At 69.0% G+C, this 55,596-nt stretch carries 55 protein-coding genes and 1 pseudogene (2 of these 56 running past the window's edge); 31 read left to right on the plus strand and 25 right to left on the minus strand.

What is annotated here, in order from left to right; all coding sequences use genetic code 11:
• From J7656_RS03280 to J7656_RS03320, 9 genes are all read right to left on the minus strand, one after another.
• Positions 1-168: the 5' portion of an elongation factor 1-beta gene (locus J7656_RS03280; RefSeq protein ID WP_004597304.1), read on the minus strand. Its footprint begins 99 nt before the window's first position; the window shows 168 of its 267 coding nt (coding positions 1-168); it begins with the start codon at positions 166-168; its stop codon lies beyond the left edge, outside the window.
• A 1-nt stretch (position 169) separates the two neighbouring features.
• Complete coding sequence (locus J7656_RS03285; protein WP_017343870.1) at positions 170-349, minus strand: HVO_2753 family zinc finger protein; 180 nt, start codon at positions 347-349, stop codon at positions 170-172.
• 133 nt (positions 350-482) lie between these two features.
• The gene (locus J7656_RS03290; RefSeq protein ID WP_017343871.1) at positions 483-1,718 is read right to left on the minus strand and encodes a tripartite tricarboxylate transporter permease; all 1,236 of its coding nucleotides are present in this window, start codon (positions 1,716-1,718) and stop codon (positions 483-485) included.
• An 84-nt stretch (positions 1,719-1,802) separates the two neighbouring features.
• A complete protein-coding gene (locus tag J7656_RS03295) occupies positions 1,803-1,997 on the minus strand; it encodes a 30S ribosomal protein S17e (protein WP_007345406.1) in 195 nt (64 codons plus the stop codon).
• Between the two features lie 91 nt (positions 1,998-2,088).
• Entirely contained in the window at positions 2,089-2,736 is a 648-nt protein-coding gene (locus J7656_RS03300) for a DUF447 domain-containing protein (protein ID WP_017343872.1), read from the minus strand.
• Positions 2,733-3,740: a triphosphoribosyl-dephospho-CoA synthase gene (locus J7656_RS03305; RefSeq protein WP_017343873.1), complete on the minus strand. Its 1,008-nt coding sequence runs from the start codon at positions 3,738-3,740 to the stop codon at positions 2,733-2,735. Before J7656_RS03305 ends, J7656_RS03300 begins: the two co-directional genes overlap by 4 nt.
• Complete coding sequence (locus tag J7656_RS03310; protein WP_017343874.1) at positions 3,737-4,606, minus strand: tRNA-dihydrouridine synthase; 870 nt, start codon at positions 4,604-4,606, stop codon at positions 3,737-3,739. Before J7656_RS03310 ends, J7656_RS03305 begins: the two co-directional genes overlap by 4 nt.
• Entirely contained in the window at positions 4,603-5,640 is a 1,038-nt protein-coding gene (gene cofD, locus J7656_RS03315; protein ID WP_211554080.1) for a 2-phospho-L-lactate transferase, read from the minus strand. Before cofD ends, J7656_RS03310 begins: the two co-directional genes overlap by 4 nt.
• Positions 5,641-5,719: 79 nt before the next feature.
• A complete protein-coding gene (locus J7656_RS03320) occupies positions 5,720-6,646 on the minus strand; it encodes an isoaspartyl peptidase/L-asparaginase (protein WP_017343876.1) in 927 nt (308 codons plus the stop codon).
• Positions 6,647-6,795: 149 nt separating this feature from the next.
• On the opposite strand from J7656_RS03320, the gene J7656_RS03325 reads away from it, so the two are divergent.
• The 5 genes from J7656_RS03325 to J7656_RS03345 all read left to right on the plus strand — a co-directional run bounded on the left by J7656_RS03325 (position 6,796) and on the right by J7656_RS03345 (position 13,857).
• The gene (locus J7656_RS03325; protein WP_211554081.1) at positions 6,796-7,824 is read left to right on the plus strand and encodes a glycosyltransferase family 2 protein; all 1,029 of its coding nucleotides are present in this window, start codon (positions 6,796-6,798) and stop codon (positions 7,822-7,824) included.
• Positions 7,825-7,920: 96 nt separating this feature from the next.
• Positions 7,921-9,183 carry an isocitrate dehydrogenase (NADP(+)) gene (icd, locus tag J7656_RS03330; RefSeq protein WP_017343878.1) on the plus strand — a complete coding sequence of 421 codons (1,263 nt, stop codon included), beginning with the start codon at positions 7,921-7,923 and terminating at the stop codon, positions 9,181-9,183.
• 277 nt (positions 9,184-9,460) lie between these two features.
• Positions 9,461-10,483, plus strand: coding sequence for a TAXI family TRAP transporter solute-binding subunit (locus tag J7656_RS03335; protein WP_211554083.1), 1,023 nt, complete (start codon positions 9,461-9,463; stop codon positions 10,481-10,483).
• 168 nt (positions 10,484-10,651) lie between these two features.
• Positions 10,652-11,116, plus strand: coding sequence for a DUF1850 domain-containing protein (locus J7656_RS03340; protein WP_211554085.1), 465 nt, complete (start codon positions 10,652-10,654; stop codon positions 11,114-11,116).
• Positions 11,113-13,857 carry a TRAP transporter permease gene (locus tag J7656_RS03345; protein WP_017343881.1) on the plus strand — a complete coding sequence of 915 codons (2,745 nt, stop codon included), beginning with the start codon at positions 11,113-11,115 and terminating at the stop codon, positions 13,855-13,857. Before J7656_RS03340 ends, J7656_RS03345 begins: the two co-directional genes overlap by 4 nt.
• 111 nt (positions 13,858-13,968) lie before the next feature.
• Here the strand turns inward: J7656_RS03345 and J7656_RS03350 are convergent, their stop codons facing one another.
• Positions 13,969-14,382, minus strand: a complete 414-nt coding sequence (locus J7656_RS03350) for an Lrp/AsnC family transcriptional regulator (protein WP_211554087.1) — start codon at positions 14,380-14,382, stop codon at positions 13,969-13,971.
• Positions 14,383-14,479: 97 nt separating this feature from the next.
• Here J7656_RS03350 and carA point away from each other — a divergent pair, with 97 nt between their 5' ends.
• Entirely contained in the window at positions 14,480-15,547 is a 1,068-nt protein-coding gene (gene carA, locus J7656_RS03355) for a glutamine-hydrolyzing carbamoyl-phosphate synthase small subunit (protein WP_017343883.1), read from the plus strand.
• 180 nt (positions 15,548-15,727) lie between these two features.
• A complete protein-coding gene (surE, locus tag J7656_RS03360) occupies positions 15,728-16,624 on the plus strand; it encodes a 5'/3'-nucleotidase SurE (RefSeq protein WP_017343884.1) in 897 nt (298 codons plus the stop codon).
• A 2-nt stretch (positions 16,625-16,626) separates the two neighbouring features.
• On the opposite strand, the gene J7656_RS03365 is transcribed toward surE, so the two are convergent.
• On the minus strand, positions 16,627-16,866 hold the full coding sequence (locus tag J7656_RS03365) for a hypothetical protein (protein ID WP_017343885.1): 240 nt from the start codon (positions 16,864-16,866) through the stop codon (positions 16,627-16,629).
• Positions 16,867-17,367: 501 nt separating this feature from the next.
• Here J7656_RS03365 and J7656_RS03370 point away from each other — a divergent pair.
• Both J7656_RS03370 and J7656_RS03375 read left to right on the plus strand, forming a co-directional pair.
• Positions 17,368-19,140 (plus strand): glutamate--tRNA ligase, encoded by a 1,773-nt coding sequence (locus J7656_RS03370; RefSeq protein ID WP_211554088.1) that lies wholly within the window; start codon positions 17,368-17,370, stop codon positions 19,138-19,140.
• 96 nt (positions 19,141-19,236) lie between these two features.
• Positions 19,237-19,566, plus strand: coding sequence for a 4Fe-4S dicluster domain-containing protein (locus J7656_RS03375; RefSeq protein ID WP_017343887.1), 330 nt, complete (start codon positions 19,237-19,239; stop codon positions 19,564-19,566).
• Between the two features lie 526 nt (positions 19,567-20,092).
• Here the strand turns inward: J7656_RS03375 and tmcA are convergent.
• Positions 20,093-22,372: a tRNA(Met) cytidine acetyltransferase TmcA gene (gene tmcA, locus J7656_RS03380; protein ID WP_211554089.1), complete on the minus strand. Its 2,280-nt coding sequence runs from the start codon at positions 22,370-22,372 to the stop codon at positions 20,093-20,095.
• A 131-nt stretch (positions 22,373-22,503) separates the two neighbouring features.
• Here tmcA and J7656_RS03385 point away from each other — a divergent pair, with 131 nt between their 5' ends.
• Complete coding sequence (locus J7656_RS03385) at positions 22,504-22,950, plus strand: UPF0179 family protein (protein ID WP_017343889.1); 447 nt, start codon at positions 22,504-22,506, stop codon at positions 22,948-22,950.
• Between the two features lie 24 nt (positions 22,951-22,974).
• Here J7656_RS03385 and J7656_RS03390 read toward each other — a convergent pair whose 3' ends face one another.
• Positions 22,975-23,700, minus strand: a complete 726-nt coding sequence (locus J7656_RS03390) for a guanosine phosphorylase (RefSeq protein WP_017343890.1) — start codon at positions 23,698-23,700, stop codon at positions 22,975-22,977.
• Between the two features lie 180 nt (positions 23,701-23,880).
• Here J7656_RS03390 and J7656_RS03395 point away from each other — a divergent pair, with 180 nt between their 5' ends.
• The 5 genes from J7656_RS03395 (at position 23,881) to J7656_RS03415 (ending at position 28,557) form a co-directional block, all read left to right on the plus strand.
• Complete coding sequence (locus J7656_RS03395) at positions 23,881-24,075, plus strand: hypothetical protein (protein WP_017343891.1); 195 nt, start codon at positions 23,881-23,883, stop codon at positions 24,073-24,075.
• Positions 24,076-24,171: 96 nt separating this feature from the next.
• Positions 24,172-25,590 carry a hypothetical protein gene (locus J7656_RS03400; RefSeq protein WP_155118213.1) on the plus strand — a complete coding sequence of 473 codons (1,419 nt, stop codon included), beginning with the start codon at positions 24,172-24,174 and terminating at the stop codon, positions 25,588-25,590.
• Between the two features lie 184 nt (positions 25,591-25,774).
• Positions 25,775-27,118, plus strand: a complete 1,344-nt coding sequence (gene hmgB, locus J7656_RS03405; RefSeq protein ID WP_211554090.1) for a hydroxymethylglutaryl-CoA synthase — start codon at positions 25,775-25,777, stop codon at positions 27,116-27,118.
• A gap of 134 nt (positions 27,119-27,252) precedes the next feature.
• Positions 27,253-27,708 carry a 30S ribosomal protein S19e gene (locus tag J7656_RS03410; protein WP_017343893.1) on the plus strand — a complete coding sequence of 152 codons (456 nt, stop codon included), beginning with the start codon at positions 27,253-27,255 and terminating at the stop codon, positions 27,706-27,708.
• A 324-nt stretch (positions 27,709-28,032) separates the two neighbouring features.
• Complete coding sequence (locus J7656_RS03415; protein ID WP_211554091.1) at positions 28,033-28,557, plus strand: MOSC domain-containing protein; 525 nt, start codon at positions 28,033-28,035, stop codon at positions 28,555-28,557.
• 33 nt (positions 28,558-28,590) lie between these two features.
• Here J7656_RS03415 and ppc read toward each other — a convergent pair whose 3' ends face one another.
• Complete coding sequence (ppc, locus tag J7656_RS03420; protein WP_211554092.1) at positions 28,591-31,293, minus strand: phosphoenolpyruvate carboxylase; 2,703 nt, start codon at positions 31,291-31,293, stop codon at positions 28,591-28,593.
• A 224-nt stretch (positions 31,294-31,517) separates the two neighbouring features.
• Here ppc and J7656_RS03425 point away from each other — a divergent pair, with 224 nt between their 5' ends.
• Together J7656_RS03425 and J7656_RS03430 are read left to right on the plus strand one after the other, a co-directional pair.
• A complete protein-coding gene (locus tag J7656_RS03425; RefSeq protein ID WP_211554094.1) occupies positions 31,518-32,357 on the plus strand; it encodes a Rieske (2Fe-2S) protein in 840 nt (279 codons plus the stop codon).
• Positions 32,358-32,448: 91 nt separating this feature from the next.
• On the plus strand, positions 32,449-32,841 hold the full coding sequence (locus tag J7656_RS03430) for a DUF8113 family protein (RefSeq protein WP_017343897.1): 393 nt from the start codon (positions 32,449-32,451) through the stop codon (positions 32,839-32,841).
• 200 nt (positions 32,842-33,041) lie between these two features.
• On the opposite strand, the gene J7656_RS03435 is transcribed toward J7656_RS03430, so the two are convergent.
• From J7656_RS03435 to J7656_RS03450, 4 genes are all read right to left on the minus strand, one after another.
• Positions 33,042-33,554 carry a DUF8060 family membrane protein gene (locus J7656_RS03435; RefSeq protein ID WP_211554096.1) on the minus strand — a complete coding sequence of 171 codons (513 nt, stop codon included), beginning with the start codon at positions 33,552-33,554 and terminating at the stop codon, positions 33,042-33,044.
• Entirely contained in the window at positions 33,551-34,570 is a 1,020-nt protein-coding gene (locus J7656_RS03440) for a DUF7490 domain-containing protein (protein ID WP_211554098.1), read from the minus strand. The genes J7656_RS03435 and J7656_RS03440 overlap by 4 nt, the downstream gene beginning before the upstream one ends.
• Positions 34,571-34,639: 69 nt before the next feature.
• Positions 34,640-35,170, minus strand: coding sequence for a DUF5817 domain-containing protein (locus J7656_RS03445; RefSeq protein ID WP_211554099.1), 531 nt, complete (start codon positions 35,168-35,170; stop codon positions 34,640-34,642).
• 418 nt (positions 35,171-35,588) lie between these two features.
• Positions 35,589-36,440: an inositol monophosphatase family protein gene (locus tag J7656_RS03450; RefSeq protein ID WP_211554100.1), complete on the minus strand. Its 852-nt coding sequence runs from the start codon at positions 36,438-36,440 to the stop codon at positions 35,589-35,591.
• A 117-nt stretch (positions 36,441-36,557) separates the two neighbouring features.
• Here J7656_RS03450 and J7656_RS03455 point away from each other — a divergent pair, with 117 nt between their 5' ends.
• The 3 genes from J7656_RS03455 to J7656_RS03465 all read left to right on the plus strand — a co-directional run bounded on the left by J7656_RS03455 (position 36,558) and on the right by J7656_RS03465 (position 39,223).
• On the plus strand, positions 36,558-36,815 hold the full coding sequence (locus J7656_RS03455) for a hypothetical protein (protein ID WP_211554101.1): 258 nt from the start codon (positions 36,558-36,560) through the stop codon (positions 36,813-36,815).
• Positions 36,816-37,075: 260 nt separating this feature from the next.
• A complete protein-coding gene (locus J7656_RS03460; protein WP_211554102.1) occupies positions 37,076-38,083 on the plus strand; it encodes a hypothetical protein in 1,008 nt (335 codons plus the stop codon).
• A gap of 561 nt (positions 38,084-38,644) precedes the next feature.
• Entirely contained in the window at positions 38,645-39,223 is a 579-nt protein-coding gene (locus J7656_RS03465; protein WP_211554103.1) for a DUF7344 domain-containing protein, read from the plus strand.
• A gap of 151 nt (positions 39,224-39,374) precedes the next feature.
• Here the strand turns inward: J7656_RS03465 and J7656_RS03470 are convergent, their stop codons facing one another.
• Positions 39,375-39,929 carry a hypothetical protein gene (locus J7656_RS03470; protein WP_211554104.1) on the minus strand — a complete coding sequence of 185 codons (555 nt, stop codon included), beginning with the start codon at positions 39,927-39,929 and terminating at the stop codon, positions 39,375-39,377.
• Positions 39,930-40,421: 492 nt separating this feature from the next.
• Between J7656_RS03470 and J7656_RS03475 the strand changes: the two genes are divergently transcribed.
• The gene (locus J7656_RS03475; RefSeq protein ID WP_211554105.1) at positions 40,422-41,012 is read left to right on the plus strand and encodes a DUF7344 domain-containing protein; all 591 of its coding nucleotides are present in this window, start codon (positions 40,422-40,424) and stop codon (positions 41,010-41,012) included.
• Between the two features lie 31 nt (positions 41,013-41,043).
• Here J7656_RS03475 and J7656_RS03480 read toward each other — a convergent pair whose 3' ends face one another.
• From J7656_RS03480 to priS, 4 genes and pseudogenes are all read right to left on the minus strand, one after another.
• Positions 41,044-42,294, minus strand: a complete 1,251-nt coding sequence (locus J7656_RS03480) for an MBL fold metallo-hydrolase (RefSeq protein ID WP_211554107.1) — start codon at positions 42,292-42,294, stop codon at positions 41,044-41,046.
• A 25-nt stretch (positions 42,295-42,319) separates the two neighbouring features.
• Entirely contained in the window at positions 42,320-42,979 is a 660-nt protein-coding gene (locus J7656_RS03485; RefSeq protein WP_211554109.1) for a DUF998 domain-containing protein, read from the minus strand.
• 9 nt (positions 42,980-42,988) lie between these two features.
• Positions 42,989-44,104, minus strand: a complete 1,116-nt coding sequence (locus J7656_RS03490) for a DNA replication complex subunit Gins51 (protein WP_211554111.1) — start codon at positions 44,102-44,104, stop codon at positions 42,989-42,991.
• Between the two features lie 10 nt (positions 44,105-44,114).
• Positions 44,115-45,277: pseudogene (priS, locus tag J7656_RS03495) on the minus strand (DNA primase small subunit PriS).
• A 767-nt stretch (positions 45,278-46,044) separates the two neighbouring features.
• Between priS and J7656_RS03500 the strand changes: the two are divergent.
• The 7 genes from J7656_RS03500 (at position 46,045) to J7656_RS03530 (ending at position 51,252) form a co-directional block, all read left to right on the plus strand.
• Positions 46,045-46,269, plus strand: a complete 225-nt coding sequence (locus J7656_RS03500; RefSeq protein WP_017343907.1) for a hypothetical protein — start codon at positions 46,045-46,047, stop codon at positions 46,267-46,269.
• A 62-nt stretch (positions 46,270-46,331) separates the two neighbouring features.
• Positions 46,332-46,478 (plus strand): hypothetical protein, encoded by a 147-nt coding sequence (locus J7656_RS03505; protein ID WP_007345373.1) that lies wholly within the window; start codon positions 46,332-46,334, stop codon positions 46,476-46,478.
• A 426-nt stretch (positions 46,479-46,904) separates the two neighbouring features.
• Positions 46,905-47,180, plus strand: coding sequence for a PadR family transcriptional regulator (locus tag J7656_RS03510; RefSeq protein WP_004597247.1), 276 nt, complete (start codon positions 46,905-46,907; stop codon positions 47,178-47,180).
• Between the two features lie 140 nt (positions 47,181-47,320).
• The gene (gene gatD / locus J7656_RS03515) at positions 47,321-48,616 is read left to right on the plus strand and encodes a Glu-tRNA(Gln) amidotransferase subunit GatD (protein ID WP_211554112.1); all 1,296 of its coding nucleotides are present in this window, start codon (positions 47,321-47,323) and stop codon (positions 48,614-48,616) included.
• A complete protein-coding gene (locus J7656_RS03520; protein ID WP_211554113.1) occupies positions 48,613-49,668 on the plus strand; it encodes a GNAT family N-acetyltransferase in 1,056 nt (351 codons plus the stop codon). The genes gatD and J7656_RS03520 overlap by 4 nt, the downstream gene beginning before the upstream one ends.
• On the plus strand, positions 49,665-49,877 hold the full coding sequence (locus J7656_RS03525) for a hypothetical protein (protein ID WP_017343910.1): 213 nt from the start codon (positions 49,665-49,667) through the stop codon (positions 49,875-49,877). The genes J7656_RS03520 and J7656_RS03525 overlap by 4 nt, the downstream gene beginning before the upstream one ends.
• An 82-nt stretch (positions 49,878-49,959) precedes the next feature.
• On the plus strand, positions 49,960-51,252 hold the full coding sequence (locus tag J7656_RS03530; RefSeq protein WP_211554114.1) for a DUF6498-containing protein: 1,293 nt from the start codon (positions 49,960-49,962) through the stop codon (positions 51,250-51,252).
• A gap of 4 nt (positions 51,253-51,256) precedes the next feature.
• Here the strand turns inward: J7656_RS03530 and J7656_RS03535 are convergent, their stop codons facing one another.
• On the minus strand, positions 51,257-51,793 hold the full coding sequence (locus tag J7656_RS03535) for an HPP family protein (protein ID WP_211554115.1): 537 nt from the start codon (positions 51,791-51,793) through the stop codon (positions 51,257-51,259).
• A 151-nt stretch (positions 51,794-51,944) separates the two neighbouring features.
• Here J7656_RS03535 and J7656_RS03540 point away from each other — a divergent pair, with 151 nt between their 5' ends.
• Positions 51,945-52,964, plus strand: coding sequence for an A24 family peptidase (locus J7656_RS03540; RefSeq protein WP_211554116.1), 1,020 nt, complete (start codon positions 51,945-51,947; stop codon positions 52,962-52,964).
• A 408-nt stretch (positions 52,965-53,372) separates the two neighbouring features.
• Here the strand turns inward: J7656_RS03540 and dnaG are convergent, their stop codons facing one another.
• Complete coding sequence (gene dnaG / locus J7656_RS03545; RefSeq protein ID WP_211554118.1) at positions 53,373-54,971, minus strand: DNA primase DnaG; 1,599 nt, start codon at positions 54,969-54,971, stop codon at positions 53,373-53,375.
• Between the two features lie 177 nt (positions 54,972-55,148).
• On the opposite strand from dnaG, the gene J7656_RS03550 reads away from it, so the two are divergent.
• Both J7656_RS03550 and J7656_RS03555 read left to right on the plus strand, forming a co-directional pair.
• Positions 55,149-55,415 (plus strand): DUF3311 domain-containing protein, encoded by a 267-nt coding sequence (locus J7656_RS03550; protein WP_017343915.1) that lies wholly within the window; start codon positions 55,149-55,151, stop codon positions 55,413-55,415.
• Positions 55,412-55,596, plus strand: the start of a protein-coding gene (locus J7656_RS03555; protein WP_211554120.1) for a sodium:solute symporter family protein. Its footprint extends 1,300 nt past the window's final position; 185 of the gene's 1,485 nt are visible here — the first part of the coding sequence; it begins with the start codon at positions 55,412-55,414; its stop codon lies beyond the right edge, outside the window. Before J7656_RS03550 ends, J7656_RS03555 begins: the two co-directional genes overlap by 4 nt.

The following is a 55,596-nucleotide window of genomic DNA, read 5'->3' on the forward strand; positions in this document are numbered from 1 at the left end:
GATGACGGTCGGCAGGAGCGCGACGAGCCCGAACGCGACGTCGTCGCGCTCGAAGCCGCGGATCTTCGCGCCCTCGGGGAGGACCTCCTCAAGGCGGTCCTGGAGGTCGTCGAGGTCGACGTCGGGGCTGTTCGGCATGACCTTGATCTTGGCGGCGACGTCGCCCATCTTACGGCCCCCGGAAGCCGCAGTCGTGGCACTCGTAGAGGTTGCTCTGCTTCCGGCACTTCGCGCACCGGTAGATGGTGGCGCCGCAGTCCGGACAGGAGAACCGCGCGGCGTTCATGCCGGACACCTGAATCCCGCAGGAGACGCACTGCGGAGTGGCTTGGGAGTCGCTCTGGCTCATACACGTACCTACCGGCGGCGACTTTTAACCGTTGTTCTTTTCGCCGGAACGCGCCGTGCGCCCCGGTACCGTGCCACTCGATGGACGCGGTCCCGGCGGCCCGCTCTCACCGTTCCGCCGCCGCTGTCGCCCGTCATCCGACGATCAGCGGGCCGATGAGCACGCCCATCAGGTGGACGCGCCGTGCGTCGACCCGCGGCGGAACGAGCCCCAGCGCGCCCGCGACGAGGAGGACGCCGACGCCGAACCCCCCGGCGAACGCGTACGAGACGGCCACGAGCAGTCCCAACACGCCGACCGAGAGCCGGGTGTAGTCGGCGTTCCCGACGATCCGGAGGTACGGGTCGCCGACGAGCACGACGAGGGCGAACCCGAAGCACGCGGCGGTCGCGGCGGCGATGAGCAGTATCGGCAGCGCGAACGGCACGCCGGCCCGGTCGATCGCGACGGTCACGCCGGTCCGCGGCGTCCCGAGCGCCACCAGCGCGAACAGCGCGAAGATCGTGTTGGCCGTGCTGGCGCCGCTCGTCGCCACGACGAACCCGCGGTCGGCCGACGCGCGCGGCACCGCGGGCATCGCGGCGACGGCGGCGATGGCCGCCGACACGCCCGGAACGTACCCGACCACCGCGCCGGCGAGCGAGCCGGCCCCCGCGCTCGTTCCGAGGTCGCGCGCCCGCATCGCGATCCGGGCGTCCGCCTGCGGCGGGACCCCCTCGCCGCCGAGCGCGTCGACGAGGACCGGGACGCCGAACAGCCCGGCGAACAGCGGCGCGAGGACGCCCCCGGTCGACAGCGGCGCCGCGGGGTCGGCGTCGAGCGTCGCGAAGCCGAGCGTAGCGCTCGCGAGGAAGGCAAGCAGCCCGCCGACCGCGGCCCGGCGCGACGACTCGGTGAGGACGAGCAGCGCGACGACGCCCCCGAGCAGCAGCGGCAGGTGCGCGCGCAGCGTCGGGTACCACCGCGTCATCAGCCACGTGATCGGGACCGCGAGCGGTACGGCGAGCGCGACCGCCAGCCCGGAGCCGACCGCGGAGAGGCGGAGTGCCTCGCGACCCCGGCCCGCGATCACCAACCGGTGGCCGGGCAGCGCGGCGACCGCGGTCGCGGCGTCGGGCACGCCGAGCGCGAGCGCGGGGACGATATCGAGAAAGGAGTGGACGACGCCGGCGCCGAGCATCGCGACGCCGACGAACAGCGGGTCGGCCGGCACCGACGGGGCGAAGCCGGCTAAGAGCAGCGCGAAGTTGTTCGCGTGGAGCCCGGGGACCAGCCCGCTCGCGGTCCCGAGCGCGACCCCGCCGAGCAGGAACGCGAGGGCGCCCGCAGCGAACGTCGGATCGACCACCGGCCGCACGAGCGCGTCCATCGAGCCGGAATGGCCGCGGCTCCGGACTTAACGTGTCGGGCGGTCGCGACGGGCCGCAGAATCAGTGCGATTCGAACCGAACGGTTACGCGTGCTTTGCCGCCTGCGCCTTCTTCTGGGTGACGTAGCCGGCGATCCGGTTGCGGACGCCTTTCGACTCGACGGTCGTCAGCGCCGTGACACTCTCCTTGTTCGTCTCGAAGTCCGTGTTGAACGAGTCGGGATACCGCTCCAGCAGGACGTTCCCGAGCTGTTTGATGTACTTGGGTTTGATGGCCATACCGAGCGGTACCGGCGGCCCGAACTAAAAGGGTTCGTTCCGCCGCGAGCGGCCGCGAGCCGGAGGCGCGGCGGGGTTCGTTTCCTCTCCGTCACGCCTCGTCCGCGCGCTCCCGCCACCCGGTCGCCTCGTCGATGCGCGCGAACGCCTCGCGCTCGGCCGGGCCGCCGCAGCGCTCGACCACGTCGGCGAAGTACCGGAGCCGGTCGAGCAGCTCTCCGGTGTCGAACGCCGGCACGTCCAGCCGCGAGGCGGCCACCGTGGCGTCGACGACCGCGCCGAACCCCCGGTTCACCGTCGGCACGCGCTCGCTCACCACCGCCGAGTCGACCGGCGACAGCTCCCACGTCCGGACCGTCGTGTCGCCCTCCGTCTCGGCCGCGACCTCCTCGGCGTCGACCTCGACCCACGCGTCCGCGCTCGGAAGCACCGGGTCGTCGACCTCGGTGACCGTCAGCGCCGCGTCGACGAACGTCCGCGGGTCGGCGGTGAACTGGACCACGCCGCCCCCGCGCTCGGCGAAGTTCCGCCACGTGCGGGTGCGCCCGTAGGTGCGCGCGGTGACGGGACCCTCGGGGTCGCCGTCCGCGTCGGTCTCGGGCGCGTGGAGTCCGAGCGCCGCGACGTTCCACCGGTCGTTCGGCCCCAGCGTCGTCACGACCGACTCGGTGACGCCGCGGAGCGGGACCGGCCAGCCGTCGGGGACGACGCCGAGGTGTTCCTCCCGCTCGTCGCTCACGGCGCCACCTCCGCCCCGCCGCGGAGCGCGACGAACAGCGCCGCGCAGGTGAGGTCGGCCGTCGTGCCCGGGTTGATCCCCTCGGCGACGAACTCCTCCGCCAGCGACTCCGCGGCGTCGAGGTCGGCGCCGTGGACGGCGTCGGCGTCGACCGCAGAAACGTCGCCGACCGGAGCCTTCGGATCTCTCTCGTCCGGTTCCAGAATCTCCCTCGCCCACGCGCTCGCCTCACGCGCCGTTTCTGCCCCTTGCGTCGACGCGACGAGGGTGTCCGGCTCCGCGGCGAGCAGCCCGAGGAACGCCCGCGCGGCCCGGTCCGCGAGCGGCCCCTCGTCGGAGAGGATCCACTCGGCCGCGCGAAACGTTCGGGGGAATCCCTCGGTCCACTCGGCGGCGTTGCGGTCGGGGACGCGCTCCGGGTCCTCGGGGGTCTCCGGGTCGCCGGGGTCGGCCGACAGCGCCAGGACATCCAGCAAGGTCATCTCGCGTTCCCGGAGCGCGGGCTCGGCATCGCTCCCGCGGCGCACGTCGAGGTCGTCCGCGCCCGGCGGCGGATCGTCGACCGCGACGTCGACGCGCTCGAACGCGCGGTAGAAGGCGATCGCGTCCTCGACGGTCGTCGACCGGCAGACGGCGTCGAGGCCCTCGGGAGAGAGTTCGCGGTCGGGATCGGCGGCCGCACGCACTAGCGGGACCAAGAGCAGCAGACAGCCGAACTGCGTGTTGGTCCCGGCGCGGTCGGCCATTCCCGCCACGGCGCGATCGAACGCGTCGCCGACGACGGGAGGCTCGCCCGTGGTCGGCCCCGTCTCCGCCGCCAGTTCGAGCCCGGACCGCGCGCCGACGGCGCCGCCGAGGAACGCCTCGAACCGCAGGTCGTCGAGGTCGCGGCGCCGGTCGACGTTCCCGGGTTTCGGCGTCCCGGCGACCTCTACGAGGAGCGCGAGCGTCGCGTCGTCGACGGGGTCAGTCGCGTCCGTCTCGGCGGACACGTCCCGGGTCACGGCGACGCCTCCGGTTCGGGTTCCGGCTCCGGCTCGCGGGCCTCGCGCGGAAGCGACCCGCGACGCCACGCCTCCACCGCGTCCGCGACGCGCGCGAGGACGGGCGGGTCCTCCGTCGGGCGGCCGACGCTCACCGCGTCGGCGCCGTGCGCCGCGTACTCGGCGACCGTCTTGCGGCCCCGAACACCGTTGTTGGCGACGAGAATCAGATCCCCGAGTGCGGTCTCCTCCCCGCTCGCGGGCGCCGCGTCGATCGCGGACGCGACCTCGCCGACGACCGCCTCTGAGTCCATCGCGTCGACGTGGAGCCAGTCCGCGCCGGCCGCGGCGACGCGCTCCGCGACGGCGACGAGGTCGACGCCGGGCACCTCGGCGCGGACCTTCACGCTCGTTGTCGCGCCCGTCTCGGCCGCCGCGGCGACGTACCGGGCGAGCCGGTCCGGCTCGCGGAGCAGCGACTCGCCGCAGCCGACCGCGCGCAGCTCCGGCTGCCGGCAGTGGGCGTTCACCTCGCAGACCGCGCCGCGATCGGCGCAGATTTGCGCCGCCTCGCGAACGGGTTCCGGCGTCGCACTCCGGACGTTGACCCCGGGACGGACCGGCGCGTCCGCGAGCCCGTCGAGCTGGTCGGCGACGAAGGCGAGCGGGTCGGCCGGGAGGAACTCGGACCGCCCGCGCGCGACGAGGTCGCGGGCAGCCGCTCGGCTGGCCGAATCGAGCGCGACGCCGCCGAGGAGCGCGACGTCGACGTGCTCGGCCGCGGCGCGGGCCCATGCGGCGTCGGCGGCGCCGCTGAGGCTCGCGGCGACGAGGAACGGGTCGGTGCCGTCGGGCCCGCGGCTCCCGTCGGCGACGCGCCGGCTCACTCCGCGCCCCCCCCCGGCGGGCGCGCGCCCGCCGGCTCGTCGGTGACCGCCGCCAGCGCGCGCTCGCAGGCGCGGGCGACGCGCTCGGCGTCGTCCGCGTCGGCGATCCGCGTGTCGGTACGTTCGACGTGTCGGTCGAGCTCGGTCGGATCGTCGTCGTCGAGGACGAACGCGTCCGCGAAGGGGTAAGCGTCGGCCACGCCCGCCGTCGAGGGCTTACGGCCCACGCCGCGCATCAGGTCCGCCGCTGGACCCGAGAACACCTCGTCGCCGACGAACGGCGAGACGGCGACCACGGGCGTCTCCCGGAGCGCGCGCTCGAAGCCGGGGAGCGCGAGCATCGGCCCGAGGCTCGTCACGGGGTTCGAGGGGCCGATCACGACCGGCTCCGCGAGGGCGTCCAGCACCGCGTCGGTGGGTTCGGCGTCCGCCGCGCCCCGAAACTCCACGTCGGCGACCGCGGGCTCGGCCCGCCGAGCGACCCAGTACTCCTGGAAGTGGAGCGTCTCGCCGCCCTCGGTGTGGACCAGGGTTGCGACCGGGTCGTCGGACATCGGGAGGAGGTCGACGTCGAGGTCGAAGGCGTCCGCGAGGACCCCGACCGCTTCGGTGAGCGACTTCCCCTCGTCGAGCAGGCTCGTGCGCGTGAGGTGGACGGCGCGGTCGCGGTCGCCGATCTCCATGAACTCGCCGACCGCCGAGAACCGCCGCCACCGGGCGATCTCACGGCCCGCGGTCTGCGCAGCGTCGTCGAGGTAGCGCGGGGCCGTTCCGAGTCCGACCTCGTCGGCGAGCCGCCGCAGTTCCTCGTGGGTCGCGGTCGTGTCGCCGTCGATCCCCCACCACGTCTCGTGGTCGAGGACGCCGCCGCCCGCGAACAGCACCGTGTCGACGTCGGGGCAGACGAGGTGCCCGCCGAGCTCGACGTCGTCGCCGGTGTTGGCGACGACCGCGGTCTCGGCCGGCTCGAACACCCGGGCCGCGCCGTCGAGGAGCTTCGGCGTGCCCGTCCCCCCGGCGAGGAAGGTTACCATACCGGCGCAAGGCGACCCCCGGATTTGTATCCTCGCCTCCGCGGACGGCGACCGGCCGGGCCGCGCCCGACGGCCCGCCTCACTCGGCGAGCGCCACGCTCGTCTGCATCCCCTCGGTGTTGAACGCGCTCCCGGCGCCCTCGTCGCCGAGGACGATCACGCCGGCGCCGGACCCCGTGATCGCCTCGAACTCCTCGATCGCCCGGTCCGCCGCGCCCTGGGCGTCGAGCCCCTCGTCGAGGAAGTCGACGGCGCGCCGCGAGAGCGTGACGCGCGCGATGTCCTCGCCGGCGCCCGTCGCGCTCGCGCCGCCGGCCTCGGTACAGAAGAACCCCGACCCGACCTGCGGCACGTCGCCGACGCGCCCGGCAAGTGCGAACGACCGGCCGCCCGTCGAGGTGACCGCCGCGAACGACTCCCCGTCGGTCGCCACCGCGCCGACCGTGTCGTGGTCGGGGGCGCCGTTTTTCCCGCCGTCGCCCTCCTCGGCACCGTCGTCGGACGTCTCCCCCGCCTGGTCGTCGCCCGAGCCGAACCGCGATTCGAGCCAGTCGAGGTGTTCGCGGGGCGACCCCCGCGGCGGGTCCTCGGCCTCGTAGCGCTCGTGTTTCTCGTCGGTGAGCAGGTCGACGCCGGTCTCGACGCCGAAATCGGCGGCGAGATCGACCGCGTGTTCGCCGGAGACGAAGACGTGCGGCGTCTCGGAGTGAACCACGCGGGCGACGCGCGCCGCGTGCTCAACGCCCGGCATCGAGCAGGCCGCGCCGACCTCGCGGTCGGAGGTCATCACGCCGGCGTCGGTGCGGACGACGCCGTCCGACTGGACCGCGCCGCCGACGCCCGCGTTGAACCGGGGGTCCGACTCGAGGACGCCGACCGCGGACTCGACCGCGTCAAGCGGTGACGTGGCGTCGGCGCCGCGCGCTGCCGCGTCGTCGAGGACCGCCTGTCTGGGCTCCGGGTCGTCCGGCGCGCCGCCGGCGCCGCCGTGGACGATGACTCGCATACCGGAGGCTCCCGCGGCGGCCACATAAGCGCCCGGAAGGCGGCGGGAGAGTCGGGGGCATCGTGACGACCGACGACGCCGGGGAGGCGACGAACGGGCCCGCGGTTCGACCGCCCCCGTTTATCAATCGGCCGCCCGAACCGCACGGCGTGACCGATTCGGAACCGAGCTCGGCGTCGACGGGCCCGACGCCGGTGTCGGTCCTGCTCCCGACCGTCCGCTGGACCGACGCCTGCGACGAGGTGGCGGCGCAGCTCCGCGGTCCCGAGGCGTTCGGCGGCGACTGGGAGGGCGGTGAGGGCGACGGTGACCGCGACGCCGACGGCGCCGACCCCGCGGCCGACGAACTGCTCGTGATCTGCGACTCCGCGGACGACCCCGTCGCGGACCGACGCGGCGACCTCCCGGAGCGGGTCCGGATCGTGGTCGCGGGAGAGCCGGAGGGCTGCTCCGGGAAGGCGAACGCCATCGCGGCCGGGATGGAGGCGGCCGAAAACGACCGGATCGCGTGGACGGACGACGACTTTCATCACCCGTCCGACTGGCTGGCGACGCTCGACGCCGACTACGACCGCCGGGGACCGACCACGGAGGTCCCGGTGTTCGTCGGGCTCGACCCGCTCGCCCGGCTGTTCGAGCCGGCGTACGTGATCGGCGGGACGCTCGCGGTGTTCGCGGCCGGCGTCGCGTGGGGCGGCGCGGTGATCTTCGAGCGCGACGACCTCCGCGACGGGGAGGCGGCGTTCCGGCGGGACCTCCGGCGGACCGTCAGCGACGACGGGACGCTCACCGAACACCTCGACGTCTCGGCGGCGGACCGCACGCGGTACGTCGAGGCCGGCGGCTCGCTCCGGGGGTCGCTGGAGCGGTTCGTCCGATTCTTCACGATCACCCGGTACCACGCCCCGACCGCGACCGCGTTCAACGCCGTCTTCGGCGTCGTCATGGCCGCGCTCTGTCTGCTCGCGCCGGTCGCGGGCGTGGCACTCGTCACGGCGCTCGCGGGGGCCGCGTACGCCCGGTTCGGAATCGACCGCGCGACGTTCCTGCTCGCGGCGCCCGGGGTGCTGATCGCCCCGCCGCTGATGGCGTACGCGCTCGCGCGTCGGACGTTCGTCTGGGGCGGGCGGCGCTACCGCTGGCGGTCGATGTTCGACGTCGAGGTCGAACCGGTCTGACGCAGACCGGAGGTAGAACCGGCAAACGCTGCGAGCGCGACGCTCACGCCGAAAACGGCAGGCACTTTAGGGGCCCAACTGAATCCACGAACGTTCATGAGCTACGATAAGGTCGACGTCCCCGACGACGGCGAAGCTATCACGCTCGCCGACGAGGAGACCGGCGAGCTGAACGTTCCTTCGAATCCGATCATCCCGATCATCCACGGCGACGGGATCGGCACCGACGTCGGGCCGGCCGCGCAGCAGGTACTCGACGCCGCCGCCGAGGCGACGGGCCGATCCATCGCGTGGATGCGCGTCTACGCCGGCTCGTCCGCCCGCGAGAAGTACGACGAGAACCTCCCCGACGACACCGTCTCGGCCATCCGCGACCACCGCGTCGCGATCAAGGGCCCGCTGACGACGCCGGTCGGCGCCGGCTTCCGCTCGCTGAACGTCGCGCTCCGGAAGACGCTCGACCTCTACGCGAACGTCCGCCCGACCTACTACATCGAGGGCGTTCCGTCACCCGTGAAAAGTCCCGAGAAGATGGACATGATCACCTTCCGTGAGAACACGGAGGACGTCTACGCCGGCGTCGAGTGGGAGGCCGGCACCGAGGGCGCCGAGAAGGTACGCGACTTCCTCGAAGACGACATGGAGATCGCCGACGTCATCCACGACGGTCCGGTCGGGCTCGGCGTCAAGCCCATCTCTGAGTTCGGCTCGAAGCGGCTCGTCCGCGAGGCGATCGACTACGCGCTCGCCAACGACCGCGACTCGGTCACCCTCGTCCACAAGGGGAACATCATGAAGTTCACTGAGGGCGCGTTCCGTGACTGGGGCTACGAGGTCGCCGAGGAGGAGTACGGCGAGGACGTGATCACCGAAGACGAGCTGTGGGACGAACACGACGGCGAACAGCCCGAGGGCACCGTCGTCGTCAACGACCGCATCGCGGACAACATGCTCCAGCAGCTACTGACCCGCACCGACGAGTACTCCGTCATCGCGACGATGAACCTCAACGGCGACTACATGTCCGACGCCGCCGGCGCGCAGATCGGCGGCCTCGGCATCGCGCCCGGCATCAACCGCGGCCACGGCCGCTGTCTCGCCGAGCCGGTCCACGGCTCCGCGCCCAAGTACGCCGGCGAGGACAAGGTGAACCCCACCGCGATGATCCTCTCGGGCCGCGAGATGCTCGATTACCTCGGCTGGGACGACGCCGCGGACCTCGTGCGCGACGCCGTCGAGGAGACGATCGCCTCCGGGAAGGTCACCTACGACCTCCACCGGCAGATCGAGGGCGGCGAGAAGCTCGCGACCAGCGAGTTCGCGGACGCCGTCGTCGAGAAGATCGACGAGCTGGCGTAAGCGAGGGTTCGAACCGCGCGGAATTTTCGGTTTTATCGGCATCGAAACGCTCCCGTCGAGCGCCGCTCCAGTCTCGGGCGTTATCTAAGATAGCGAACGGGCCGCTTGGGCGGCCCGAGTTTCGATCGGCTGCGCTATCTTCGAAAATTCGCAGTCACAATAGCCACAAATTACAAACCGAACTGCGTAGAAGACACCGCTACAGATTCATGTATTCACAACCGTGTACCTATGACATCCTTAGTTATATATAGTCGGATCCAGAACCGGATGCTGTATGACTTCACACCGAACACGACGTAGATTCCTCGAAGCGACCGGTCTCGCTGGCGTGGTCGCACTGGCCGGCTGTAGCGGAAACGGCGGCGACGGAAGCGACGGTGGAGACGGCGGCGACGGAAGCGACGGTGGAGACGGCGGCGACGGAAGCGACGGTGGCGACACCGAGACGCGCCTGAGCTGGCACGCCGGCGGTACCGGTGGCACGTACTACCCGCTCTCGAACGAGATCAAGACTATCGTCGAGGCGAACACGGACTTCTCGCTGAACGTCCAGTCGACGGGCGCGAGTGTCGAGAACGTCGGGAGTCTCGCGGACGAGTCCGCGGACTTCGCGCTCATCCAGAACGACATCGCGTACTTCGCGAAGAACGGGACCGGCATCGATACGTTCCAAGACAACGCGATCGAGAACCTCCAGGGCGTCGCGACGCTGTACCCCGAAACGATCACGGTCGTCACCCTGGCAGACTCTGGAATCGAGACTCTGGGCGACCTCAGCGGCGCGACGATCAATACTGGGGACCTCGGCTCCGGGACACAGGTCAACGCGAATCAGATTCTCGAAGCCGTCGGGATCACCGACTACAACGAACAAAACGCCGGCTTCTCGCAGGCGTCCGAACAGCTCGCAAACGGCGACATCGACGCGGCATTCGTCGTTGGCGGCTGGCCGGTCGGCGCGATTGAAGACCTCGCGAACACGAACGACGTCAACATCGTTCCCATCACGGGCGAGAACCGTGCGGCCGTCAAGGACGCCGCCTCGTGGTTCGCCGACGACACGATCCCCGCCGGGACGTACACCGGCGTCGACGAGGCCGTTGAGACCGTCGCGGTGCAGGCGATGATCGCTACGAACTCGGGCGTGCCCGCCGACACCGTCGAATCGGTGACTGCGGCCATCTTCGACAACCTCGACGAACTGTCGATCAAGACGGAGTTCATCACCGTCGACAGCGCACAGGACGGGATGTCGATCGAACTCCACGAGGGTGCGGCGGCGTACTTCGACGCCTGATCGGCGCCGATCGACGCACACTGACACACCGTTCGCGCTCGCGTCTCGTGATCGAGACGCGGCGCACCCACACCCTGCTCGATACCACAACACTCACTCCACACTCAACAACCACACGTGGTAACACGTCACATACCCTCACGATTCCGGCTGGCTCCGGCGCTGGCGGTGGTAGCGCTCGCGCTGGTCGTGGCGCTCGCCGGCGTCGCCCTCGCTGCTCCGACTGGCCAGGTGCTCGTCGTCGAGGACATCGACACGGGAGAACACTACATCACACAGCCCGTCGACAACGGAAGTACGGTCGCGCTGGAGTACACCCACAGCGTCGAGAAGACCCCCGTGTACGACGAGTATCGTGTCGAGGGGGACACCCTCGTGAACACACGTATGGAGTTCCAATCGTACGGCTGGGGGCTCCCGTCGGGCGTAAACGTAACGAACGTTAACGGTACCTTCGTATACGATCCGCCGGGACCGATCATGACGCTCGAAACGCTTTCGGTCTCACCCGGCCGGATCGCGAACCACTCCCTGATCGTCGAGGATCAGCAGTATGACTTGGTTGCGGAGACGAACGCCACCGACGTTCGCATTCGCGTCGAGCACCGGACGCTAACGGACGTATTCCAATGAGCACGAATACCACACAACCCGGCGAAGGCGAGGAGATTTCCAGAGAGGAGGCCGACGAGATCATCGACGAGATCGAGCGCCGGCGGTCGTTACACGGGCTCGCCGCCCTTGCCGTCGCCGTGATCGGAATCTCTTTTTCCCTGTTCCAGCTGGTGCTCGCGGCGCGGAGCTTCACGTTCGTGGTTCCCCTCCCGTTCGTCGAGGACTTTCAGGTCTCGTTACAGCTGCTACAGGCTAACGCGATCCACGTCGCGTTCGCGCTCGTGCTCACGTTCCTGATGTTCCCCGCGAGCATGGGCGACGGGTTCGTCTCGCAGAATTTGGGACGCCTTGCCGACGGCGTCGAGGACGCGTTCGGTTCCGACGGCCCGCTCGCGACAGCGGTCAATCGGATTCGAGGAGCGTTCCGCTGGGCGTTTTTGGATCCCAATCGGAGCCGCGTCACCCCCTTCGACGTGCTCTGTATGATCGCGTCCGGGCTCTCCGCGTTCTACTTCCTGACGGAGTTCGCGGAGATTCAGGACATGCGCTTTTTCGGCCTCGAAGGCGGCCGACCGGTCACCGGTGTCTACCCGTTCCTCGAGCCGATTCTGGGCGGGATCCCGTTCATCAGCGAGTACTCGTACGCGATGATTCTGGGTGTTCTCGGCGTCCTTCTGGTGCTCGAAGCCACTCGACGGACGCTCGGGCTCCCGCTCATGCTCATCGTCGCCAGCTTCATCGTCTACGCCCGGTGGGGGTACCTGATAAGCAGTAGCACGCCGTTCCTCGGACTGCTCGCGATCCCGGAGCTCACCTGGCCGGACATCGTTCAGAACCTCTGGTACAACACCGAAAACGGGGTGTTCGGTATTCCGGTAACCGTCTCCGTTAGCTTCATCTACATCTTCATCCTGTTCGGGTCGTTCCTGGAGATGAGCGGTGCGGGCCAGTGGTTCATCGACCTCGCGTATGCCGTCACCGGTCACCGAAAGGGTGGCCCCGCGAAGGCGAGCATCCTCGCGAGCGGCTTCATGGGGACCATCTCGGGCTCGTCGATCGCGAACACGGTCACCACGGGCGCGTTCACGATACCGCTCATGAAGCGATCGGGATACTCGCCCGAGTTCTCCGGCGCGGTCGAGGCCTCGGCGTCCTCCGGCGGACAGATCCTCCCGCCGGTGATGGGGGCGGCGGCGTTCCTCATGGTCCAGTACACCGCCACGCCGTTCCGGGAGATCATCATCCTCGCGACCATCCCCGCTATCGTCTTCTTCTTCGGCGTCTGGGTGATGGTCCACCTCAAGGCGGTTCAGGAAGGTATCGGGGGGATCGAAGACGCGGAGTCCGAGTCACTCGGGACACACCTGGCGCGCGGGTGGTTCTACCTCGTGCCGATCGTGCTCCTCCTCTACTACCTCATCGGTGCGCGACTCTCGGTGTCTCGCTCCGCGTGGTTCACGCTCGTGGCGCTGGTGTCACTTATCACGTTTCTCGCGGCGTACAGCGAGGAGACCCGCGCGTTCCTCCTCAGTTCGATCGCGGTCCTCTTCGGCGTCGAGCTAGCGAGCTACGTCGTGGCGGGCGTTCCGGTGAGCGGTCTGGTGGGTGGTAACGCCGGCGCGGGGATCCCGATCGCGGAGGCGTTCTCGATAGTCGGCCCGCGGATCGGTTGGTACGCGATGCTCGCCGGCACGGTGACGATGCTCGTGTACTCGGACGTCCAGTCCAAGGTGCTCGACCTCAATCCCACCGTCCAGAACGCGGCCGAATCGGCCGGCGATCGAGCCGGCCGAGACCTCGGTGACAACCAGCTGTTCCGGGTCGGGACGTTCGTCGTCAAGTCGATGGAGGAGGGCGCTCGAACGGCCGTTCCGGTCGTCATCGCGGTCGCGGCCGCCGGGATCATCCCCGGCGTCATCAGCGTCTCCGGGCTCGGCCCGAACCTCACCTCCCTCCTCTTGGCGCTCTCCGGCGGGTCGATCGTCGTCATGCTGCTCGTGACGGCCGTCGCGAGCATCATCCTCGGAATGGGGATGCCGACGACGGTCACCTACATCATCCTCATCTCGATGCTGGCGACGCCGCTCGTCGAGTTCGGTATCCCGGAGCTGGCCGCACACCTGTTCATCCTCTACTTCGGCGTCATCGCCGACATCACGCCGCCGGTGGCCGTGGCGGCGTACGCCGCGAGCGGCGTCGCAAAGTCGGACCCGTTCGAGACCGGAGTGAAGGCGTTCTCGCTGTCGCTGAACAAGGCGATCGTTCCCTTCGCGTTCGTGCTCGCGCCGGGGATCGTCCTGCTACGTGAGAAGGCGAACGCCGCCGATCTACCGCTCCGCGACCGATACCGTGTGGTCAACTTCTCCGACCTCGCGGAGCTGTCGTACTCGGTGCCCGAGATCCTCGTCCCCGTCGTCGGCGTCTTCCTCGGCGTGGTCGCCCTCGGCGCCACCATCATCGGAACGCTGTACACTCGGGTCGACCGGTTCGGTCGAATCGCGTTCGCGCTCAGCTCCCTCCTGTTGATGGCGCCGGGGATGCTCTCTACGTCCGTCTTCGACATGCTCGCGCTCGTCGACGTGACCGTCTCCGTCAACGCGCTCCTGCTTGACGTGACGCTGCGCGGTGTCGGGCTCGTGTTGTTCGTGCTGTTCACGCTTCGGAACCGGCGAGCGTTCGACAGCGAGGGCGACGAACCGCCGGGAACCGACAGGACGACGAGATCGGCCGAAGCCGCCGCCGGGTCCGAGTCGACCTGAGCGGCGCTCTCGGTCTGCCCCGGACTTTCGGACGGCCGGTTCGGCCGCTTCGACGGCGAGCCAGCACCGTCAGCGTCTCCGTGCGAACGGAGCCGGGGACTTCCGCTGAACTCACCCCAGCCGCTCGTCGAGGATGAGCCGCGTCTTCGTCGACTTGACCTCGTCCATCTCGCGGGCCTGCGTGATCAGTTCGTTGACCGCGCGCGTGTCGACCGCGTCGACGACGAGGACGACGTCCTCTTCGCCCGACACCTGCCAGACGAAGTCCACCTCTTCCCACTCCACCATCCGCTGGCCGACTTCGTCCGTGTTGACGTTCATCTCCACCGAGATCTCGATCATCGCCTTCACGTTACCGGTGCGGGTCGTCACCGTGAACCGCTCGATCACGCCCTCGTCGGTCATCCGGTCGACGCGGTTGCGCACGGTCCCCTCGGAGGTCCCAACCCGGTCCGCGATCTCCGTGTACGGGGTCCGCGCGTCCCGTCGCAGGATCGAGAGGATCCGTCGGTCGAGGTCGTCCATACCGGTCCGTCTCTCGCCCGTCGCCTTACCCGTTACGAATATCGTAACGAACCTTCGAACGACGCATTTATTATCCTTTGCGCGTACGTTTCTCGTAATGTCGGACGCCTACATCGCGCTGGCCGACGGACGCGTGCTCGAAGCGCGCGCCCGTTCGCCGGGGCGGACCCGCGGCGAACTGGTGTTCACGACCGCGTACACCGGCTACGAGGAGTCGCTCACTGACCCCTCCTACGCCGAACAGATCCTCACCTTCTCGTACCCCCTGATCGGGAACTACGGCGTCCGAAGCGAGCGGTTCGAGTCCGAGTCGGTCCAGCCCCGCGCGGCGATCGCCCGCGAGCTGACCGACGACGTCGCCGACTGGCTCGCCGGCGAGGGCGTGCCGGCCGTCGACCACGTCGACACCCGCGAGATCGTCACCACCGTCCGCGAGGAGGGCGCGATGGCCTGCGGGATCGCCGCCGGCCCGGACGCGACCCCCGAGGATGCGGTCGAAGAGATGGAGGCGTGCAAGCCGATGAGCGACCACGTCGACATCGGCGCGCAGGTCTCGGTCGCCGAGCCGACCGTCCACGAGAGCGCCGACGGCGTCGGCGTCGACGTCGCGATGCTCGACTGCGGCGCGAAGGGCTCGATCGTCTCCTCGCTCACCGAGCGCGGCGCGGACGTCCACGTTCTCCCGTACGACGCGACCCCAGAGGACGTGGCGGCCATCGACCCCGACGTGCTGTTCGTCTCGAACGGCCCGGGCGACCCGGAGAACTTCGTCGCCGCCCAGGAAGTCGTCGACGAGTTCGCGGGCGAGCTCCCCCTCGCGGGGATCTGCCTCGGCCAACAGGTGATCACGAGCGCGCTCGGCGGCTCGACGGAGAAGATGGCGTTCGGCCACCGCGGCGTCAACCAGCCGGTCAAGGACCTCCGCACCGACAAGGTCGTGATGACCACCCAGAACCACGGCTACACGGTCGCCGACACCGGCCCGCTCGAAGTGACGCAGGTGAACGTCAACGACGACACCGTCGAGGGCCTCGACAGCGAGGAGCTGGACGTCATCACCCGCCAGTACCACCCCGAGGCGAACCCCGGCCCGCACGACTCGCTCGGCTTCTTCGACGAGGTGCTCGACCTGGCGACCTCGTCGCGTCGAGTCGCGGCTGACTGACCGCTCGGCGCACCGAGTTCCCGCTTTTCCGGTTCCGGCACCCTCCGCTGACCACACGGAGTACCACTCGGTCGACGCCCGCGACGTTCCTCCCGCTGCATTTCTCCTTCGCCCTTCGGGTCCGTTCCGCGTTCGCCGCGGACCGGCGACGTTTTCTCCCGTCCCCCCGCAGGGTGACACATGCCAACCGAGATCCTGCTCACCAACGACGACGGGATCGACGCCGTCGGGATCCGGGCGCTCGCGGACGCGCTCTCGCGCGACTACGACGTGACGGTCGTCGCGCCCGCGACGAACCAGTCCGGCGTCGGCGGCGCGCGCTCGTGGTGGGACACGACGGTCGACTACACCGAGACGGACCGCGGCTACGCGGTCGAGGGCACCCCCGCGGACTGCGTCGCGGTCGCGGACGTGGCGCTCGGGCTCGACCCCGACGTCGTCGTCTCCGGCTGCAACCACGGGCCGAACATCGGCGCGCACATCCTCGGGCAGTCCGGCACGGTCGGCGCCGCGATGGAGGCCTCCTTCCTCGGCACGCCCGCGATCGCGGTCTCGCTGTACGACCGCGGCAACCTCCCCGTGCCGCCGACGCTGGACAACGGCGACTTCGCGGTCGCCGGCGAAGTCGTCGCCGACCTGCTCGACCGCGCCGAGAGAGGGGAGCGGGACAGGAGCGACGGCCCGCTCGCACTTCCCTTCGGCGCCGACGTGCTGAACGTCAACGTCCCGGCCGCGGACGACGAGGCGGCGGCGGACCCCACCTACCGGCTGACCGAGCCCGCGCGCGGCTTCGACGTGATCGAGTTCCGTCCGGGCGAGGAGGGGCCCGAGGACGAGAACGTCCCCGAGGGCTGGGAGTTCGGCGAGCGGCGCGGCGAGATGGGGATGGAGCTGCGCGACCGCTTCTGGCGGGAATTCCTGCGCGGAAACGTCCAAGACGACCCCGGCTCCGACCGCCGCGCGGCCGTCGAGGGCGAGGTGAGCATCTCCCCGCTGTCGAGCTCTCGGTCCGTCGCGGGCGAGAAGGCGGGCGACCTCGTCGAGCCGGCCCGGGGCGCGGAGACTGGCGCCGACTGACCTCAGCGCCGTCGCCGACGCCGGGGGCCGCTGCCGGCGAACTCCGCCGCGAGCCGCCCGAGGTACCACACGACGACGAGGCCGAGGCCGAATCCGGCCCCGGTCGCGGCCAGGAGCTGTATCGGCGACGGGTCCAACTGGAGGGCGATAAGCGGCGGCGAGGCCGTGACGATCGCGAGCAGCACGAGCTTGATCTTCCGGTTCCCGGCGTCTCGCTCCGCCTCAGAGATGGGTCCTACCACCGCGCTCCCCCTCGCGTTCCGACGGGCACCGACGCGACGCTCATGCGCTCACCACGCGCCCGGCGACTATCAAGGCGACGAACCCGTTCGGGTCTCCGGCGCTCTTCGCCCCGACACGCGGTGACGGCTGGCGCGCGACGAGGCCGGCGCGCGACGAGGCCGGCGCGCGACGAGGCCGGCGCGAGAGGTCGGCGCGCGACGACCAATCGACCCACTGGGTTCCGCTCTTTGAAAAGCGTCTCGACAGTTCACGCCGGTAGCGGACCGTTACCGCCGTGAACGGTCTGGGTCGTTTAAGCCGATCCGAGCGCTCGTGTCGGATGCCCCTACCCGCCGTCCCGAACGTCGCCGCGGCGCGTCGCGGCGGCCGTGGTCGCGCGCCGCGGTTTCACCGGCTGCCGCTCGCGTCGCCCGCGGCGCCTCGCCGACGCGGCGAGGCCGGGACTCGCCCCTCCCCACCGTTTCGCGGCGTTTTTGACCCGACCCCGACAAGTCGGCGGTATGGACGACGAACTCCGCGAGCGCGTCGCGGCGGCCGGCGAGGCCGCGGCGCTTTACAACGCGCTCAAGCACGGCAGCGACCCGGACGTGGGCGCGATCATGGGCCCGATCATGGGCGAGAACCCCGAGTTCCGCCCGCACGGCGACGAGATTCCGGGCGTCCTCGCGCCGGTCGTTAACGAGGTCGGCGAGATGGACGAGGCCGAACGCCGGGAGCGGCTCGGCGAACTCGCGCCCGAGCGGCTCGCGGAGCTGGAGGCGGACGAGGAGGGGGACGACCGGGTCCTTCCCGACCTCCCGAACGCCGAGGACGGCGAGGTCGTGATGCGCGCCGCGCCGAACCCGAACGGCCCGTGGCACGTCGGCCACGCGCGGATGCCCGCCGTCATCGGGACGTACAAGGAGCGGTACGACGGCGAGTTCATCTGCCGGTTCGACGACACCGACCCGGAGACGAAGCGCCCCGACCTCGACGCGTACGACGCCATCCTCGAGGACATCGCGTACCTCGGCTTCGAGCCAGACCGCGTGCTCCGCGCGTCGGACCGCTTAGAGACGTACTACGACCACGCCCGCGAGCTGATCGACCTCGGGGGCGCGTACACCTGCTCCTGTTCCGGCGACGAGTTCTCCGAGCTGAAGAACGCGGGCGAGGCCTGCCCGCACCGCGAGAAGGACGTCGAGACGGTCCGCGAGGAGTTCGAGGCCATGGTCGACGGCGAGTACGGCTCCGGCGAGATGGTCTTGCGGGTGAAGACCGACATCGAACACAAGAACCCCGCCCTGCGCGACTGGGTCGCCTTCCGGATGATCGACACGCCGCACCCGCGCGAGGAGGCCGCAGAGTACCGCTGCTGGCCCATGCTCGACTTCCAGTCCGGCGTCGACGACCACCTCACGGGCGTCACGCACATCATCCGCGGCATCGACCTCCAGGACTCCGCGAAGCGCCAGCGGTTCGTCTACGACTACTTCGACTGGGAGTACCCCGAGGTGCTCCACTGGGGCCACGTTCAGGTCGACGAGTACGACGTGAAGCTGTCGACGTCGACGATCAAGGGCCTCATCGCGGACGGCGAGCTGACGGGCTGGGACGACCCGCGCGCGCCGACGATCCGGTCGATGCGCCGCCGCGGAATCCAGGGGCAGGCCCTCGTCGACTCGATGACCGAACTCGGGATGTCCACCTCCGACGTCGACCTCGCGATGTCGTCCGTCTACGCGAACAACCGCGACTTAGTCGACGACGACGCGAACCGCTACTTCTTCGTCCGCGACCGCGAGGACGACCCCGCCGTCGAGCTGCCGGTCGTCGACGGCGACGCGGCCGCGCCCGAGGCGGGCCACCCGCGATTTCACCCCGAACACCCGGACCGCGGCGAGCGCGAGGTGCCCGCCGGCCGCGTCGTCGTCGAGTCCGGCGACCTCCCGCCCGAGGGCGAGCGCGTCTGGCTGAAGGGGTACGGCCCCGTCCGCTACGAGGGCGACGAACTGGCCTTCCTCGACGCCGACATCGAGATCGTCCGCGAGGGCGACGTGGACGTGATCCACTGGGCGCCCGCCGACGAGGGGCTCGACACCCTCCTGCGGACGGTCGACGGCGACGTGCGCGGGATCGCCGAGCCGGCGCTCGCGGACGTCGACCCCGACACGGTCGTCCAGTTCGTGCGCGTCGGCTTCGCCCGGATCGACGCGCTCGACCCCGAGGCGACCGACGAGGAGGACGGCCCGGACGGCGCCGAGGACCTGTTGGCGTACTACGCGCACCCGTAGCTCTGCGTCTTCGGTCCGGCCGGGTCCGTTCCGGCCGACCGACCGAATCCGTTCGTCGGGGAGTTTAAACCCGCGACCGGCGAAGCGAGGGCAACGATGGCCATCGACTCGAACTTCGAAGTGAACCGCGAGCGGGTCGGCGAGGAGGACGGCGTCGCCGTCTGGGGCCCCGTCGAACCGCCGGAGAAACAGGGGATCCGCGGCACCCACGTCGCGGTCGACTTCGACATCTGTCTCGCGGACGGCGCGTGTTTAGAGGACTGCCCGGTCGACGTGTTCGAGTGGGTCGAGACGCCGGGGCACCCGGAGTCCGAGCGCAAGGCGAACCCGGCCGACGAGGACCAGTGTATCGACTGTATGCTCTGCGTCGACGTCTGCCCGGTCGATGCTATCGACGTCGACCCCGGGCGCGAAAATCGCTTATAAATAGTTGGTGTCGCTGTTGGTCGTGTGGTGACGGATTGCGTCGTCCGAGTTGTTCTTTTATAAATAGTTGACAGCGGATCGGCGGTGAACATCTTCAAAGCCCCAGTCGCTCGGTTATAAGCCGCTGACTGTGAATCGGCGGTGAACACCTCCAAAGCCCCAGCCGCTCGTTTATAAACAGCTGGCTGTGGATCGGCGGTGAACACCTCCAAAGCCCCAGCCGTGAGGCCGCCGTACGCTCGCTGCGCGCTTCACTCGGTCGCTCACTCCGTTCGCTCCCTCGCTCCAGTGCTTACGTCGCCTACGGCGGCCTCACGGCTGCCCCTTTGAGTCCCGTCCCGCCCACGGCTCCGCACGGCACCTCACGCCTCCCCAGCCTCGTCGGGCGCATCCTTCGGGCTCCCTTCGGTCGCCCTCGGAGCGCCCGACTCCCTCGCGCGTGCGACTCGCGGCCGTCGCTTCGCTCCGGCCGCTCGCCGGCACGCGCCGCCGCAGATCTATTTATAAATAGTCGCCGCCGGTTCGTTCACTCGTTTATAAACCGCTCCCGCTCCTTTCGCGCGAACTCGGTACCGTACCGCTCCACGATCGGGACGAAGGCGTCGCCGAGCGCGCGCATACACGCGCTCGTCGAGACGAAATCCAACTCTTCGGCGACCTCCTCCCACGGCCGGCCCTGAAGCACTTTCCGGACGAGCAGGCGCTCCGCGCGGTCGTCGAGGTCGCTCCCCTCGATCAGCGCCGCGAGCGCGAGGTCCCGGAACGCGCCGGGCGCGGTGTCGTACATCCCCGGGCCGACCGACGCGCCCACGACCGAGCGCCACTCGGTCTCGGTGAGGTCGACCGGGACCGGGGCGGAGCAGGCGCGGAGCGCGCCCCGGACCACGTCCGGGTCGACGTCGCGGTGGGCGTCCGAGAGCCCGTCGCGCTCGCGGTCCCGGAAGGCGACCGCGTGGCGGTCGAGCAGCTCCTGACCGGCCTCGGTCTCCGGCCGGAGCATGATCGCGGAGTACTCGCCCGACGCGTCGTTCCGGCTCGTCGAGAGGTGGACGGTGCGGTAGCCCGCCCGGCGCCAGAACCGGAGCAGGCGCGGCGTCGCGCCGTAGCCGACCGAGAAGTAGTCCATCTCGTCGCCGAACTCCGCGTGGACCTCGTCGAGCAGCCGCGAGCCGAACCCCGCGTCCCGGAGCGCGTGGTGGGTCGCGATCCGGACCGTCCGTAGCCCGCGCGGCTCAGCCGCGGCCTCATCGCGCAGCTGGCTCGTGAGCACGTCCGGCACCATGTTGCCGCGGACGCGCTCGCCCTCGTACATCCCGCGCCGCGTCTCGGCGTCGAGTCCCCCCTCGCGCGCGAGGAGCGCGACCGCGACCACGCGGCCGTCCGCGACGAGTGCCCGCGCGACGAGGTTCGGCGCGTCGAGCAAGCGCGCGAGGTCGTTCGGCTCGGTCCGGTAGTGCGCGGCGACGAGCAGCCCGAACGCCTCGCCGAGCAGCGTCTCGTCCGCGAGCAGGTCCTCCGGGTCGAGCGCGCGGTAGGCGGCGTCGTCGACCGACGCGCCGGAGACGGCCGCGTCGACCGCGGGCCGGGCGTCGAGCAGGAGCGCGCGCGACGCCCACGCCTCGACGGGGTCGTTCCGCGCGTATCGGATCGGCTCGTCGAGTCGGATGTCGCGAACCGAAAAGTGCGAGTCGAGCAGTCGCTCGCGGAAGCGCACCGCGAACCCGCGGCCCGCCCCCTCGTAGCCGTGGACCGTCGTACAGAACGCGACCGCGGGCGCGTCGAGGAACCCCTCCAGCAGCCGCACCGGGAGTGCCGCCGCCTCGTCGACGACGACCGCGTCCGCCTCGGCCGCGACTTCCGCCGCGGCCGCGGGCGGCAGGAAGCGGACGCGACCGCCGGCCGGCGTCCGGAGGTCGCGCTCGTCGACCTCGCCGTCGTCGTGCTCGCTCTCGTCGTCGCCGTCCGTTTCCGCTTCGATCAGCTCCCGCGTCCGAGCGAACACCTCCGCCGCGTTCCGGAACGCGGGCGCGGTGACGAGTACGTCGCGTCCCCCGAGCGCGAGCGACCCCGCCGCGAGCCCCGCCGCGCTCGATTTCCCGCGCCCGCGGTCCGATTCGACCACGACGGCCGAGCCGGGGTCGGCGAGCCCCTCGAACGCCCGCAGCGCCCGCGACTGATCGGCCGTGAGACAGGCGCCGTACGCGGCCGCGGGAAACGTCGCGCCGGGCGGTGCGCTCGGCGGGTCGACGGATTCGCCCGGCCCGTCGCGCTGGTCGGTCCGCTCCCCGGTGAGTCCGTCGCGCTCTAGGCGGTCGCCCGCCTCGTCCCCAAGCGCGACGACCGCGATTCCGGGGTGCGTCTGGAGCGTCGAAACGAGGCGCTTCCGGAACCGGCCCGTCACGTCGTCGATGCCGAAGGGCGGCACCGCCAGCGAGTCGTCGAAGCGGTCGCGGACTGCCGGCCACTCGTCGAGCGCGGGCGTCAGAAGGATCAACAGCCCGCCGCCGTCGACCGCGCCGACCGCGCGGCCGAGCGCGTTCGGGACGAACCGCTCGTGGCAGTCGAGGACGACCGCTTCGCGGGTGCGCCCCAGTAGCCCGTCGGCGTTCCGCGGGCGCGTTTCATCGAATCGGAACCCCTCGCGTGTCGAGACCATCGTCACGTCTCTGTCGCCGACCCCGAGCGACTCGATCGCGTCGTAGGCGGCGTCGAGCGCGTGGTCGCGGTCGCCGGCGAGCACGAGGACGCGTCGCTCGTTCGCCCGCTCGGCCTCGGCGCGCAGGTCGCGCGCGACTCCCGCGATCATCTTCGCCCGTCGTTGCCGAGGCGCGGACATGTGTCTTGCCCTCCGGGCCGCCGTCGTCCTCGTTCCCGGGTCGCCTCGGTGGCGCCCGCGAAGGCGGGAGGCTTACGGACACTCGGCGCGTCACTCCGGGCATGACCACGGTCACGCTCATCGGGACCCGGCTCGCGGACGTGGGTCGCGAGTTCGTCTACGAGGGGGAATCGGCCGACTGCGAGGGATGCCCCTACCGCGGCCAGTGCCTCAACCTCTCCGAGGGCACCCGCTACCGGGTGACCGGGATCCGCGAGAACGCGCAGACGCTCGACTGCGCCGTCCACGACGCCGGCGTCCGCGCGGTCGAGGTCGAGCCCGCGTCGGTCCCCGCGAACGTCCCCTCGAAGCGCGCGTACGCCGGGAGCAAGGCGTCGCTCGCGGGTCCCTGCCCGCACACCGAGTGCCCGAGCCACGGCTACTGCGTGCCCGACGGCGCCGACTTCGACGAGGAGCGTGTCATCGATCAGGTGCTCGGCGAGCCGCCCCACGAGACGTGCGCGCTCGACCGCGACCTGACGCTCGTGGAGTTCCGCGCGGAGGACTGAGAACTCGACGTATCGATCGTCCGCCTACAGCGACGTGATCGCGTTCAGCGTGATCCGGATCGCACGCTCGACGTTGTCCTTCGCCTTCTCCGGCAGCTCGTCGTCGGAGTCCGCGCCCTTCTGTGAGCCCGCGACGAGGTTGCCGTCGACGGTGCAGATGGCGCCCGCCGCGAGCCCCTTGCGTCGCGCGAGCGAGAAGACCGTCGCCGCCTCCATCTCGATCGCGAGCAGGTTCGCGTCGTTCCAGTCGGCGACGTACTCGTCGTCCTCGTTGTAGAACGCGTCGTCGGAGACGATGGGGCCGACGTGGATCTCCTCGTCGTTGTCCTCGGCCGCCCCGACGAGCCCGGTGAGCACGTCGTAGTCCGGGACCGCGGGGTACACTTCATCTTCGTACCGCTTGCTCGTCCCCTCTTCCTTGGCCGCGCCCGTCGCGACGACCATGTCGCCGACCTCCATGTCGGGCTGGAGCGCCCCGCAGGTGCCGCAGCGGACGAACGTCTCGACGCCGACGCGCGAGAGCTCCTCGACGGCGATCGCGGCGGACGGGCAGCCGATTCCTGTCGAGCAGATCGTGAGGTCGGTTCCCTCGTAGCTCGCGTTCACGATCTTGTACTCGCGGTTCTGCGCGACGACCTCGCTGTCGTCACAGAGGTCCGCGATCCGGTCGACGCGCCCCGGGTCGCCAGGGATGACCGCGATCTCGTGAACGTCGCCCTCCTCGACCAGCAGGTGCGGCTGTTTCGCCATACGAGCCGGGACAGTCGCCGCGCGCAAAAACCGACCGGTCGGCGGGCGGGGTGACGGCGCAATTTAATATCGCGATATGTGATTTATCAAGGGCTTACCGTCCCGGCGGCTGCGTCCCAATTCGTCCGTGTGGCTCTGCCGATCGGCCGGTTTTATCGCCCGGACGCGCAAGGTTCGGGTATGTCCGACGCGAACGCCTCGGCCGACCTTGGCTCGACGATCGCCGCCCTCACGGTCGCCTTCCTCTTCGTCACGCTCGTCGCTGGGGCGCTGCTCGATTTTAACTGGACGCAGGCGGTGCTGCTCGGTGGCTTCGCGGGCGCTGTGGCCGTCGCGTCGGCGTGGCTGACGGAGCGACGAGCTGGCGGCGACTGACCTTGTTCGGTTTCGGTCCCGATCGGACCTGCCCGAGTATCGCGACTGAGAGGTCGGACGGAGGCTTTTATATCCGCTCGGCGTCGACACCGTACAATGCGATTCAGTCGCGACCGTCGGGGCCAGTCGGTCGTGGTCGGGACGGTGATCCTGTTCGGGTTCCTAATCTTAGCGCTCTCGCTGTATCAGGTACAGATCGTCCCGCAAGAGAACGCGGAGGTAGAGTTCCAGCATTTCGAAGAGGTTCGCAACGATCTCGTTGACCTCAGGGCAGGGATATTGCGGGCAGGCACTACTGACCGGGTACAGTACGAGACAGTTCGACTGGGAACTGATTATCCTCCCCGGCTGTTTGCGATTAACCCGCCGGCACCGTCGGGGACGATACAGACGAGGGGTCCATACAACATCAGTATTCACAGCGAATCAGGCGACACCGTCAACATCACGACCCGATTCATCCAGTACCAACCGAGGTACAACGAAATTGACCATCCGCCGACGTGGTACGACGCCTCTGTGCTGTATCTTGATGCTAACGAAGAGGGAGGTAGAGTCGTGATTATCGAAGATCAAAACCTTGTAAATGATGACGGTGAGGTTCGAATCACTGCCCTCCAAAACGAGTTCCGGCGAAGTGGAACCCAACAGACGACTCTTGAGCTTCGTCCGAGTCGAAACTCCACTGATAGGATTCCCGAAGGTGAGCTCACTATTAAGATTCCAACACGATTAAGCGGCGAGGAATACTGGGACAATGCTGACATCCCGGACAAGGTCTACGGCGGTGTCTCGGACGCCGGCGGTAATGGGGTTCACAACTTAACACTGAACACGACCCACGAAGAACTGGTAGTGGACACGGTCGGAATTCAGGAGAAGCCAACAGATTCAATCGCGAAGAATGGCAGCAGTGATGACGAGAATAATCAAGCTGTCGAGAATCGAATATTTGATATTGAGTGGTACGATCGAAATTCTGTTCCAATAGGCGATGTACAACTAAACGGGAGTATAAGCGCTAATGACGAACCCTTGGATAATGCTATTATCGACTTTTCGACTACGAATCCCGCGGTAGCATCTTTCAATCAAGAGAACACCACTACCACGAGCGTCGATGGTAACTTCACCGCGAATATTACCGCTAAACAGGAAGGCAATGTCACATTATTCGCCGCGTCTGGTGATGATGTCGATAACATCTCTGTCGAAGTTATTGCTCCGGTAAACCCGAGCCCGCCAATATTTGGTTCCCTAACTGCCAGTGGGAGCCAGCGGTCTGTTTCGTTTGACTGGAATATTGACGGTCAGTTTGACTCAGTCACGTTTGAAACTGATTCAGGTAGCGCGACGAGTACTGATCGTTCGGGTACAGTTTCTATTGGAAAAAGCCCTGGCAACCGTGATATAACAGCTATCGTAGAGGGACCTGGCGGATCCGAAACCTGTACCGCTACCATCGGTAATGACGGAGAATTGATAAAGCCTGACTTTACCTGTACTACTTCCTGACACGTCATAGAACATAATATTATTACAATCTTCCAGGCTCTGACTCAGTAGATTCGATGAATCACATATACCTGACTCTTAGAAAAGCCGTCCCTCGTATCAATTAAGTACTCTACTACTAGGTTCCACGATCGACGTAATACTCATCGACAAAGCCATATGCCAGTCTCGTGAACGACCGTGTATGACCGCAGTCGGGATCGACGGCATCGAGATCTGGACCGGGAAGCTCAAACTCGACCTGCCGGGCACGTTCGCGCCGGAGAAGGGCGACGACCCCGAGAAGTACACGAAGGGGCTCGGGCTCAACAACTCCTCGTTCCCGGACGTGTACGAGGACATCGTCACGATGGGGGCGAACGCCGCCAAGGGGCTGATGGACCGCAAGGGGCTCGAACCCGAGGACGTCGGCCGGATCGACGTCGCCACCGAGTCGGCGTTCGACCACTCGAAGCCGGTGTCGACGTACATCGCGGGCTGCCTCGAACAGGTGTACGACGGCGACTTCACCCACGCCAACAAGGGGGAGCGCAAGTTCGCCTGCCTCGCCGGCACGCAGGCGATAGACGACGCGTACAACTGGATCCGAGCGGGCCGGAACCGCGACCGCCCCGCGATCGTCATCACGACGGACACGGCGCTGTACGCCCGCGGCGACCCCGGTGAGGCGACGCAGGGCGCGGGCGCCGTCGCGATGCTCATCGACGAAGAGCCCGACATCGTCGAGCTCTCGACCGATCAGGGGTACGGCTCGAAAGACGAGACGGACTTCCTCAAGCCGAACCAGCAGTTCCCCAGCGTCGACGGGAAGCGGTCGGTCCAGGTGTACCTCTCCCGGATGCGCGAGGCCCTAGAGGACTACGAGTCCGTAACCGACGACATCGAACTGGAGGACTTCGCGTACGCACCGTTCCACACGCCGTTCCCGGGGATGGTCCGGAAGGCGGCACTCTTAGCCTACCGGCACGTCATCCGCGACACGCCCCACGAGGACGCGCTCGCCGACGAGATCGGCCGCCAGCCCCGCGAGGACGAGTACGAGGACCGCGAGGCGTACGAGGAGGCGATCCGCGGCTACATGGACGAGCTGAAGACGACCGAACAGTACCAGACGTGGTACGACACGGCCGTCGAGCCGACGCTCGGCCTCTCTCGCGAGGTCGGCAACTGGTACACGAGCTCGGTCCACATCGCCCGCGTGAGCGCCCTGCGCGACGCGCTGAAGCGCGACCGCGAGTTCGTCGGGGACACGCTGCTCGTCGCCTCCTACGGCTCCGGCGCGCAGGCCGAGATCCACGCCGAGACGATCCGCGAGGGGTGGCGCGCGGAGATCGAGGGGCTCGACATCGACGCCCAGCTCGACGCCCGCTACGACCTCACGTGGGACGAGTACGAGGACGTCCACGACGTCCACGAGTACGACATGGACGTCGAACGCGAGATCGAGGAGTTCACCCAGCCGGACGGGGAGTTCGTCTTCACCGGCTGGGGGCGGATGAACGAGCGGAAGTACGAGTACGTCGAGTAGCGGCGCGGCCCCCGCGCTCGGCCTCGCTCCGATCCGCGAGTCGCCCGCAGCGGCCCGCAACCCCGTGAAAACGGCTCACACGGGCCGTACGCGATACGATGGTTTTAAACGACGCTGGCGTGAATCGACACCCAATGGTAACCATCTACGACGTGCCGGCCGACGACCTCATCGAGGCCGTCGCGGCGCGACTCGAGGACCGCATCGACGAGCCCGACTGGGTCGAGTTCGCCAAGACCGGCGCCGGCAAGGAGCTCCCGCCGGAGCAGGACGACTTCTGGTACGTCCGCTCCGCGAGCCTCCTGCGGAAGGTCGCCCAGAACGAGCCGATCGGCATCGAGCGGCTCGCGACCGAGTACGGCTCGAAGAAGCGCGGCTCGAACCGCTACGTCGTTCGCCCTGGCGAGCACGAGGGCGGCTCCCGCAAGCTCATCCGTTCGGCGCTCCAGGCGCTCGAAGAGGACGGACTCGTCACGACCGCGAGCGGCGAGGGGCGCCGCGTCTCCGACGAGGGCGAGGCGTTCCTCTCCGAGGTCGCGACCGAGGTCTTCGAAGATCTCGACCGCCCGGAACTCGAACGCTACGCGTAGAGCGCTGTTTTTCGTTCTCACCCGTCCGACTCCGTTAGCGACTGCTGTCCCGCATTAGCGGCCGCCGTAGTGCCTTTGTGGTCGTTTCCCTGATTACGCGGCCGAAACGCCCGGTAGCGGCCGTTTCTCTCCGGCGAACCGTGCTTGTGGATTGCGGCCGCTCACACGTAATGTATCAAATACCGCTATACAGAATTTTGGTGACACCGATCCATCCGCCTCGCTCCCGTCGCGGTTCGCATCGTACGGTTCGCCGCCGCTCCGCCATCAGCTTCTTGCTCCCTCGGCGCCGAGCCCGGCCGTGACTCCGAGCGTGATTCACGCATGACCGATTCGCAGGCCGTCGCGGTCGAACGGATCCACGTCGCCTCGGGGACGGGGGGCGACCCGGAACCGCGAACGGCCGTCGAGGCGGTCGCCGACCGGGGGCTTCGCGGCGACCGCTACTTCGACGGCGACGGGATCTACAACGAGCAGGCTGACTTGGAGCCGAGCGACGTCACGCTGATCGAGGCGGAGGCGCTCGCGGCCGCGGCCGAGGAGTTCGGCGTCGACCTCGACGCGGGCGCCCATCGACGCAACCTCACCACGCGCGGCGTCGCCCTCGACGACCTCGTCGGCGAACGGTTCCGGGTGGGTGAGGCGGTGTTCGAGGGGCTCGGTCACTGCGAGCCCTGCGGGTACATGGCGGACCTCGCGGAGGAGGCGGACGCGGCGGCCGCGCTCGATGGCCGCGGCGGACTCGACGCTCGGATCGTCGAGTCGGGAACGATCGCGGTCGGGGACGACGTGGTTTGGTCGCCTCCCGGCGACGCAGACGGAGAGTCTATCGGCGACGCGGACTGTTGAAGGAGGACGGCGGACGAGCGGGAGACGCGCGGACTATCCCGTATTCTTCATCCCGGCGGCGATGCCGTTGACGGTGAGCCGCAGGGTGCGCTCCTCCTCGTCGGTGCGGTGGGTGCGGCCGAGCAGGTTCGCCTGGAGGAGGTTCAGGGGATCGACGTAGGGGTTGCGGCGGTCGAGGCTCTCCTCGAGCCACTCGCGGCGGAGCAGCTGGTCGCGGCCGCTGATCTCCAGGACCAGTTCGCGCCCGCGCTCGTACTCGCCGACGAGCTCGGGGAAGAAGCGCTCGCGGAGGTCGTCGTCGGCCAGGTCGGCGTACTCGGCGGCGATCTCCGGCTCGGTGCGCGCGAGCGCCAGCGAGGCGTTGTCGAGCGTGGTCCGGAAGAACGGCCACTCGTCGAACATCTCGCGGAGCGTCTCCATCCCCGCCTCCTCGCCGACCTCGTCGAGGTAGGCGTCGATCCCGGAGGCGATCGCGTACCACCCGGGGAGGATGAGCCGGGTCTGGGTCCACGAGAACACCCACGGGATCGCGCGCAGGTCCTCGACGCTGCGCTCGCCCGAACGCGAGGCGGGCCGCGAGCCGAGGTTGAGGTCCTCGACGACGCTGATCGGCGTCGCCTGTTCGAAGTACGAGACGAACCCGTCCGTGTTCAGCAGGTCGCGGTACGTCTCCCGCGCCGCGGGCGCCATGATCTCCATCGCCTCCACCCAGCGGTCCGGGACCTCCTCGACCGGCTCCTCGTTCGCCTCCTTCCGGGCGCGGATCTGCGCGTCGAGCATCTGTTCGAGCTCGCGCTCGGCGATCCGCGGGTTGGCGTACTTCTCGGCGATGGCCTCGCCCTGCTCGGTGAACTTCACCTGGCCGGTGACGGTCTCGTTCGGCAGCGCGAGCAGCGCCTCGTTCATCGGGCCGCCGCCCCGGGAGATGGAGCCGCCGCGGCCGTGGAACAGCCGGAGCGTCACGTCCTCCTCGCGGCAGAACCGGGCGATCCGGCGCTGGTTCTCGTAGAGATCCCAGTTCGCCGCGAGGAACCCGTTCTCCTTGTTGGAGTCGGAGTAGCCGAGCATGACCTCCTGGACCTCGCCGCGCGCCTCCAGCGCCTTCCCGTACGCCTCGTTCTCGAAGAGGGTTCCGAGGATGCGCTCGGCGCCGTTAAGCGCGGACTCGGTTTCGAGGAGCGGGACCACGTCGACCGCGCAGTGGTCGGGCAGGGAGACGACGCCGACCTGATCGGACAAGAAGAGCACCTCCAGCACGTGGCTGGGCTCCTCCGTCATCGAGATGCAGTAGGTGTCGATCGCCTGCTGGCCGTACTCCTCCTGCCACTCCGCGAACGACTCGAACCGTTCGAGGACGCGCTCGGTCGTCTCCGAGACGTCGCCGGGCTCGTCGATGTCGACGACCGGCTCCTCTTGAAGGATCGCCTCGGTGAGGAAGTCGACGCGCTCGTCCTCGTCCATCCCCTCGTAGTCGACGCCCTCGACCGCGACCGCCTCAGCGACGGCCTCAGTGTGGTTCTCACGGTGGTCGCGTAAGTCGAGCGACGCCAGCGTGAGCCCGAACGTGTCCACCTGCCGGCGGAACGGCTCGACGAAGGATTCGAGGACCGACTCCTGGCCGTCCTCGCGCAGCGACTCGGCGATGACGTCGAGGTCGTCGAGGAAGGCGTCGCCGTCGGGGTACTCGCCCGGGCGGACGTCGTTGACGCGGTCGAGGCGCTCGCGCATCAGCCGGAGCTTCTGCCGGTACGGCTCATCGGGGTAGCGCTCGCGCGCCTCCTCGACGACCGTCGGGAACCGCTCGGCGTCGGCCGCGAGCGAGCGCGCGAGCGCGTCGCCGGCGGCGTACCGGTCGCCGTCCTGGCTCAGCACGGCCGAGAGCCGCTTACACCGGTCGCGGTACTTCTCGACGGCGACCTCGCGCTGGCGTTCGAGCGTCTCGTCGGTCACCTCGGGGGTGACGAACGGGTTGCCGTCGCGGTCGGAGCCGGCCCACGAGCGGAACTCGAAGAGCTTCGGGCAGTCGACGTCGTCGTACTCCTTCGAGATGGTCTCCTCGAACTCCTCGTAGGCGTCACCGACGACGTCGAAGAGGGTGTTCTCGAGGTACCACTGGACGTTCCGCGCCTCGTCTTCCGGCTCGGGCGCCCGTTGTCGGACCTGGCGGGTGCCCCACAGGCTGGTCACCTCGGCGGTGACGTCGCGCCAGATGGCGCGCCGCTCGCGGTCGGTGAGGTTGCGCTCGTCGAGCTCGCCCAGGTGGTTCGCGATGGAACGGAGCTTCGACTTCACGGTCGACCGCCGGGCCTCCGTCGGGTGGGCGGTGAACGTCGGCTCGATGAGCACGTCCGCGAGCAGCGCCTCTAACTCGTCGGCGTCGACGCCGGCCTCGGCGAACTCGGCGATCGTCGCGTCGAAGGAGTCGTGGAGGGCGGTCCCGTCGTCGGCGTTCCGGACCGCGCGGACGCGCTCGCGCTCCTCGGCGAGGTTGATCAGTTCGAAGTAGGTCGTGAACGCGCGGGCGACGACCTCCTCGCGGGTCGTCGAGAGGTCGTCGACCGCCTCGTGGAGGGCGTCGCGGTTCGGGGCGTCTCCCCGTCGATAGTCGATCGCCGCGTTCCGAAGCGTCTCGACCGTCTCGTACGCCTCGGTCGAGGCCTGCGCGGCCAATACGTCTCCCACCAGCGCCCCGAGTTCCCGAACGTCCGTCCGCACGTCCCGATTGTGCAACTCCATACCACGCACACTGCGGTCGCGATCGGTTAAAACCGCGGTCTGAACGAATGTTTGCCTCGGTTCCGAGTTAATTCAGTCACGAACGTTCCTGTGTAACCGGCGCCGAGACGCCGCGGTCGTCGGTGCCCCGACTCGAGGCGTCGGTGTCGACCGACGAGGGCTCCGATTCTCGCGCCGGTGGAGGGTTCGTCACCCTTTTTACCGATCCAACCGCAGGTACGTGTATGAGTGCGTCCGACAAGTATCCGTCTGAGTCCGGGCGGCGACGCTTCGTGAAGGGCGTCGTCGGCGGCGCGGCCCTCGCGGGGGTCGGCGCGATGGGGTCGGCGACCGTGAACACCCTGACGACCGCCGGCGGCGTCGGCGGCGGGTCGACGATCGCGAAGACGATCGCGCAGACCGGCGGTCCGGCGCCCCGCGGGCTCCCGCAGATTCCGGTCCAGGTCACCGACGAGGGCTACGTCGAGGGGATCTGGCCCGAGACGACCACCGTCACCCAGGAGGGTCAGGAGATCGAGGTCGCCCAAGAGGAGCTCGGCGGATTCACCTACGCCGGCGCGTGGTTCCAGTACTGCGGCGTCGAGTCCCAGGAGAACGTCCAGCCGAACTTCGAGTCGGACAACCTGTTCCGGTCCGCGAGCGCCCCGCCGTACGACTGGCAGTCGAACACCTACTCGGGCGGCGACCGGATCCATATCGACGACTTCTCGGACTACACCGAGTGGGGCAACGGGATCGGCAGCGACGGCGTCGGCAAGCCGGCGTCGGTCACGTGGCGCTCCGAGGACGCCGAGACGAACCTCGGCGCGATCGTCATCCGCTCGCCCCAGATCGAGGAGGCGGCCCAGAACGACGAGTGGCTACAGGCGTCGACCGACCAGGGGTTCATGGCGTATCTCAACGTCTGTACCCACTTCTGTTGTATCCCGGGCTACAAGGTGTTAGAGGAGTCCGCCCGCTACGACGCCGCCAACGGGACCTACTGCGTCTGCCACCAGTCGACGTACGACCCGTTCACCATCGAAGAGGCGCTGTTCATCGCGCGGCCCCGCCCGGAAGAGTAACGCGTCCGTCGCAGACCCGTCTTTCTCCTCCCGATCGGCGTCCCGCACAGCCGTCGCCGCGCTTTTCACGCCGCTCGCCCGAGGGACTGACATGAGCGAGGACGACCCCGCAGACGCCGACGCGCCCGACGGAGCGGATCGCTCCGAGACCGCCGACGGCTCGACGGACGCCGCCGACGCGCCTTCCGGCGACGAGTTCGAGACGGAACTCGCCCGCGCCCGCGACCTCCTCGACGGCGACGGCGTCGACGCGGTCCACGTCGGCGTCGTCCGCGACGGCGAGGTCGACACCACGTTCGCCCAGCGCACCGACGACGACGCCGACGGCGCCGGGCTCCGGGCGCTCGCGCTGCTCGCCGCGCACGTCAGGCTGGTCGCGGGCGAGGCGGGCGTCGAGCCCTCTACCGTCGCCGGCGACGCCGCGACGCTCGCGGGACAGGTCGAACAGATCCCGGCCAGCACCGACCAGATCCCCGACGAGTAACGGCCCCGTCGCGCCGGTCACCGCTCGGTCCGTTCCCGCGCGGTCACCGCTCGGTCCGTTCCCGCGCGGTCACCGCTCGGTCCGTTCCCGCGCGGTCACCGCTCGGTCCGTTCCCGCGCGGTCACCGCTCGGTCCGTTCCCGCGCGGTCACCGCTCGGTCCGTTCCCGCGCGGTCACCGCTCGGTCCGTTCCCGGCGCGATTACCGGTCGGCGCCGTCGGACTCCGTCGCGCGGATCCGGCGGAGCTGGTGGGTCACGCCCGCGAGCGCGACGAGCAGGACCGCGAGGTTGAACACGGCGAGCGCGACGGACTGGTAGGCCGGGTCGAACCACGTGCGGATCGCGTTGCCGGACTGGCTGTAGAAGCCCCAGCCGGCCACGACCGCGAGCAGCGACAGCGCGGCCAGCCCGACTCGGTCGAGCAGGCCGCGGAGGTCGTCGGTCGAGAGGCGGTCGAGCCCGCCGGCGTCGACCGGCTCCGTCCATCCGTTCGCGTCGGTGCGGTCGGCGTCCGCCTCCGTGCGGTCGGGAGCGGTCGCCGTGCGTTCGGGGTCCGTGCGGTCGGTCGCGTCGGTGTCGTCTGTCATTGGCTGTGGTGGGTCGGGGGTGTGATCGCCGTCGTCGGTCGCGGGGTCGTCTGTCGCGGGGTCCGTCGCCGGTTCGTCGGCGTCCGGATCGTCGGTCGGGCCGTCGCGGGGCCGGTCGTTCGTCATCGTCGCCTCCGCGCGGTCAGCGCCGCGACGACGAGCGCGACGAGCGCGACGAGCGGGCCGAATCCGGGCGTCGAGTCGTCGGTGGCACCGTCCGTCGGAGCGCGGTCGGCGCCGTCCCCGCCGATGTCGTCGCCCGCGTCGCCGCCGCGCTGGAAGTCCTCGACGGAGAACTCCACGTCGCGGACGGTCTCGTTGGCGGTGATCGTCTCCCGCGGGTTCAGGTTCGCGACGCCTTGCGTCTCGTCGACGAGCACGTCGTCGTCGAACAGCGCGGCGTCGACGTAGTAGTTGTAGCCGGCCGGCACCTCGACGGTCGTCGTCACGGTGTCGGTACGGCCGGGGCGGACGGCCCCGACCGTCTCCGTCGCGTCCGCGGCGATCACGTTCGACTCCGCCTGCCGGAGGTAGAGGCGGAGGTCGACGTCCTCGCTGGCCTCGTCGCCGCGGTTCGTCACCGAGACCGACGCCGACAGGGTCGCGGTCTCGTTGTCGGCCTCGACGACGCTCACGGCGACGGTCGGCCAGACGGACCCGTCGGTGAAGCCGACCTGCGTGTCCGCGTAGTCCGGCGTGAGCGCCGCGACGCCGGCGACGCGCGTGGTCTGTTGCTCGCGGCGCTGGCCGTCCGCGAAGACGACCGTCTCGATGCGGTAGCCGCCCTCGCGCTCGACGGTCACGGTGCCGTTGACGGTGCGTTCGCCGTCGAAGTCGACGTCGCCGACGTCGACGGTGGTCTCGTCGACGAGGAGGCCGGACTCGGCGCCGATAGCGCGGTGGCGGACCGTGACGTTCTCGACCGGCGAGCCGCGGTGGCGGAGGTCGGTGCCGAGCCGGAGCTCGGCGGTCTCGCCGCGCACGTCGCCGGGCGCGACGGTCGCGCCGGCGACGCGGATGTCCCCGGGCGGTTCGTCCGTCGCTCGCGGGTCGCTGATGGCGCCGGGCGCGGCGACGGCGCCGACCGCGCTCGCGACGAGGAGGGCGGCGGCGGCCGCCAGGAGGGCTGTGCGGGTGTCCATGTGCGACCCCTCACGACCGCGATATAAGTGCTTTGTCCGGGATCCGCTCCGAGGCGTCCGGAACCGGCCTCAGAGGACGCGATACCGCCCGTTCGACTCGGTGACCTCGCCGCGGCGCGCGAGGCGGGTCAGGATCTCGCGGGCCGCGTCGGCGGGAACCCCCTCCGCTGCGGCCCGCTCCACGACCGCCGCCTCGGTGGGGTCGTCGACGGCCTCGATCGCGTCGCGGACGACCTCGGTGCGGCTCCGGGAGCTGCCCCCGCCGCCCTCCGCTCGGTCGCCGGCCGCGTCGACCGCGTCGGCGTCGAGCCCGGACGCTTCGAGGTACTCGCGGTCGTCGATGCCGGCGTCCTCGACGGCGGCTTCGAGGTCGGCCACGTGGTCGACCTCGGCGAACGCCGCGCTGTCGCCGCGCTTCTTCGCGAGCAGGGCGGACCGCGCCTGCCGGGCGGCCGCGCGGTCCTCGGACTCGAAGAAGCGCTTGAGCTTCGCGGTGCGGTGGGTCTTGCCGCACCGCGAGCACTTCGCCGTCTCGCTCGTCTCCGGGTCCGTGACCAGCCACATGTTGGCGCACTCGTTGCAGCCGACGACCGCGTACATACGAGTGGATTCGCCGGCCCCGAATTTGAACCCTCGGCTGTACGTTGTACTCGCTGTGACGGTGGCCACTATTGAAGCCCCAGCCGCTCGGCCGTACGACGATACTGCTTATAAGTAGCGAAGCGACACGAACGCCATCGAAGCCCCAGCCGCGAGGCGGTCAGACGCTCGCTGTGCGCTTCAGTCGCTCACTGCGTTCGCTCCTTCCAGTGCTTGCGTCGCCTCTGACCGCCTCGCGACTGCCCCTTCGAGTCCCGCCCGCCCGCACAGCCCCGCACCTCTCACCTCCCCAGCCTCGGCGGACGGCCCGGCGCAGGCGGAGCCGCGCCGGGCCGCCGCCTCCCTCGCGGGCACCTCGCGGCCGCCGAGGGCGGCCGCTCGGCGGCGCGCCGCCAATACTTCGTATAAATAGCCGCGCTCAATCGGGGTCCTCGATCGCTCGGGCGGCTGCCAGCACCTCGTCGTGGAGGGCGCCGTTGGAGGCGACCACGCCCTTCGAGTCGTGGCGCCAGCGGTCTCCCTCTAGGTCCGTCACGCGGCCGCCCGCCTGCCGGATCACGAACACACCCGCAACCGTATCCCAGGGGTTCGCGCGGAGGTTCGTGATCGTTCCCTCCAGCCCGCCGGCCGCGACGGTCGGCAGCACCACCTGCGCGGCGCCGAGCCGGCGCATGTCGCCGAAGCGCGTCACGATCGCCTCGCACGCGCGGGTGTACTCGTCGCGGGCGTCGTACGCCCACCAGATCGTCGGGTCGACGGCGGCCTTGCGGGGCTCGTCCACGTCGCTCACCGCGATCGGCTCGCCGTTGCGGTACGCGCCCGTGGCGTCGGCGGTGTAGGTGTCGCCGAGCGCGGGCGCGACGATCGCCGCCGCCACCGGTTCGCCGTCGACGACGGCCGCGACCGCGGTCGCCCACACGCGCACGTCGCGGACGTAGTTGTTCGTCCCGTCGATGGGGTCGATCACCCACGCGGCGCCCTCCTCGGGCACGGTCTTGCGCTCGTCCTCCTCCTCGCCCACGACCGCGTCGTCCGGGAACGACTCGCGGATCGCCTCGATGACGGTGCGCTGGGCGGCGCGGTCGGCCTCGGTCACCACGTCGTCCTCGCCTTTCGTCTCCACCGCGATGTCGCTCCGGAAGCTTTCGTGTGCGACGGCCGCGCCCGCCTCCGCGGCGCGTCTCGCGACCGCGGCGCGCTCGGCGACGTCGTCCGCGCGGTCCGCGACGGGGGGCACGGCCTCGTCGCCGCGCTCGTCTGCGTCGGTCATGGCGCCAGTCGCCGCTCCGGCGGCGTATAAACGTCGGTTCGACGCGGGGGACACCGCGGAATTAACTCATTTCCGAATCCGAGTACCTTTAAGTGGATCGGCCCCGGTGGTTCGCGTATGGAACCAGAGGAAGCGGTCCGTCAGCTGGAGTACACCATCGACGCCTCGCTCGACGAGATCGGTCAGCGCGCCGCCGCCGGCTACCGGCCCACCTTCGAGCGCGTGGCCGAGCGCGCGGACGGGAGCGCGGTGTACGACCTCGCGGGCGAGCTCTCCCGGGAGGTCGTCGCCGGCTCCTGCCCCTCGCCGGCGGAGGCGAACGCGGTCGCCGAGCGCGTACTCGACGACTGGGCGTACACCGACGGCGGGGAGTAAGATTAGACGTAACAAAACTATAGTATCAAATCCCGTTATAAGGAGTCCGGATAATTAAAGGGAGGTCTGAATACATTCAAGAAGGACTTGACTGGTTTCTGGGTCTACTCAACGTCCTTCTGGCAGTTAATAACCATACTATTGGAAATCATTTGCGATAGTACGTGCTATCCGTGTGTCATGCCTCTGCTGCGATGTCAACAGGAGCAGACGGATAGCACGAAACAATACGCAAATCCATGAGTAACCGACGGAAATTTATGAAGCTGGTCGGAGGTATTGGAGCAGCAACCGTAGCAGGTGGTGCGGGAGTGATGTCGATGACTGGAGGGGCGGCTGCGTCTACGGTCAGTATCAGTGCTACTGGGCCCAGTACAGTCTCAAATGATCGTGGTGATGTCAGTAAAGTTACTGTTGATCCCGCGTTTAATGTCAACTGGTCCGGTCTGGACGATGCAGTCGGGAAGGTCTTCTGGCTTTTGGAAGCAAAGGTCGCTGGTGGTGACTGGCAGCCGATCTACCGTGCGACGCCGTGGCTAAGTGCAGAAGACATCGGAACTAGCGGCACCTTCAGCCGACCAAACAGTAACAACGGGGGTCTGGGGCCGCTCGTCATCGCTGACGAACAAGGCCGTCCCGACTATGATGGATGGAATTGGGGCTCTTACGGGGACGCCGACCTGAGTTCCTTCCTTTCAGGGACGAGCCTTGGGTCCGCGGAGAACTACGTGAACGAGTCTGAACCCGTCGGTAGCGGCCCGACGCCGCAGAATAACTTCCCGGATCAAAACGCCGGTTACTACGGTGCAGCAAGCGATACGGCTCCATTTGACAACAACAACGATGACGCCGGAAATGGATCGTCTGAGACAACGACCGTTCAGCTCCGATACACCATTGAACTTCAGCGTCCAAACCTGAGTCAGCTCAAATATCGCGTTGATTATGACCAGATTGAGGACGTGGCAGATGAAGAAGAGTTCAGCAATCTCGCAGATAGTGAACAGAAATCTATTGCTGTAGAACAGATTGACGGGCTAGAAGAGTCTGATATTGACGAAGGTAACTCACGGCTTGTCATGGAGGGAGAAGATGGTTACCAGAGCTTCGACTCGTACAGTGATGGTGCAGGGATTCCGTATAACGTTCTTCGAAACAACACGGATCATGTCGGTATCATCGTGGAAACCGCGCAGTTCGGAGTGAGTGCGCAAAATCTCGGCTCTGACTCCGGCGTTACTGGCGACTCTAATACCGCGGCCGAGTAATTATTGGCTGACGCCGCGGAGCCGGTCCGCGGCAGCTATACTTATTTTGTGAAATTTTGATATTTTGAGGGATTACATTCAACTGTAGGTGGTGAACTCAGCAACTACACTGAACAATCCCCTGCTGACTGATAATATTCAAGAAATCAATATGCAACTCTCATCGACCGATTGTTTCAGGCGAGGATATCTATGAAGAAGAGGGTTTCAACAGAGCCACCCTATCCAATGTCGTTATGACACGCTCGAAGTATCGTATGCGCACCCGAAACCAGTCACGACGCGACCTCGAAGCGCCACAGGTACCGGTTGATCCCACCTCGACCGGGACCTAAACCCAAAATCACGTCGAATCACGGAAAAGAACTCGAATCGCCGGTTTTACCCCGGAATTCACCGTTTCAAGCACCGCTTGACCCGGTCGTAGGGACCGGAAGAACCGGCGAGAATCAGATCCTCTCAGATCAAGTATCGGATCGATTTATGTGGCCCAGCGCACAGTATCGTGTAAAACGCCGAACAGGAGATCTACTCACGATCTCGGTCGGCGCACGCCACACGATGCTCTCGACGACGCCGCTGGGAACGACGGGCGACGTATCGCTGCCGGAGGAAACGATCTTCGAACTGCTGGCGAACCGCCGCCGCCGGTTCACCATTCACGCGCTGAAACACGCGGGCGAGCCGATGGAGGTCGCGGACCTCTCGACGCGCATCACCGCGTGGGAGCGCGGGGTCGACCCCGAGACGATCGACTACGACGACCGCCGGAACGTCCACACGGTCCTCACGCGCACCCACCTGCCGAAGCTCGACGAGCACGACGTGGTGGAGTACGACGACGAGGCGAAGGTGGTCGAGCCGACCCCGACGCTCGACGACCTCGACGTGTACATCGAGGTGCTGCGCGGACGCGAGATCCCGTGGAGCCTCTACTACCTCGGGCTCGCGGTGCTGGCGGCGCTCGTCCAAGTCGCCGTCGCGGTCGAGGTACCCCTGTTCGCTGCACTCGACGCGACCGCCGCGGCCGTCTTCGTCGTCACCGCGTTCGCGGTCTCCGCCGCGCTCCACTATTACTACGGCGAGCGTGCTCGGCTGGGGAATCTTGAGAAGCCGCCCGAGCTGCGCGAGAGGGAGTAATTTTGGTAGCTGAACGGTCGTGGTCGGCTTGATTGTGTCCAAAGTACTACTATTTAGTCAGTCCCTCAGGGCTTGTCCATCGAACGATGAAAATACGTCTTGATTATGCTGACAGTGAAAACAAAAGATAGACTGAGCGTATCAGCTCTCGTTAGTTGCTGCCGTACGGTCCATCCGCGTCGGTAACAGCGAACGTGATTTCTCCTCCTGGCACGCTATTCTCATCGCGTGCGTCAATCGCAACCCCAACCAGTGTTTCACCGCCTGAAGAGAGGCCACCTCCACTCGCGTTCGTACTGTCGTAACCTCCGAAGTCGTCCCAACTCGGGTAGAAACTATCTTCAGGGTAGTTACCGCTGTATTCTTCGTAGACTTCCTTGGGGACAAAATGCCAGTCGTCTGGGTTAGCCAGTCCGGACTTATCGATGGTGATGTCAAGTTCGTTGGGGCCATTATTGACCATTTTGAACACCCCATCAAATGTCGACACTGAATCGGCATTAATACCGCTCCCACCGTCGCCGTTGCCAGCGAAATTCAGTTGCATCTGTTTCCCGTTCGTCTCTGCGTACGGTGACGTGTCAATCAAGCCTAGGTACGCGCTTCCGTCCCCTGCCACGTTGACGTTGACACTACGGGTTGCTTCCACGCTTGCGAACGCACCTGTTCCCATTGCGGCTGCCCCGCCGGCAGCGAGCGATCCCATTCCGATCACGAATTTGCGTCGGTCCATATCGTATCTCACCTGTGTTCACGCACCCCCGCGACCCGCCGTCCGGGCCGGGAGTGCTTGGAAAATACATACGACGGGTGGTACTTCGTTATGAGATTCCCGTTGGCCCACCGGGGGATCCCGTCGGATCCTCGGCTTCTGATCGTCGCCCCACACGCTCGCCTCGTTGCCGCCGACGAGACGGTCCTGAACTCCTCGACAGCACGTACTCAACTCGAATCGACCGATTGCGCCGACCATCGGGGCCCGCCTGAAACCCGACCACAAATGGTCGTTTCGACGGTATACAGACCCAACCGCGGGTTAGGACCTTCCTGCGCGGACAACGAGACGTGTTATCTCTTCTCATCCGGTTGAGAGTAACAGATTAACTATCCAACTGGTTTATGTGAATAGCTCGAACAGTATCGCCCGAAACCGGACGTTCCGAACCGAGACGAACGCCGACGAGGAGGAAACAATCGCATGGGCTCCACCACCGCACCGACGGCCGAACCGCGCTCGGAGGTCGACGACCTGTCCGAAGACGACGTCTTCGAGATGCTCTCTAACCGCCGCCGGCGGTTCGTCATCCACGCGCTCAAGCGCGCGGAGGGGCCGGTCGACGTGTCCGAGCTCTCCACGCACGTCACCGCGTGGGAGCGTGGCGTCGACCCGGACGCGGTCAAGTACGAGGACCGCCGGAACGTGTACAGCACGCTCCAGCGCATCCACCTGCCGAAGCTGGAGGAGAAGAACGTGGTCCGCGTCGACGAGGAGGCGAACCTCGTCGAGCCGACCCCGACGCTCGACGACCTTGACGTGTACATCGAGGTGTTACGCGGACGCGAGATACCCTGGAGCCTCTACTACTTCGGGCTCGCCGTCCTCGCGGGGCTCGTCCTCGTCGCTGTCGCGGTCGGCGTGCCGGGCTTCGCCGCGCTCGACGGGAGCACCGTCGCTGTGTTCGTCGTCACCGCCTTCACCGTCTCCGCGCTGCTCCACTACCACTACGGGGAGCGCGCTCGGCTGGGGAACCTCGAAGAGCCGCCCGAACTGCGCGGGCGGGGAAAATAACTCGGGACGCGGTCTCCTCCGTTCGACGCGGTTACAGCTCGATCCGCTCCCCGATCGCCGGCGCACTTGCCGCGAACCCGTCCCCCCGCAGATCCGCGGCGAACGCCTCGCAGCGGTCGCCGTGGCTCACTAGCACGCGCGCCCCGCGATACGACGCCAGGAACGACTCCAGCCCCACGCGGTCCGCGTGCGCGGAGAAGTCGTACGACTCCACTCGCGCGCTCACGGGCTGAACCCGGCCGTTAAGTTCCAACTGCCCGCGCTCTTGGAGTTCGCGCCCCGGCGTCCCCTCCACCTGATACCCCGTGAGCGTCACGAGGTTCGTCGGGTTCGTTCGGATCTCCGGGAGGTAGGTGTGGACCGGCCCGCCCGCGAGCATCCCCGAGGTGGTGACGACGAGCGCGTTCTCGGCCGCGATCCGCTCGCGCTGCCCGTCGCGGCCCGTGACGACCCGCGCGCGACCGACCGCCTCGCCGAACGCGTCCGCGTCGCGCAGGAACGACGGATACCGCCGGAGCATCTCCGTCACCTCGACGCCCATCCCGTCGACGTACGGGGTGAGCCCGTGCGCGGCCGCGACGAGGAGCAGCTCCTGCGTCCGCCCGATGGCGAACGCGGGCGCGACGACGGTGCCGCCCTCCCAGATCGTCCGCTCCACGCTGTCGGCCCACGCCGACTCCACCGCGGCGCGGTCCTCGTGGGTCACGTCGGCGTAAGTGGACTCGCAGACGACGACGTCGGCGTCGGGCCGCACGGTCGTCCCCGCGACCAGCCGCTGGTCGTCGGTGTGGAAGTCGCCGGTGTACAGCAGCCGCGTGTCGCCGTCGTCGACGAGGACGTGCGCGGAGCCCGGAATGTGGCCCGCCGAGAACAGCGTCACCTCGTACCCCCCGCCGTCGATTCCGCCCGCGACCGGGAAGGGGTCCTCGTAGCCGTGCCGCCGCTCGACCTCGCCCAGCCGCGCGACGTGTTCGGCGCCGAACGGACACAGCGGGCTGTTGCCGTGGAGCTTCAGGGTGTCCTCGGCGAGCGTGCGCGCGAGTTCGCCCGTCGGCGGCGTCCAGTGGACCGGCGGCCGTCGGTCGCCCTTCAGCAGCGCGGGGACCGCGCCGACGTGGTCGAGGTGCCCGTGCGAGACGACGACCGCCTCCGGCTCGGGGTCGCGCACGGGATACCGCGGCGGGTCCGCGGTCATGAGCCCGTAGTCCAGCAGCAGCGCGTCGTCGACGAGGAGGGCGCTCCGGCCGACCTCGCGGGCGCCGCCGAGGAACTCCAACTCCATCGGCGAACCGTAGCCGCCCGCGGCGTTAGTGTCCGTCGGTCGTGTCGCCGGCAGCAGCCCGGATCGCCTCGACCACGGGCGCCGGCCCGACGACCCAGACCCACGCGGCGAGCATGAGCGCCCCCGGGAGTTCGGGCAGCGCGAGCCCGGTCACGGGCCACCACCCGGCGACGAACGTCGCCCAGACGGCGACGTGGACCGGGGCGAACGCGAGCGCGACGCGCCCGGTCGCCTCCCCCCGTCTGACCCAGCCGTCGACCGCGAACACCAGCGTGACCAGACCGTAGAACCCGATCGCGGCCGGCCCGTGGAGCGGCTCGGTGAGGTCGAAGACGCCGACGCCGGCCATCGAGACCAGCGCCAGCGCGAGGAGGAGCGCCCGGAACGGGCGACCGGTTCGTCCGAGGCGGACGGCGTAGCAGACGCCCGCCGCCCCGCCGGCGATCAGCCCCCAGTTGAACGCGACGGCGCTCTCGTCGCGGACGCCTAAGTCGGAGAGCGCGTCGGCCGTCCACGAGAAGGTCGGATCGAGGAGTACCGCGAGCGCGATTCCGCCGAGCGCCGAGAGCGTCGCGACGGCGCCGCACGCGGCCGCGACACGCCCGACTTCGGGAGAACGGGATTCCGCGTCGGTGCCGCCCTGATTGCCGGCCGAGGAGGGCGCAGAGGGGGCGGAGGGCGCCATCGACGCCCGTTAGTCGATCCGCTCGGCCGCGTCGCGCTGGACCAGCGGGTCGGCGTTCTCGACCGGGAGAGAGACGACGTCCTCGCTCGCGAGCTCGTACTCCCGCTCGTCGACGCCGAAGATGGCCCCGACGTCGCGGGTGATCCGCACCGTGGCCCGCTCGGTGCCCTCGTCGGGTTCCGGATCGGCGCCCGGCTCGCCGCCCGCCGTCGCTTCGGGGACCGGTCCGCCGTCAGTCGTCGCTCCGGGGTCGGCCGCGTCGTCCGATTCGCCCGCGGAGGGGTCGGTGGCAACGCCGTCGGGCTCGTCGCTCGCGCCGTCCCCCGCGTCGACGCCGACCGCTCCCGGCGGCGCCGGCTCGGGCGGCACCGGCGTCGGCTCGTCGTCGCCGTCGGTCGCGGCGCCGTCGGTCGGCTCCGTATCGGGAGAAGCGACCTCGCCGTCGGCCGCGGCGCCCTCGGTCGGTTCGGGTGGTGCGTTCGGCGGCGATTCCGCCTCGCCGCCGCCCATCGCTCCGGCGAGCGCGTCCGAGGCGGCGGGGCCGTCGCCGGCGTCCGCCTCCTCGGAACTCGGACCCGTCGGATCCACGCCCGTCGGATCCGTTTCCGCCGGCTCAGCGTCCGTCTGGGACGCGCCGGTTTCGGGGGTCGAATCGCTCGGTACCGGATTGCGCGACTCCGCGGCGTCGGTGGAGACCGGGGTCTCGTCGGCGGTCTGGGCCTCGTCCGGCACCGGCGACTCGCCGGCGAGCACGTCGAGGACCTCGGACTTGTTCGCGGTGATACGCTCGACGAGGTCGTCGAACAGCCGGCGTTCCTCGGTCGTCATCCCCTCCTCGTCGACCGACATGTCGGCCGCCGCGAAGGAGGCGAGCTTGACGACCTTGCCGACGCGGCGCTCGTACAGCGCCTCGGCGACCTCCTCGGCGGTCTCCACCTCGTCGGAGAGCCGGCGGACGTCGTCGTCCTCGAACGGGTTCTCGACCTGCTCGGCGCGACGGTCGCGCGCGGCCCGGAGGTCCGCGACGTACGCGCCCACGTCGTCGTAAAACGAGTCCCGCAGGTGCTGGAGGCTGTCCTTCCGGCGCTCCTTCGCCTGCGCGGACCGGAGTTCGTCGAGGTTCATTTATATTCGGTCATCGTTCGGGGGCTTTCCGCGCCTCGCCGCGGGCCATTAGGAAGGCTCCCGCGAACTCGGGCACGGTGTTCGTACCGGATTCAACTCTGACGCGCTCGCCGTTTAATTCTACCGTCCGATCCGCGTCCGTCTCGATCCGGATCTCGCGGCCGACGAACCGGTCGGGGACCGCGTCCCGGAGCGGGTCGAAGTCGGCGAGCTCGTCGCGGTCGAGCGGCGTGACGACCAGCGCGGAGCCGCCGTGGAGCGTCCCCGGGAGCCGGATGAGCCGCCGCGTGTCGGTGGTCACCGGCTCGTCGATCGGCGCGGCGTCCTCCGCGGCGACGCGCGACGCCAGCGCGGAGACGAGCCGACGCACGCCCGGCCCGCCGGCCTCCACGTTGCCCTCGCGGACCGCGGTCGGGTTCCGGTCGAACGCGCCGAGAATCGTCTTCGCGCGCCCCTCGCCGATCCCGTCGAGCTCCATCAGGCGCTCGCGGGCGGCCTCGTCGTCCATCTCGCGGAGGTCGTCGGCGTACTCGATCAGGGCCTCGTGGACGCGCGCGCCCCACCCGCCCTCGGTCCGGAGGACGCGCTTCGTCGTGCCGCGGTCGGAGACGGTGCGGATCAGGCCGTCGGTGTCGAGGTCGATGGCGCGCACGTAGTCGACGATCTCGCGGCGCGCCTCGCTGTCTAACTCCCGGACGTCCTCGTCGCGGACGTGGACGTGGTAGCCGCGGCCGCCCGAGAAGACGACGGTCACGTCCTCGAACGCGAAGTCGTCGTCGAGGAAGTCCAAAAGCCGCAGGAGGGCGTCCTTACACGCCGCCAGCATCTCCGGGTACGAGGTGGTCTCCGGGTCGACGCCGGGGAGGTGGTCGGCGTCGAGATCGAAGACGAGGTCGGCGTTGCGCCACCCCTTCTGTCCCATCGTCGCCGCGCCCGGGTTGTCGTAGCGCGCGGCCGAGAAGTAGGCGTGTCGGGGGGCGTTGTCCGCGAAGAACGTATCGACATGGCCGAGTTCGGTCAGCGCTTGGTGGCGGACCATCGTCGTCCCCGACCCGGGGTCCACGGGATGTGGCCCCACTCGCGGAGGTTCGCGTCGGGCGGGAGCGACAGCGAGACCGACCGGTAGTAGTCGCCGAACCGCCCCCGGAGGTACTCGCGGGTCCGGTCGTCCATCGTCTCCTCTCGTACCCGCGGTCGACGTATCAACGTTACCGTTTGCGGGCGACCGCGACAGCAACCGTTTATAAATAAATCAAGCAGTCGGCGCGTGCCTGCGAGCGGCCGCCCTCGGCGGCCGCGAGGCAGCACGCGCGAGGGAGTCGGTGGTCCGGAGCGAAGCGGAGGACCACCGACGAGGCTGGGGAGGCATGAGGCTGCGGTGCCGTGCGGGGCGGGACTCAAAGGGGCAGCCGGGAGGCCGCAGTAGGCGTTCACGAGAGCGGAGCTCTCGTGAGCCAATCAGAACGCTCCGCGTTCTGATGACGACGTAAGCACCGCAGGGAGCGAGTGTAACGAGCGACCGAGGAGCGCAACGAGCGTACTGCGGCCTCCCGGCTGGGGCTTTGGCGGTGTTCACCGCTGGTTTTCAGGGAGCAGCGTATCGCCGAGCGGCTGGGGCTTTGGCGGTGTTCACCGCTGGTTTTCAGGGAGCAGCGTATCGCCGAGCGGCTGGGGCTTTGGCGGTGTTCACCGCTGGTTTTCAGGGAGCAGCGTATCGCCGAGCGGCTGGGGCTTTGGCGGTGTTCGCCGCCGATCCGCGATCAACTATTTATAACTGGGCGGCTGGGAGATTTGGCGGTGTTCGCCGTCGATCAGCCAACATCTATTTATAAATAACGGACTGAGATTTCGACGCGACTCGTTACCAGGGTCACGTATCGACGCCGATCGTCGACAGTATTTTGATGGGCAGATTCGTCGACCGCACACGGCTGGTCCCCATGCTCGACGAGATACTCGACGTGCTCATCGATGAGGTCGCCAAACTGGTCCCCGACGTCGTGTGGGGCGCCGTATTCCTGGTGACCGGCGCCCTGACGACGATGCTCGGCGTGACGATGATACTCGACATGACGACGCTCAACGGATCGATGCGTCTCGGCGGCGTACTGACCGCCGTCGGCGTGCTGTTAATCGCCGGCCCGTTCGTCGCGTGGTACCGGTAACCCTCGACTGCCCGGATCCCCTCGGCCACAACACTATCCGAGACGGCTCCGTACCCCTTCGCATGCGCTCCGAAGAGGAGGTCAGAGAGCAGTACGAGTTCCTCCGCGAACAGTTAGACGACGAGGAGATGAACCACCGCGGCGTCGAGGAGCTGTTCACTCACTACAAGCGCGCGCTCGGGTGGGTGTTAGAAGAAGAACATATGTGAGCGACGTACGACACGTTTATCACTCTCTACGGTGTACGATGAAGTGACGCTTCGTCTGGAGGGCCGAAGCGTCAGCGGGGACCAATCGGCAGGCCCGACGCGGCTTTTTTCCGCGTCGGGCGTGCCTTCTTCCGACACTCGACCGCGTAGCGCTCCGCTCATCGTTTCGCGCCCGAGCGAACGCGCTTCCCGCGATCTCGATTCCCGCAATCCCGACCGACGAGCCGCTGTCCTCGCGTCCGCATACGTATCAGACGCCGAAAACGACGTCCAGCCGCGGAGACCCGAATCCGCTTCGCGTGCGAGTTACGGAACTGACAGAACGGAGGCGTCTGTTACGGGGACGTAGGAGACGATTCGTGGTCGTACGAGGACTAATATAACGGTATATTTATTTATTCTCGACAGGTATGTACAGACAGTTGTATGTACGACCTCACAGGTTTTCAGCGAGACCTGCTCTACGTGATCGCGGGCCTCGACGAGCCGCACGGGCTGGCCATCAAAGAGGAGCTCGAAGAGTACTACGAGAAGGAGATCCACCACGGCCGGCTCTACCCGAACCTCGACACGCTCGTCGAGAAGGGGCTCGTCGAGAAGGGCCAGCGCGACCGCCGCACCAACTACTACACGCTGACCCGCCGCGGCCGCCGCGAGATCGAGGCCCGGACCGACTGGGAAGCCGAGTACATCGAACACTGACCCGGCCGCCCGCCGCTCCCGCACCCGGTCGATAGCTCTGCCCGTTCCGTTCTTTCTCGCTCCGTTCTGCTCGTTTTCCGGCCGTCGCCGCGCCGCCGCGAACGGTTGGATTCAAGTCCGCCCCGGGGGAATTCGGTCCTATGAACCCGGGAGATCGCGTCCGCGTCGAGCGCGGGGGCGTCACCAACGAGGGCGTACTGCTCCCCTCCACGACGCGCGACCACCTCGTCGTCAAGCTCGACGGCGGCTACAACGTCGGTATCGACCGCGAGGAGGCCGACGTCGAGGTGCTTGAGTCCGGCGTCCGCGAGGTCGACCCCGCGGCCGACGACGGCGGCGGCGACGCCGCCTCGGAGATCACCTTCGACGAGGACCTGCCCACCGTCTCGCTCATCTCCACCGGCGGGACCATCGCCTCCACCGTCGACTACCGAACCGGCGCCGTCACGGCCCAGTTCGACGCCGAGGACGTCCTCCGCGCCGTCCCCGAGCTCGCCGGGCGCGCGAACTACCGTGGGCGGGTCGTCGCGAACATCCTCTCGGAGAACATGGAGCCGTCCATCTGGCGCGACCTCGCCGACGCGGTCGCCGAGGAGATCGAGGCGGGCGCCGACGGCGTCGTCGTGATGCACGGCACCGACACGATGCAGTACTCCGCGTCCGCGCTCTCCTTCATGCTCGACTCGCCGGTGCCGGTCGTGTTCACGGGGAGCCAGCGCTCCGCGGACCGCCCCTCTTCCGACAACGTGATGAACGCGGTCTGCGCCGTCGAGGCCGCGAAGGCCGACCACGCCGAGACGCTCGTCTGTATGCACGCGAGCCCCTCCGACGACGCCTGCGCGCTCCACCGCGGCACGCGCGTCCGCAAGAACCACACCTCCCGCCGGGACGCGTTCGAGACCGTCGGGGCCGCGCCGCTCGGGCTGATCGACTACGAGGCCGCCGCCGAGGCGGGCGCAGAGGGCGACGCGGCCGACGCCGCGATCGAGTGGCACCGCGAGCCCACCGCACGCGGGAGCGCGGAGCAATCGGTCGACCTCGCGCCCGATCTCGCTCCCGACGTCGAGCTCGTCAAGTTCACGCCCGGGATGGACCCGGCGGCGTGGGACTACCTCGACGAGAAGGACGGCGTCGTGATCGAGGGCACCGGGCTCGGCCACGTCCACACAGACCTCATCCCCCGGATCGAGGCGCTCGTCGAGGGCGGAACCGTCGTCGCGATGACGAGCCAGTGTCTCGCCGGCCGGGTCTGCGACCGCGTGTACGACACCGGCCGCGACCTGCTCGACGCGGGCGTCGTCGAGGCCGGCGACACCCTCCCCGGCACCGCGAAGGTGAAGCTGATGTGGGCGCTCGCGAACACCTCCGACCCCGCCGAGGCGATGGGCCGCGACCTCGCCGGCGAACTGACCGAGGAGTCGCGGCCCTGGCGATGACGGGATCGGGAGAGGGCTTCGACGTCGTCGTCCGCGAGGCGCGCCCCGCCGACGCCGACGCGGTCGCGGCGTTCACGCGGGACACCTGGGGCGAGCGCCACGAGGACTACATCCCGCGGGTGTTCCCCGACTGGGCCGCCTCCGACGACTCCGACCGCGGCACGTTCGTCGCGACGCTCCCTCCGGAAGCGGCCGAGGCCGGCAACCTCGACGGCCGGGAGGCGGGCGACACGCACGTCGCGGGCGACGGCGACGGCGTCGCCGACGCGGGCGACCCTGAGGCGGTCGTCGGCTGTATCCAAGGTGTCCTGCTCTCCGAGTGGGAGGCGTGGGGGCAGGGGATCCGCGTCGACCCCGCCGCCCGCGGCCACGGCGTCGGCACCGCGCTCTCGGAGGCCGCGCTCGACTGGGCACGCGAGCGCGGCGCGACCGTCTGCCGGAACATGGTGTTCTCGTGGAACGTCATGGGGCTCGGCCAGTCGCGCGCGGTCGGCTTCGAGCCCGAGACGGAGTTCCGGTTCGCGGAGCCGGAGCCCGACCCGGACGCGCTCGACGGCGACGGGGGCGCGCCGACCGATTACGGCGCCCTCGACGACCCCGACCCGGACGCGGCGTGGGCGTTCTGGAGCGACAGCGACGCCCGCGACCGCCTGCGCGGCCTCGCGCTCGACCCCGACGAGTCGTGGGCCTGCTCGCAGCTCACCCGGGAGCGGCTCGCGGCCGCCGCGGCCGAGGACCGGCTGATCGCGGTCGCCGACGCCGACACCGACACCTTCGCCGGCTTTGCGGTCCGAACCCGCGTGACGGAGCGCGAGGTCGACGGCGAGACCACCAGAACCGCGACGTACGGCGTCGCTGCGTGGCGCGACGTCGACGCGGCCGGCGCGCTGTTCGACGCGATCGCCGCCGACGCCGCCGCGGCCGACGCGGACGGCGCCCGCGCCCTGATCCCGGAGACGGTTGAGCACGTGAGCGACGCCGCCGCGAACCGCGTGTCGGTCGCGGCCGAGCCCGACTTCGTGATGTGCGCGGACCTCACCGGTGGGAAATGACCCTCTTCGGCGTCGATCTCCCGTGGTCGCTCCCGCTCACGCTCGTCATCTACGGGGTGGTCGTCGCCGCCGCGGTCTGGATCTACCGCGATGCGAGAGCCCGCGGGAGCCGCTACGCGGTCCTCTGGGCGCTTTCGACGCTCGTGTTCACGATCGTTCCGGTGTTGGCGTACCTGTATCTCCACCGGGAGGCCGGTCCGGCGCGGTAGGCGACCCGCCGCGCTCCGCCGGTCGGCCTCGCGGTCGACCGCTCCCGGCCGCTTATGTGCGACGACGCGGAACGACCGACGGATGCCCGCCCTCCCCCTGACCGACCGGGTACGCGCGCTCGGTCGCGGCCGCCGGCCGCGCGCGCTCTCGGTCGCCGTCGCTAACCTGCTCCCGCTCGTCGGCGTCGTCGCGCTCGGCTGGAACGCGGCCGCGCTGATGACGCTGTACTGGTTCGAACTCGGGATCGCCTCCGGCTGGGCGCTCGTCCGCGGGCTGTTCGCCGGGCGGCCGTCGGAGGTCGAACGCGAGGTGCTGATCTCCGGGCCGCTCGCGCAGCGCCGGGTCGGACTGTCGCTCCCGCTGACCGACGTCCAGGTCCGGTTCTCGTCGCTTCTCGTGCTCCCGATCGCCGCACCGATCCTCGCGGTCGTCTGGGGAGTCGTCGGCACGCTCACGGTCGGCGTCGTCGGCGGCGGGCTGGGCGCGGAGGCGCTCGACACCGTGACGCTCGCGGTCCTCGCCGTCTTCGTCGGCGAGGGCGCGACGACGCTCGTCGAGTACTTCGGCCGCGGCGAGTACCGCGACCACAGCGCCCAGACGGCGTTCACGGGCGTGTTCGCCCGCGGCGCGGCCATCTTCCTCGGTGCGCTGTTCACCGTCACGGTCGTCGCCGCGGGGACCTTAGAGGACGACACGCCGATCTCCGCGCTCGACGCCGACGCGGTCGGACTCCCGCTCCTGCTCGGGATCGTGGCGGTGAAGGCCGCGTTCGACCTCGGCGGGTTGTACGGCGACCGGCTGGCGGCGTTCGACGAGTCGTCGTCGCTCGATCTGGGGTTCTCCTACGACCCTCCCGACCCGGAACCGGCGGACGGGTCGCTCGCGGAACCGGTCGAGACGGTCCGCCAGCCCTTCCGGTCGCGGCTCGCGGGCGCGCTGACGACTCCCCTCGGCCATCCGGGACTGTGGTACATCGCCGGGGCCTTCGGGTTCGTCGGTCTGCTGTTCGCGATCGGCGGGAACTGGCTGACCGCCGGAACCCTCGGCGCGCTTGCCGTGGCGGTCCCGCTGGCGATCGCCGCGCTCGACCACGAACTCCGGTACGGACTCGTCGAGTACCGCGCCGGCGACGACGCGCTCGTCGCCCGCGACCGGCTGTTCGACGTTCCCCTGTGGCGCGTCGAGCCGTGGGACGAGACCGACCTGCGCGTGGAGCGGAGCGGACTCGACCGCCGGCTCGGGACCGAGACCGTCGCGATCGAACTCCGCGACGACGAGTACCGGATCCCGGGGCTCGACGACCCCGAGCCGATCCTCGACGTGTTCGATAGGCGGCCGGACCGTCCCGACGGCCCGGACCGATCGGCCGACTGACGCGTCAGCCGTCCGCATCGGTCGCCCCGTCCCGGCCGTACAGCGGGTGCGCGTCCCCGACGAGGCGCTTGAAGAGCAGGATGACGGCCGCGTGGAAGGCGACGAGGACGGTCACGCTCGCGACGATGATCGCCACCTCCACCGGGGTCGAGAGGAGGCCGAGCGAGACGATGAGCGTCGTCGCGCACGCCGGCGGGTGGACCCAGTCGGTCGCGATCATCGCCCAGCTGGTCGCCACGAGCGAGGCGACCGCGCTCGCGGTCAGCCGGAACCCCTCGGGCGAGAAGGCGGGCGGCGTGGCCGTGAGCGCGGCGCCGTCGGCGATCACTGTCCACGCCGCCAGCCCGGCGACGCCGCCGATCAGGTGACTCGCGACCACGCGGACGGCGCGTTCGCGCTCGCTCCGCCGGTCGAACGCGAGGACGAACGCGGACGGGCCGAGGCTCGGGAAGACGAACGGCTGGCCGGTCGCCCACGCGACGGTACCGAGGACCGTGAACAGCAGGCCGGCGTACAGACTGGTTCCCAGACGGCGACGCATTGCGACCCGGTCGGCGAGCGACTCACATAGGCCCGGCGGATCGCCGGCACCGAGGCGCCGAGCCCCCTCGGCGACGCGGATTCGGGGCGGCGCTATCGATCGCGATAGCCGAACCCGAACGCCTAATTGGTCCGACCGCGCCCGTGGAGACATGTTCGCGACGCTGCCGGACCTCCTCCGACTGCTCGTCGTCCCCGTCTTCGGGTGGGCGGCGATCCGGGACGTCCGGACCCGGCGCCTCCCGAACCGGCTGTGGCCGCCGCTGTACCTGTTCGGCGCGCTGCTGTTGATCTGGGAGGCCGTCTCGCTGTGGCCGTTCGCGGGGTTCGACGGGCGGATCTTCCTCGTGCGGGCCGCGATCAGCCTGCTGTTCGTCGCGCCGCTCGGCTACGCCTTCTGGTACCTCGGGGCGTTCGGCGGCGCCGACGCCAAGGCGATGATCGCGCTCGCGGTGATATTCCCGACGTTCCCGGCCTACGAGCTCGCCGGGCTCACCGTCCCGCTCGTCGACACCCAGCTCGGCGTGTTCTCGCTGACGATCCTCACGAACACCGTCCTGCTCGGTCTCGCGTACCCGGTCGGGCTCGCCGCGCTCAACCTCGTCCGCGGCGAGGCCTCGCCGAGCATGTTCTTCGCGCGCCCGGTCGCGACCGACTCGCTGCCCGACCGTCACGGCCGGCTGTTCGAGGACCCGGACGGGCCGACCCGAGGCGGGCTCGACCTGGACGCGCTTCGGATGTACCTCCGCTGGCGGGGGCTCACGCTCGCTGACCTGCGGGCGGACCCGGAGGGGCTCCGCGACCCCGGCTCGGTCGGCGAGACGTTCAACCCGACCGACGGGGGGGCCCACGTCGGCCCGCGGACCGACGGGGGGCGCGCAGTTGACGACGTGCCCACCGACGGGGGGCGCGCGGTCGATGTCGAGGCTAAAACCGACCGCAACTTCGACGACCCGTGGGCGGCCGAGCGCTTCCTCGACGACATCGACCACGGCGCCTACGGCACCGACGCGGCGACACTCCGCGACGGCCTCGACGTCGTCGCCCGCGAGGACCGCGTGCTGGTCTCGCCCGGAATGCCGTTCGTCGTCCCGATGGCGGTCGGCCTCCTCGTCTCACTGACATTCGGCGACGCGCTGTTCGCCGTGCTCGGCGCGGTCGGCTTGGTCTGAGCCGGCACCGACGCCGCCATTTATAAATGAGCGATGCGGTGCGGTGGCGCGTGCCTGCGAGCGGCCGTCAGGCCGCGAGCAGCACGCGCGAGGGAGTCGGTCGCCGAGCGAAGCGACGGCGACCGACGAGGCTGGGGAGGTGTGAGGTGCCGGGCTGTGCGGTGCGGGGTGGGACTCAAAGGGGCAGCCGTGCGGTGGCCGCAGGCGACGCAAGCACCGCAGGAGCGAGTGAAACGAGCGACGAGGAGCACAGCGAGCGTGCGGCCACCGCACGGCTGGGGCTTTGGCGGTGTTCGCCGCCGATCCGCGAGCAGCTATTTATAAATAAACGACTGGAGCTTTGGCGGTGTTCGCCGCCGATCCGCAAGCAACTATTTATAAATAGAAGGCGACGAACGCGCCGTATCGTCAGTTCCCGGCCCAGACGTCGTCGGCCGCGAGGACGCGCGTCCCGACCGGGCGCTTCACGAACTCGCCGAGGTCGCGGCCGACGAGGTCACCGACGCCGCGCTGGGCGGCCACGTCGAGTAGCCGCTGGTCGACCGTCCCGTCGACGACGACGGCGTGCGGCGCGGGCTCTGCGCCCTCGACCGCGTCGAACGCCTCCGCGGCGTCGACCTCGCTTAAGACCTCGAACTCGTCGCCGAGGAGCCGCGCGCGGCCGGTCTCCCCGTCGACGACCTCGCCGACGTGCGCCGCCATCGTCTGCGGTTCGTCGGGCTCGTCACCGGTCGCGTCGCGTCGTTCGTCGTCACTCTCGTCGGGCTCCGTCTCCGCGGCCGAGTCAGCGTTTGGCTTCTCGGCCGGCTCGGTGTCCGGGTCCTCGACCGCCTCGGGATCCGGTTCCTCGGACGACCCAGCGTCGGGCTCAACGGCAGAGGCCGCGTCGGCGTCGAGCGTCGAGCCGGGATCGGCGTTGTCGGTCGGCGTCGACTCGGGCTCGGGATACTCGCTCGCTTCGTCGGCCGAGGACGGGTCACCGGTCTCGGCCGCCGCGTCGCTGTCGTCCGGTTCCGACGATTCTTCTTCTGACTCGATCTCGGGCGACGCGTTCGTTTGGGCCGACGGTCCGGCCGAATCGCCGCCCGAGGAGTCGCTCGGGACCGCACCGCCGTCGCCGACGCGGGCGACCGACGGGTCGTCGTCAGCTGTATCGCCGTCGGCGATCTCCTCGTCGCTGGCGGCGGCTCGGAGGTCGGCCGCGTCCGCGAGGCTCGCGTACGGGACCTTCCCGCGGAGCGCCTCGAAGACGGCGTCCCGGTCGAGGTCCTCGACGGACTCGCCGGGCGGCGCGAACGCGACGTAGTCGACCTCGCCCACCTGCGCGAGCTCGCGGAGGATGAGCTCGCCGCCGCGGTCGCCGTCGAGGAACGCGGTGACCGTCCGGTCGGCGGTCAGGTCCGCGACCGCCTCCGGGACGTTCGTCCCCTCGACCGCCACGGCGTTTTTGATCCCGCAGTCGAGCAGCGTGAGCACGTCCGCGCGCCCCTCGACGACGATGACAGCGTCGGAGTCGCCGACGCGCGGCCCGGCCGGCAGCCCCTCGTAGTCGACGATGCCCTCGACGCGCGCGGCGTCGCGGACCTCGTCTAACACGTCGCTGCTCGCGAGGCTCGTCTCCTCGAAGCCGCCGGCGATCAGCTCCTTGGCGCGCTCGACGACCTCGCGGCGCTTGGCGGCCCGCACGTCCTCGATGCTCGTCACCTCCACGGAGGCGTGGCAGGGGCCGATGCGGTCGATCGTCTCCAGCGCGGCCGCTAAGATGGCGGTCTCGACCTTGTCTAAGCTCGACGCGACGGTGACCTCGCCGAACGACTGGCCGTTCTCGGACTCGACGGAGACGTCGATCCGACCGACGCGCGAGGACTCTTGGAGGTCCCGGAGGTCTAACTCGTCGCCGAGAAGCCCTTCGGTCTGGCCGAACACCGCGCCGACGACGTCGCTCCGCTCGACGACGCCGTCGGCCGCGATGGTGGCGTGAATCAGGTATTTCTCTGTGTCTTTCATGATGGGTGAATGGTGATGGCGGGCGGTAGCGCCCGTCCGTGTATGGTTGCGTTCCTCGCGGAAAGTAGTTATCGCCACGCTCCTCCGGCGGAGGTTATTGAAGAGAATTTTTCTCCAACACGCAGATCCGAACTGATTCAATAGTTCTTAGTGTCTATAGATGTAGTGTTATCCCACATGACGCGCTCACGGAGCGATCTCGTGTGGATACCGACGTTCGCGATACTCGTGGCGTTCGCAGTGCCGTGGCCGCTGTGGGGCGTCGACCGCGTCGTCGCGGGCCTCCCGGTGTGGATCTGGTGGCACGTGGGCTGGCTCGGGCTGTGCGCGGCCCTGTTCGCGCTGTTCGTCCGGAGCGGCGCGTGGGAGCGCGGGATGGGACGGCGACCGGAATCGAGCGACGGTCGCACCGGAGGCCCCGCGCTGGGGGGTGACCGCCGGTGACGCTCGGCCTCTCGCTCGGGATCGTCGTCGGCTACTTGGTCGTCGCGCTCGCGCTCGGCCTCGTCGCGTACCGCGTCTCGGAGACGACCGCCGAGGACTACTACCTCGCGAGCCGGTCGATCGGGACGCTCGTGCTGCTTTTCACGACGTTCGCCACCCTGCTCTCCGCGTTCACCTTCTT

Origin of the sequence: Halorubrum ruber (genome assembly GCF_018228765.1) — an archaeon.
Taxonomy (GTDB): domain Archaea; phylum Halobacteriota; class Halobacteria; order Halobacteriales; family Haloferacaceae; genus Halorubrum; species Halorubrum ruber.

Excerpts from the sequence above, each read along its gene's own strand:
- surE (WP_017343884.1), top strand. The coding sequence starts at position 15,728 with ATGCCAACCGAGATCCTGCTCACCAACGACGACGGGATCGACGCCGTC.
- tmcA (WP_211554089.1), bottom strand. The coding sequence starts at position 22,372 with ATGATCGCGGGAGTCGCGCGCGACCTGCGCGCCGAGGCCGAGCGGGCG.
- J7656_RS03540 (WP_211554116.1), top strand. The coding sequence starts at position 51,945 with ATGTTCGCGACGCTGCCGGACCTCCTCCGACTGCTCGTCGTCCCCGTC.
- J7656_RS03335 (WP_211554083.1), top strand. The coding sequence starts at position 9,461 with ATGACTTCACACCGAACACGACGTAGATTCCTCGAAGCGACCGGTCTC.
- J7656_RS03550 (WP_017343915.1), top strand. The coding sequence starts at position 55,149 with ATGACGCGCTCACGGAGCGATCTCGTGTGGATACCGACGTTCGCGATA.
- J7656_RS03450 (WP_211554100.1), bottom strand. The coding sequence starts at position 36,440 with ATGACCGACGCAGACGAGCGCGGCGACGAGGCCGTGCCCCCCGTCGCG.
- J7656_RS03440 (WP_211554098.1), bottom strand. The coding sequence starts at position 34,570 with ATGGACACCCGCACAGCCCTCCTGGCGGCCGCCGCCGCCCTCCTCGTC.
- J7656_RS03290 (WP_017343871.1), bottom strand. The coding sequence starts at position 1,718 with ATGGACGCGCTCGTGCGGCCGGTGGTCGATCCGACGTTCGCTGCGGGC.
- J7656_RS03525 (WP_017343910.1), top strand. The coding sequence starts at position 49,665 with ATGACCCTCTTCGGCGTCGATCTCCCGTGGTCGCTCCCGCTCACGCTC.
- hmgB (WP_211554090.1), top strand. The coding sequence starts at position 25,775 with ATGACCGCAGTCGGGATCGACGGCATCGAGATCTGGACCGGGAAGCTC.
- J7656_RS03435 (WP_211554096.1), bottom strand. The coding sequence starts at position 33,554 with ATGACGAACGACCGGCCCCGCGACGGCCCGACCGACGATCCGGACGCC.
- icd (WP_017343878.1), top strand. The coding sequence starts at position 7,921 with ATGAGCTACGATAAGGTCGACGTCCCCGACGACGGCGAAGCTATCACG.
- J7656_RS03295 (WP_007345406.1), bottom strand. The coding sequence starts at position 1,997 with ATGGCCATCAAACCCAAGTACATCAAACAGCTCGGGAACGTCCTGCTG.
- J7656_RS03285 (WP_017343870.1), bottom strand. The coding sequence starts at position 349 with ATGAGCCAGAGCGACTCCCAAGCCACTCCGCAGTGCGTCTCCTGCGGG.
- J7656_RS03320 (WP_017343876.1), bottom strand. The coding sequence starts at position 6,646 with ATGCGAGTCATCGTCCACGGCGGCGCCGGCGGCGCGCCGGACGACCCG.
- J7656_RS03370 (WP_211554088.1), top strand. The coding sequence starts at position 17,368 with ATGGACGACGAACTCCGCGAGCGCGTCGCGGCGGCCGGCGAGGCCGCG.
- J7656_RS03480 (WP_211554107.1), bottom strand. The coding sequence starts at position 42,294 with ATGGAGTTGGAGTTCCTCGGCGGCGCCCGCGAGGTCGGCCGGAGCGCC.
- J7656_RS03455 (WP_211554101.1), top strand. The coding sequence starts at position 36,558 with ATGGAACCAGAGGAAGCGGTCCGTCAGCTGGAGTACACCATCGACGCC.
- J7656_RS03410 (WP_017343893.1), top strand. The coding sequence starts at position 27,253 with ATGGTAACCATCTACGACGTGCCGGCCGACGACCTCATCGAGGCCGTC.
- J7656_RS03425 (WP_211554094.1), top strand. The coding sequence starts at position 31,518 with ATGAGTGCGTCCGACAAGTATCCGTCTGAGTCCGGGCGGCGACGCTTC.
- gatD (WP_211554112.1), top strand. The coding sequence starts at position 47,321 with ATGAACCCGGGAGATCGCGTCCGCGTCGAGCGCGGGGGCGTCACCAAC.
- J7656_RS03475 (WP_211554105.1), top strand. The coding sequence starts at position 40,422 with ATGGGCTCCACCACCGCACCGACGGCCGAACCGCGCTCGGAGGTCGAC.
- J7656_RS03505 (WP_007345373.1), top strand. The coding sequence starts at position 46,332 with ATGCGCTCCGAAGAGGAGGTCAGAGAGCAGTACGAGTTCCTCCGCGAA.
- J7656_RS03400 (WP_155118213.1), top strand. The coding sequence starts at position 24,172 with ATGCGATTCAGTCGCGACCGTCGGGGCCAGTCGGTCGTGGTCGGGACG.
- J7656_RS03485 (WP_211554109.1), bottom strand. The coding sequence starts at position 42,979 with ATGGCGCCCTCCGCCCCCTCTGCGCCCTCCTCGGCCGGCAATCAGGGC.
- J7656_RS03530 (WP_211554114.1), top strand. The coding sequence starts at position 49,960 with ATGCCCGCCCTCCCCCTGACCGACCGGGTACGCGCGCTCGGTCGCGGC.
- J7656_RS03445 (WP_211554099.1), bottom strand. The coding sequence starts at position 35,170 with ATGTACGCGGTCGTCGGCTGCAACGAGTGCGCCAACATGTGGCTGGTC.
- J7656_RS03500 (WP_017343907.1), top strand. The coding sequence starts at position 46,045 with ATGCTCGACGAGATACTCGACGTGCTCATCGATGAGGTCGCCAAACTG.
- J7656_RS03390 (WP_017343890.1), bottom strand. The coding sequence starts at position 23,700 with ATGGCGAAACAGCCGCACCTGCTGGTCGAGGAGGGCGACGTTCACGAG.
- J7656_RS03430 (WP_017343897.1), top strand. The coding sequence starts at position 32,449 with ATGAGCGAGGACGACCCCGCAGACGCCGACGCGCCCGACGGAGCGGAT.
- dnaG (WP_211554118.1), bottom strand. The coding sequence starts at position 54,971 with ATGAAAGACACAGAGAAATACCTGATTCACGCCACCATCGCGGCCGAC.
- J7656_RS03465 (WP_211554103.1), top strand. The coding sequence starts at position 38,645 with ATGCTCTCGACGACGCCGCTGGGAACGACGGGCGACGTATCGCTGCCG.
- J7656_RS03385 (WP_017343889.1), top strand. The coding sequence starts at position 22,504 with ATGACCACGGTCACGCTCATCGGGACCCGGCTCGCGGACGTGGGTCGC.
- J7656_RS03345 (WP_017343881.1), top strand. The coding sequence starts at position 11,113 with ATGAGCACGAATACCACACAACCCGGCGAAGGCGAGGAGATTTCCAGA.
- J7656_RS03375 (WP_017343887.1), top strand. The coding sequence starts at position 19,237 with ATGGCCATCGACTCGAACTTCGAAGTGAACCGCGAGCGGGTCGGCGAG.
- J7656_RS03395 (WP_017343891.1), top strand. The coding sequence starts at position 23,881 with ATGTCCGACGCGAACGCCTCGGCCGACCTTGGCTCGACGATCGCCGCC.
- J7656_RS03350 (WP_211554087.1), bottom strand. The coding sequence starts at position 14,382 with ATGGACGACCTCGACCGACGGATCCTCTCGATCCTGCGACGGGACGCG.
- J7656_RS03510 (WP_004597247.1), top strand. The coding sequence starts at position 46,905 with ATGTACGACCTCACAGGTTTTCAGCGAGACCTGCTCTACGTGATCGCG.
- ppc (WP_211554092.1), bottom strand. The coding sequence starts at position 31,293 with ATGGAGTTGCACAATCGGGACGTGCGGACGGACGTTCGGGAACTCGGG.
- J7656_RS03520 (WP_211554113.1), top strand. The coding sequence starts at position 48,613 with ATGACGGGATCGGGAGAGGGCTTCGACGTCGTCGTCCGCGAGGCGCGC.
- J7656_RS03460 (WP_211554102.1), top strand. The coding sequence starts at position 37,076 with ATGAAGCTGGTCGGAGGTATTGGAGCAGCAACCGTAGCAGGTGGTGCG.
- carA (WP_017343883.1), top strand. The coding sequence starts at position 14,480 with ATGTCGGACGCCTACATCGCGCTGGCCGACGGACGCGTGCTCGAAGCG.
- J7656_RS03470 (WP_211554104.1), bottom strand. The coding sequence starts at position 39,929 with ATGGGATCGCTCGCTGCCGGCGGGGCAGCCGCAATGGGAACAGGTGCG.
- J7656_RS03415 (WP_211554091.1), top strand. The coding sequence starts at position 28,033 with ATGACCGATTCGCAGGCCGTCGCGGTCGAACGGATCCACGTCGCCTCG.
- J7656_RS03490 (WP_211554111.1), bottom strand. The coding sequence starts at position 44,104 with ATGAACCTCGACGAACTCCGGTCCGCGCAGGCGAAGGAGCGCCGGAAG.
- cofD (WP_211554080.1), bottom strand. The coding sequence starts at position 5,640 with ATGGTAACCTTCCTCGCCGGGGGGACGGGCACGCCGAAGCTCCTCGAC.
- J7656_RS03535 (WP_211554115.1), bottom strand. The coding sequence starts at position 51,793 with ATGCGTCGCCGTCTGGGAACCAGTCTGTACGCCGGCCTGCTGTTCACG.